Raw genomic sequence first — 57,308 nt, forward strand, 5'->3', positions numbered from 1 at the left:
CCAGCCGGCCACCGGGCTTGAGCACCCGCCTGATTTCGGTGAGGGTGCCGTCAAGGTCAGGGACCATGCACAGTACGAGCGTGCACACGACCGCGTCGAAGGATCCGTCCGGGAAGGGCAGCCGGTCGCCGACCGCGTCGACGACCTCTACCGGCGAGGAGGAGTCGTCGAGCTTGGCGTGCAGCCGGCCTCGCATCGCAGGTGATGGCTCGACCGCCACGACCTCAGCCGCCGACCGGTAGTGCGCGAGGTTCTCACCGGTCCCGGCGCCCACCTCCAGAACACGGCCCGTGACAGGGCCCAGCAGCTCAGCCCTGACAGGGGTGATGACACGTTCGGCCGTCGCGGCGATGCGGTCGTAGTTGCGCGCCATCCAGCGGGAGGCGCGTGTCTCCTGATAGTCGACCTGGGTCATGAGGTCTCCCTAGCGGCCGCCGGAATCTCGGTTGGGTAGCGGCCTGTGAAACAGGCGTTGCAGTACTCGGCCGGGTCTCCGCCGACGGCGTTCTTAAGCCGGTCGAGGGTGAGGAAGGCGATGCTGTCGCAGCCCAGCCGGGCATCCAGCTCGTCGAGTGGCACATTCGCCGCGAGAAGCTCGGCCCGTCGTCCCGTGTCCATTCCGTAGAAGCACGGCCATCGGTACGGCGGTGAGGCGATGCGCACGTGGACTTCACAGGCTCCGGCCTCGCGCAGCATCTCCACGAGCGAGGACATGGTGGTCCCGCGCACGATCGAATCGTCCACGAGCACGACGTCGCGTCCGGCGACAGCCGCCGGGACTGCGGCGAGTTTCCGGCGGATCGCCTGCTCGCGCGCCATCTGGCCCTTGGTGATGAACGATCGGCCGGCGCCGGGGTGGCGGACCAGGCCTTGCACGACGGGCAGGCCCGTCTCGAAGGCGTATCCATCGGCTGCGACCCGGGCCGTTTCCGGAGCCGCGACGACAACGGCGTCTCCGGGCGGTGGTGCGTCCCGGCCCAGCGCACGGCCAGCCCGATGGCGGGCCTCGTACACGTCCAGGCCACCGAACTCGGAGTCGGTCCGGGCGAAGTAGACATACTCGAAGAGGCATCGCGCGGTTCTCGTTCCTGCCCCGGGGAGCCTGTCGCTCTGCACGCCCTGCGTGCTGACTTCCAGAAGTTCACCGGGTCCCAGGTCGCGTACGGGCGCGCCGCCCACGGCCCGGACCGCGGCCGGTTCGGATGCCAGCAACCACGTCTCGCCGAGCTTGCCCAGCCACAGAGGATGGAAGCCTTGTGGGTCCCGCACGCCGATCAGGCGTTCTCCGTCGGAGAGCACCATCGAGTACGCGCCGACCAGTTCTGGCAGGGCCTCGCGGGCCGCGGATGGAAGGGACCGCAGTCCGTCGGCCATCGCGGCGTGCAGGAGCCGTGCCATCACCTCCGTGTCGGTGAGCTCGTCGGGTACGGCGACTCCGAGTTCTCGAGCGGACGTGTGCGGCTCCACAAGCGTGCCGTTGTGCGCCACGGCCACCGGGCGCCCCGGATCGTCCGAGTCGCCGACGATGATGGGCTGGCCGCCCTCGCGGCCGTCCCCAGAGGTCGAATAGCGAACATGGCCGAGAGATCCTGCTCCCCTTGGCAGCCGTTCGTCGGGGAAGGCTTCGGGAACGGTACCGGGGCCCACCCGCTTGATGAGACGGCCCTGGTCCATCACCGCGATCCCTGCTGCCTCCTGGCCCCGATGCTGCAAGGCGATGAGCATGGACCGGACGAGGACTGCCGTGTCGTCGCCGCCCCAGGCCGCGGCCACACCGCATGCTTCGCGGAGCGTCATCGGCGATCACCGCCATGGGCGAGCCAGTCCCCGAAAGCCTCCAGATCGGGCAGGATCACGGACGTGCAGGCGAGCACGGCCAGGTTCTGGCGCATCTGAGTGATCGCGACGACCGTCCGGTCCGCCAGGCAGGCACTGTGCATCTCGACCGCCGTTCCCATGCTCGGCTCGTGCTCAGGCAGCCAGGCGACGCATACGTCGCTGGCCGCAGCGGTCCGGGCGAGGCGGTGGAAGGTGTCGATGAGAGCGGTAAGGCCCGGCCCGGCTTTGTCCCGCTGAACGATCGGCCGGTCAGCGAGTTCGGCGTGTTCCCGGCGGATCAGTTGCTCCTGGGCGCCGATCCAGTCGCGCATCAGGTCGAACGGATCATGGACCACGGCGTCGGGCCGGTATCGGGCGATCTCCGTGCGCAGGGCCCCTCGATACCCCTGGTCGGCATAGGCGGCTCCGCTCCGGGCCCCTTGCATGACTCCGGCGAGGAAGAACGACTGCGCGGTGCTCATTCGCTCACCGCCGAATACTCCGGCCAGACGCGATCGCGCGGCGCGGCCTTGTCGTACAGGACCGCCGAGTCCATGACGAATTCGACGAGGTCCGCCGGAGCGCAGCCGATCGTGTCGGCCATCGGTTCCAGGTCCCGGTCGAAGCCCGCGCTGCCGTACGGGCTGACCGCTCCCTGGTTGTCCTTGGTGATCAGGCGCGAACGATCGACGAGCTGGTCACGCGGGCGCCCGGTGAAGGGCAGCACGATTTCGCGCATCCTGCGGTCGTCGCGATGGACGGTCCTGATGGAGAGGTTGTTCTGCATCGGCGAGACCAGGATCCGGCGCATCAGCCCGTCAGGGGGCGGTACCGGCAGCATGGACGCCGGACGGAAGGTGTAGGCCCGATAGGGCGCGTAGTCCTCGCGGCAAGGCCCGTACCGCAGGTACTCCAGGCGCAGAGATCCATCCAGCGTCCACCAGGTGCCGCGCAGCCGCGACGGAGCGGGCTCACCGTTCCGGCCTGCTCTGATCGGATAGGCGTCCACCTCCGCCCGCACCACCGAATCGACGGCATCGGCTCGTTCCAGGCGCAGCGGAGCGACATGGGGCATGTACGGATCGAGCACGGTGATGGCGGCGGACTCGACATAGAGAGCGGGCACGTGGCCGCCTGAGACCATGAACGTCGCGGTAGGACCGCCCTGCTCTTCGATACGCCTGGCGACCTCGAAGGCCTGCCAGCCGCATCCACGCCCCCACCGCCACTCGGGCGGCTCGCTCCCGTAGAACTGCTGGAGCGAGCCGGCGCTGCTGTAGGGCACGTCGCGGATCACCTCGTCCAGCACCCCGGCAAAGATCGCAGAGTCGTCTCGCAATGGCTTGCGCGCATACTGGTTAATGCGCATATTGCTGCCCCTCCATGGCCGAGCAAGCGTGCTATCAATGTGGCCAATAGTCGCCAAGCTAACATCGGCAAACCAGCGATTCAACTTCTACAAATATGTCGCACTAACAGACGGTGCCAAAGCACCTACGGACCGTAGGAGATCATCGGAATTGTTCGATCTTGGTATCCGAGATCGTTCCAGATTGGGTCGGTTTAGGTCGCTTCTGAGCGGGTACCGGCGCCACGCACTCATGGCATACATATGCCCCGTGGGGGTGAGAGAAGACCTGTATTACAAGGCTTCTCAGCCTGTCCACTCCCCCCGTAAGGTAGACGCGCCGCACGGAGAGAACCATTACCACTGGAGGTGAAGAGAGTGCGGGGATCTCTTGAGAGAGCAATTCTCCACGTTCTCTGGTCGACCGACCAAGAACTGCGGGGGCAAGAAGTCCTCGATCAATTCAACCGCACCAGGCGCGAGCCGATCGCCTATCCGACAGTCATGACCGTGCTCAAGCGCCTCATCGAAAAGGGCGCCGTCGTCCGCCGGAAGAACGGTCGCGCCTATATGTACCGGCCCACCTGCGACGACCCGGCAGGCCTGGACGTGCGACGCGTCCTCAAGGCTCACGGCGAGGCCGCCGTCGCCCGCTTCGTGGAACAGGCGGCAGCCGATCCCGGTCTGCGTACACAACTCCTCACCCGGGTGAATGAACACCGGGCCGACCGCATGCACCGCTCGTAGTGAACGACGGGAACCTGGCGATGCCGATCCACCGCGAAATCCCGCAATCCGGACAGCGGCGTGAAAACCACGAGGATCTGTCGGAACGCGTGCGCCAGTTGCTGCGCGTAGCAGCGATGCTGGGACTCGCGTTTCGCATCAGTGACGTCGCCCATCTGCTCCAGGAGACGGCCGCCACACTCTCGCCCGTGGTGGACGAGGCACTGCGCAGCGGCGTGCTCCGCGACCAGGGGGAACGCCTTGTGTTCAGCGATCCGGCAACGCGTCGGCGCGTGCTGGACCAGACTCCTTCGGCCGTCATGCATGCGCTGCGCTCCGATATCGACCGCATGCTCGGTGACCGGGTCGGCCCGCCTGTGGTCGTCACTCCGACTCTCGGCGAGATCCTGCGTGACTACGCACCGGAAAAGGCCCCCGCTGTCGTTCGCGGGTTGGCGCTGCACAAGGGTCCGGCGGCAGCCGAGGCAGTCGTCGCTGAATTGCTGGGCACGGGTGACTCCCAACCCCTGGACGCAGAGATCGGATGCGTTGCCGCGCACGTCCTGCTGTGGTCGGGTCGGCCGAGGGAAGCCAGCGATCTGGCCGAGCGGGTACTCAGAGCCGGCGCGGCCCGGCCACCCGTGATCGACCAGGCGCGCGCTGCTCAGCTGCTCGCGCAGCGCGTTCAGGGTGGAGCCCGGCCGGCCAAGCATCCGCCCTGCGCTCCAGATGATCGCTGTGGGTCCGCCAAGGCCGCAGAGACCGCGGCGAAAATCGTGCGAGCCGAGCTCTGCTGGAACGATGGAAAGCTCAGTGATGGGCTGCGGCTGGCTTGCGAGGCGGCTGAAGAAGCGAGCGGGACACCGTCGGCCTGGCTCCTGCTCCCCTGGCTCAGCGACGTCGACAAACTCGTCGCGGTCGGACACACCGATGCTGCCGGGCCGGCGTTGCGTCGTGCCATGCGGACCATCGAAGCCGACAGGCTCCACGCACACGCCGGGCTGATTGAGGCCAAACACGCGAATATGCTCCTGCGGGACGGCCAGTTGGCCGCCGCCGCTGAACGGGCGAGCACAGCGATCACCCTCTGCCGCGAGGCAGGAGCATCGCTCGTGGCGGCACGGGCTCTCGCCACGCTGGCGGGCACCGCCTTGCGCCAAGGAGATCTGCATTCCGCGTCCGGCTACATAGCCGAGTACCGCGCCGCGCAGGAGGCGTCGGCCGCCTTGCCCTCTCCCCAGTACGACTGGGTCGAACTGCGGCTGATCGCGGAAAGGGACGGACCGCGGGAGGCGCTCGGGCAGCTTCGTGGACGGCTCACAGGATTGACCGACTCGGCCGCCGTCTTCGCCGAGGAGCCCGGAGCCGCCGCCTTCCTGGTCAGGCTGGGCCTGGCCGGAGGTGACGGGGACCTCGCCGAGCTGGCGAGCTCTCGGGCGGAACAACTCGCAGCCGCTCACCCGCAATTCCCGGTCCTGACCATCGCGTCCGCCCACGCCAGGGGCCTGCTCGACGGCAGCCGGACGCAGCTGGCTCGTGCCGCGGTCGACCACCGGGACACCTGGGCGGCGGCGTGCGCGGCCATGGATCTGGAATCGCTGCCCACCGCCCAGCTCGTCAATCGGGCTGGGCCCGGCCCGATCGACGGGCCCAGCCCGCCCATCGCGGCAGAGCCGTCGAGGGCGGGCTGGGTTCCCTGGTCGCAGCTGACCGAGCGGGAGACGGCTGTCGCACAGCTGGCGGCCGAGGGTCTCACGAACCAGCAGATCGCCACCCGGATCCGGGTCTCGCCGCACACGGTCAACTACCACTTGCGCGGTGTGTTCCGTAAGTTGAACGTCCGCTCCCGGGTTGAGCTGGCTCGGCAGGTTCATTGAGGCTGAAGCTCCTTCTCCGCCTCGGTCTGCTGCTCGGCGGTCAGTTGCCCGGCGGTCAGGCGCTCGGCGAGATAACCGGCGACCTCCGTGACGGTCGGATGGGTCCACAGCAAGGTCGTCGGGATGTCGATCCGCAGCCGCTTCTCCAGCCTCCGCCGGATGCCGACCGTCATCACCGAATCAAGGCCGAGTTCTGGCAGTGGGCGCCGGATGTCCAGGTCAGCGGCCGGCAGCTTGATCTCGGCGCTGACCTGGGCGGCGACCTCGCCGACCAGGCGCTCCCTGGCCTGCTCGGCATCCAGGCCGACCAGCAGGTCGGCCGCGTTGGCCTCTCCGTCGTCGGCACGCTCGAACTCGAGCCGGCGCAGGATCGGCCGCACCCGCGCTCCCGCCTCGATCGGCACGGTCGGCATCACCGCGAGATAGGGCTCGTCCAGCCTGGCGGCGGACTCCCAGGCCTGGAAGGCCTCGGCGGGCGTGATGTCACCGACGCCGTGGTCACGCAGTTCCTGGTCGACCGCGTCGTTGGCGGCCATGCCCATTCCCCGCCACGAAGTCCAGGCGAGACTGACCGTGTCGGCATGCCGGTGGCGGGCCAGCGCGTCCAGGAAGGCGTTGCCCGAGGCATAACTGGCTTGACCGGTAAGGCCGAGCAGCAGGCCGTTGGAGGAGAAGAGCACGAGGAAGTCGAGCGTGCCCGGTGGGAACGCCTCATGCAGGGCCATCGCTCCCTCCACCTTCGGCCGCATCACCGTACGGAGGGACTGTTCGTCCAGGTCGTGAAGCAACCTGTTGTCGAGCAGGCCTGCCGCGTGCACCACACCTCGGACCGGCGGCATGCTCAGGGCCTCGTTGCCGCGCAATTGCCGGGCCTGCTCCGGATCAGCGATGTCCAGAGCGAGCACGCGAACGCTGACGCCGAGGGCCTCGAGCGCACGTACTCCGTCAGTACGGCGGCGCACCGCGGGATCGGTGGCGTCGTCCCAGGAGTCCCGTGGCGGCAGACCGGTGCGCCCGACCAGCACCAGGTGCCGCGCTCCACGCCCGGCCAGCCACCCGGCGATCTCCAGGCCGAGAACGCCGAGCCCTCCCGTGATCACGTACGTGCCGTCCGGATGGCAGGTCAGGGGCGGGCGGCTGGGTTCGGCTGCGACGGGCACCAGCCTGCACGCCTGAACCTGGCCCGACCGGACACCGAGCACGTCCTCTGGCGGCCGGGTGGACACCAGACACGCGAGGACGTCAAGATCGCTGTCACTGGGCTCGCGATCAAGATCGACCATGCCGCCCCAGACTTCAGGGTGCTCCCCTGCGATGATGCGCCCCAGCCCCCACAACGGTCCCTGAGCGAGGGCGGACTCGTCGGCGACTTCGCGAACGTCCGTGGTCACGGTCCAGAGGCGTGATCCGGCGTTGGCCTCAACGAGGAGCTGGGCTGTGCGGGCCAACCTCCACGTCTGCTGGATTGCGTTCTCGGCCACGTTCGCATCGCCGGCGCTCCCGGGCAGGACGATCACGTCGGCGGCGTCGGTCGTGGTCACCTCATCGGGGTCGAGCGTCCTCGTGACATCGATACCCGAAGCCTTAAAGTGGCGCAGCAGCCGATCGGCCAGGTCGGCTGTACCGCCGACCAGGATCATCGGCCGTTGCGCCTGCGGCGCCTTTTCCACCTCGATCCGTTCCCATTCGAGGCGATGCAGCAGGCGCGCAGGGTCGTTCTGGCTACCTGGGTCGCCGCCGAGCAAGGCAAAGCGCAGTCCAGCCATGCGGGCGACGGTCCGTCCGGCACGGTCGGCCACGGTCACGTCGACCACATCGTCACCACGCAACCGGACCTCTACCAAAGCTTGTCCCGGCGGCTCACCATTGATGCTGAGTTGCCGTAGGTAGGACGGCATCCGCAGCTCCGGATCGCCAGGGAACACCAGCGGCACGACCGTCAGGATCGCGTCGAACAGCGAAGCCCACGTGGAGTTGTCCGCGGTCACGGTGGCGAGCACGCCGTCCTGTCCTCCGGCCAGACGTTCGACCTTCCAGTGGAATCCGGTGTCGGCGACACCGATCTCATGGAGCCGCGCCAGGACAGAGGCCGGATCACGCCGCTCTCGATTGCGCGACAGAGCGCCCTCCAGATCGAACCGCCCCCCGGCCGATGTGTCCTCGGTCCCGACGGCAGCCGTGGTGTGCGTGACCCACGAGGCGCCGGCATCCTCCCCGCCCTCGCCTGCGAGGGTGCGGGAAGCCAGCCGGACCACACCATCCTGATGAACCACCTGGATCTGCTGCGGCTGTGTCACGAAGACCGGCGTTCGCAGGCTGATGTCGGTCAGCGCATCCGTGCCTGTGGCGTCCAGGAAGGTCGTGAACAGCACCGCCGCCGGCATGATCTCGACGCCGTGAATCGGGTGCGAGCCGGGGTAGGGACGCGTGTCCTGATCGAGGTAGGTTTCCCAGACCCGCAGGGACGGTGCTCCTGCCACGGCGATGGGCCGGCCGAGGAGGGTATGGGTGTCCACGTCGTGGCCCTGCACGGATGCCGAGGTCATGGCCGACGGCACGTACCAGAACGGCCGGTGCTGCCAGGCGATCAGAGGCAGCGGGGCCAGTTCACCGGCTGCGCGGGCCTCCCACCGGACCTTGCCGCCCTGGCAGTGCAGGTCGGCGAGGCTTCCGAGGAAGGTCTCTCTTTCGGGCCTGTCACGGCGCAACGTCGTGGCGACTGTCCCGTCCCGTACGGCCGCGTCGTCGAAGGTCTCGCCGATCGAGTGGGCGACGACCGGGTGAGCCGAGATCTCGAGGAAGACCCGGTGGCCGTCTTCGACTGCGGCTGAGACGGCGTCGTCGAGCCGTACCGGGTTGCGCAGGTTGGCGGCCCAGTAGCCACCATCGTGCCGTGGCCGTGCCCTCGGATCGTCCAGCGCGGTGGTGTAGAAGGGCAGGGCGGGCTCGACCGGTGTCAGGTCTTCAGCTGCCGCGGCGAGCTCGTCGAGGAGTTCATCCATCTGGGGACTGTGGAAAGCGACGTCGGACGCGACAGGTTTGACGGCGACGCCTTCGGCCTTCCATCGGTCGCTCAGCTCCTGCACACCTGGGACTTCACCGGAGATGACCGTCGAACTCGGAGACGGCCAGATCGCGGGCACCACGTCGGCGCGGCCGTCGAGCTGCTCACTGACCTCGGTGAACGGCAACGAGACCATCGCCATGGCACCCTTGCCCGCCACCCGGCGCAGCAATATGGACCTTCGGCAGATGAGCCGGGCACCATCGTGCCGGTCGAGGACCCCGGCGGTGACCGCCGCCGCGATCTCGCCGACCGAGTGCCCGATCACCGCGGCGGGACGGACTCCGTACGACCGCCAGAGGGCCGCCAGGCCGAGCTGCATCGCGAAGATCATCGGCTGGACTCGGTCGACCCCGCCGAGGTCCCCGGACTGCAGGACGTCCCGCGGGGTGAAGCCGATCTCTTCGGCGAACACGTCCCCGATGTCGTCGATGACCTCCGCGAACACCGGCTCTGCGGCCAGCAGTTCGCGCCCCATGCCGCTCCACTGGGAGCCGTGTCCGGAGAAGACCCATACCGGATCCTGCGGTGGGGTGGTCTTCGCACGGACCACGTCCTCTTCGGTCAGCTCGCCCAGTTTCGTCTCCAGCTCCGACCGGTCCTCTGTCACTACCGCAGCCCGGTACGGCAGATGTGTCCGCCGGGTCAGCAGCGTGTGGGCGACATCAGCGAGATCGCAGCGGCGTCCCTCACCGGCAAGCCAGTCCGCCAGCCGCTTCGCGTTGGCGCGGACGGCCTTCGGCGAAGCCCCGGACAGCGCGTAGATCAGTACTGGAGGCGCGGTTTCCCGGTCCTCTGTCCGGGATTGCTCTGTGGCTGTCCGGGCTTGCTCTGTGGCCTGCTCCAGGACGAGATGGGCGACGGTTCCGCCGTAGCCGAAGGACGAGACCGCGGCGCGTCGTGACGTCCGGCCGGTCGGCCAGGGATGCCGCTCCCTCACGACTTCCAGGCCGCACTGGTCCCACTCGATGGCCGGGTTCGGCGTCGTGAAGTTGACGGTGGGCGGCAGTTCGCCGTGACGGAGCGACATTACCGCCTTGATGACCCCGGCCACCCCCGCTCCTGCTTCAAGGTGACCGATGTTCGACTTCACCGAACCGATCAGGCAAGGACGCGCCGTCCCCGGCCTGCCGTAGACGGCGCCCAGTGCCCCGGCTTCCAGCGGGTCACCCATGCGGGTGCCGGTCCCGTGTGCCTCGACGTAGTCGACCGTGTCAGGCCGGACACCGGCGCGGTCCAGCGCCCGGCGCACAACATGCTCTTGGGCTTCGCCGCTGGGCGCCATGATGCCGTTGGTCCGGCCGTCCTGGTTCACCGCGCCGCCCCGGATGACGGCGAGGACCCGGTCGCCATCGCGTTCCGCGTCGGCGAGCCGTTTGAGGATCAAGAGGCCGCAGCCCTCTCCGCGCCCGTATCCGTCGGCGGTGGCGTCGAAGGACTTGGAGCGTCCGTCCGGCGAGATCGCGCCGGCCGCGTCGAGCACCATGGTGAGGCCGGGTCCGGCTATCAAATGCACGCCTCCTGCGATGGCCAGCGTGCTCTCCCCTGCGGCGAGGCTGTTGCAGGCCAGGTGGATCGCGACCAGGGACGACGAGCAGGCGGTGTCGACGGCCAGGCTCGGTCCGCGCAGGTCCAGCATGTACGAGACCCTGTTGGCGACCGCGCACATGCCCGCGCCGATGCCGGTCCACGCTTCGATGTTCGGCAGGTCCTCGAGCATCTGGCGTCCGTAGTCATCGGAGCCGACGCCGGCGAAGACCCCCACATCGGTCCCGGCCAAGCCCGAGGGCGGGATACCGGCGTCTTCCAGGGCCTGCCATGTGACTTCGAGCATGATGCGCTGCTGCGGGTCCATCATTTCCGCCTCGCGCGGCGTCACTCCGAAGAAGTCGGCGTCGAAACCGGCGGCGTCGCTGATGAACGACCCTTGCCGGGTCGCCTGTCGCAGCACGGGCCCGTACCGCGCCTCGTACGGCTCCCACCGTCCGGCCGGAACGGGGCCGGTGGCCTCGCCGCCCGCCATGAGGAACTCCCAGAGGTCGTCGGGAGAGTCGATCCCGGCGGGCAACCGGCAGCCCATCCCGACGATCGCGATCGGTTCCGTCATGAGATGGCTCCTTCCACACCGGCAGGGTGCCGGTTAGTGATCGAGGCATCGGTGATCGAGGCGAGGGCGGTAGAGGTCAGCGGGGTCCCGGCACAGCGTTCGGCGGCGTACCACAACGCGAGGCGGTGGTACTCCTCGGTGAAGTCGGCGATCGCGTCGGCCACGAGGAAGGTCTCGATATCGTGGCTGAAGGCGTCGCACGCTGTGATCAGGCAGCCCACATGTGCGTAGACCCCGCAGACGATGAGCTGGTCGCGTCCAGCCCGGACCATGTGGTCGAGCAGATCGCTGTTGTGGAAGGCGCTGTAGCGCCACTTGGTGAAGATCCGTTCGCCAGGGGCGGGGGCCAGTTCGCCGATGATGGCTCGGTGTTCCGGATCGGCTGACATTCCGGCGCCCCAGATGTCTTTCAGCAGACCCCGCTGTTCGTCGGACATCGACCCGGGCTGGGCGGTGTAGACGACGGGCACGTTCATCTCCCGGCAAGCGTCAAGCAGCAGCCGTACGTTGCGGACCAGGTCGGTCACCGGGGGAACACCCTGGGGGAAGAACCGGACGAAGTAGCGCTGCATGTCGTGGATCAGCAGTACGGCCCGCTCCGGTTGAATCGTCCACTGCGCCGTGTTCTCTGGTAGGTCGTGGGCACGGGGCATGGGGTAGGTCGTGATTTCGGGAATGGGCATTACTGGCACCTCCGGTCGAGGTGGCGTCAGCCGCCGAGCGCGGCACCGCCATCGACGAACAGGTTCTGCAGAGTGATCTGGCCGGCCCGGTCGGACAGCAGGAACATGACCGCAGCCGCCACATCCGCCGGCCTGGCGACCTTGCGAAGCGGAATGCCGACCCGGTGGTTTCCGGGATCACCCGCTATCGCCGCGCTGATCGCGTCGCCGTTCGCATGGAGGCTGTGCAGCATCGGAGTATCGGTGGAGCCAGGGGCGACGATGTTGCAGCGGATCTTGTAGGGGGCGAGCTCGAGACCAAGGCACCGTGTGAACGCGATGGCGGCCGCCTTTGAGGCTGCGTATGCGGCCATGTGGGTGCGCGGAACCGTTCCCGCGTTGGACGCTACGGTGACGATCGCCCCGCCGTCCCTGCCGACCCCGCCGTCCCTGCCGACCATCTTCTTGGCGACGGCACGGCAGACATGGAAGACACCGTCGTTGTTCACTGCGAACGTCGCCCGCCAAGCGTCATCGGTCTGCGACAGGACCGGTGCCGGATGCAGCACACCGGCCGCATTGACGAGGTAGTCGATCTGACCCAGTTCCTCTTCGACCCGATCCACGACATCGTCCACTTGGCGGCTGTCGGAAACGTCCACCTGATAGGGGATGATGTTGACCCCGTCTTTTCGCAGGGGTTTGACGATGGGCCGCAGACGTTCGCCATCACGGTCCAGCGCGGCGATGGCCGCACCGGCATCGGCCAGGGCTTCGATCAGTGCGGTCCCGATGCCACCGGCCGCACCGGTCACCATCACCAGTCTGTTCTCAAACTCCGACTCGGTCGTCACTCCGGCCTCCTGGTGGTCTGTGCTGAAGCTCGTGTTGTCGCCGCGTTCCAAGCGGCCGCCACCTGGACCGCCTGTTCGGGGTTGAGCCTCGGATCACAGGCGGTCGTGTAGCACACGTCCACCCGGCCCACGAACTGGTCGTTCGGAACGCACTCGGTCACAGGCTCAGGGGTGGCTTCGAGGTGGAGTCCGCCGACGATGCCGCCGACGTCGGCGACGATCGTGGTGAATTGCCGGACCTCACTCACGATCCGCTCGAGGTATCTCGTTTTCCGCCCGGCCGGCGTCGTCACCGTGTTGGCGTGCATCGGGTCGCACAGCCAGATGGCCGGATGACCTGCCGCTCGCACAGCGCTCACCAGATCCGGAAGGTGATCGGAGACCGCCTTGGCCCCCAGCCGTGCGATGAGGGTGAGCCTGCCCGGCTCACGGAGCGGATCCAGGATCGCGCACAGTGCGACGAGCTCGTCCACCTCCGTGGTCGGGCCGATCTTGCATGCGACCGGATTGGCCACGCTCGCCAGCAGCCTGACGTGAGCTCCCTCGGGCTGGCGGGTGCGGTCCCCGACCCAGGGCCAATGGGTCGATGACAACAACAACGCGCCATCGAGCCGACGCCTGAGCAGGGGCAGCTCATAATCCAGAAGCAGAGCCTCGTGACTGGTCCAGACGATGGGTTCGGCGCCGTCGCGAGGTTGGTTCCTCAAGAACGTCATGGCCGAGGCGGCCGCGTGATAGCAGGTGAGCAGGCGTACGGGGTCGGGCCGTCGCATGCCGGGCTCGGGCTGCGGGCTGTTGATGGCGTGCCCGCGAAAGACCGGGATCTCCGCATCACCCAGGCGCTCCACCGATGCCGACCGAGGCTTGCCGAACTGTCCGGCGAACCGTCCGACGTGGACCACCGGAAGGCCGGTCCCCCGCCGCATCACCGCGGCGAGCTGGTGCAGGAGCGAGATCTTCGGGATCAGTTCGTCCGGTGCGCACTCTCGTGGATCCTCCGCGCAGTCACCGGCTTGAATGATCTGGCGCCGCCCGTACGCCACGTCGGCGAGCAGCGTTCGAAGCCGGTTCACCTCGTCGAAGTCGACCAGCCCCGGCATATCGGCGAGCTCTGCGCGGGCCCTGGCAACCTGCACCGGGTCATCCCACTTGGGCTGCTGCGCGGCCGGCAACGGCAGCCATCGGGCGATCTCAAGACCGGACAGGGATTCATAAGCCGCGTTCTGGCCATTCCCTGTCCCTGTCCCTGTCACTGGATGCGGGGGCAATGGGCCTCCCAGGCAAGTACGGATAAATGAGCTAGGTCAGCAAATCTAGTTCGCCTGGCATAACGGAGGTACTACTCGTTCGAGTAGTTCGCGGTGATCAGCAAATGCCTGGCCCACACAGACGTGTAGTAGCGACTTGATCCCCCTTTTGCCATTGTCGAGACAAGCATTCTCTCGACCGCGAGAAGGGATCGGTGTGCACGTGGCGAAAGAGCTTCGAAGCTTCGTCGACCGCCTGGGCTCCGGCGCCGCGGGCCCGTTCGCGCTGATTTGCCGGGCGGACGATCCCGGGCGGGCAGACGTTCTGACCGGCGATATATGCACCGTCGGGAAGCTGGCCGATCTTCCGTCTGCCAGCCCGTCGCGGGGCGTGTCCCGGCACGAGATGCTCGCGCTGATTCCGTACCGGCAGATCGACGAACGCGGCTTCGCCTGCCGCGACGACGGGGAGCCGATCCGGGTCCTCACCGTGGCGGAGCAGGGCTGCGTGGACACGGCCAGCCTGCTCGAGTCGTTGCCACAGACCCCGGTCCGCCTCCGTGATGGCCGTTTCGACATCGACGACGACGGCTATGCCGAGATCGTCGGTGACGTCCAGGCCAGGGAGATCGGCGGAGGCCAGGGGTCGAACTTCGTCATCCACAGATCATTCGTGGCGGCCCTCGACGACTACACCCCGGCGCAGGCACTGGCGGTCTTCGGGAGGCTGCTGGCCGAAGAGACGGGCGCGTACTGGACATTCGTCGCCCATACCGGCGACCGGACCTTCGTCGGAGCCAGCCCCGAACAGCACGTCGGGTTGCAGGGCGGCACCGTCACCATGAATCCCATCAGCGGCACCCACCGGTATGGGCCGCTCGGCCCTTCGGTCAGCCAGACCCTTGATTTCCTCACGGATCGCAAAGAGGCCGACGAGCTCTACATGGTGGTCGACGAAGAACTGAAGATGATGGCGCGAATATGTGATCCAGGAGTGCGGCTGCATGGACCGCGGCTCCGCGAAATGGCGCGGTTGGCGCACACGGAATACCTGCTCAGCGGTCACAGCACGGCTTCTGTTCAGGACATTCTCCGAACCACGATGTTCGCGCCCACCGTCACCGGTAGCCCGTTGGAGAACGCCTGCCGGACCATCAGCCGTTACGAGCCGTTCGGCCGTGGCTACTACAGCGGAATCGCGGCGCTCATCGGCATCGACGAAGCCGGTGACCCCACCGTGGACTCGACGATCCTCATCCGCTGCGCCGACATTCACGACGACGGCCGGGTGCGCATCGGCGTCGGCGCGACTCTGGTACGTCACTCTGACCCGCAATCCGAAGTGGCCGAGACGAAAGCCAAGGCGGCCACGATCCTCAACGCGTTCCGGGGGGAGGACGACCCCTCCGGTAGCGCGCCGAGCCCTCAGACTCGTTGCGTCGGCGCCGACCCCGCCGTCCAGGAAGCACTACGCCGGCGCAACGCCACACTCGCACGCTTCTGGCTGGGCGACGACGTTCCAGCCAGTGCATCGCCGGTATCCCGGCTGGCCGGCAAGCGGGTGCTCATCGTGGACGCGGAGGACACCTTCACATCCATGATCGGGCACCAGCTCCGGGCGCTGCACCTCGATGTCACGATCCGCAGGTACGACGAGCCGTGCACGCCCGAATCGTTCGACCTCGTCGTCGTTGGACCGGGTCCAGGCGACCCCTGCGACGACCGATCCAGGAAGACAAGGCTGATACGACACCTCATCAGTGAGCTTCTGCGGCAACGACGACCCTTCTTGGCCGTCTGCTTCGGACACCAGGTGCTATGCCGGGAGCTTGGGCTGACGGTGTCGTGCCTGGAGGTGCCGAACCAGGGCCTCCAGCGTGAGATCGACCTGTTCGGACGGCGGACCCGGGTCGGCTTCTATAACACCTTCATGGCCGGGGCGGACGGCGACCACTTCATCAGCCCGGCAGCCGGCGGCACCGTGGAGGTCAGCCGCGACGGCGACACCGGGCACGTTCATGCCCTGCGCGGGCCTGGATTCCGGTCCCTGCAGTTCCACGCCGAGTCGGTCCTCAGCACCGACGGCATCACGATCTTGGGCGAGCTGCTCGCCGGCCTTGTCGCCGCACAGCCCGGCAACCTCGCCGCCGCACAGCCCGGCGACCCTCTCCCCGCACAGCCCGAACTACCTTCCGACACCAACACCCGGGAGTACGGACATGCGCATTGACGACATGTATCTGGCCGGCATCGGGCTCCACGTTCCCGAAAAGGTCAGTACTGACCAGGCCGTGGAGCGCGGCTGGTACGACCCCGCCGACCAGGCGGCCAGCGGAATGCTGGCGGTGACCGTCGCGGATGAGACACCTGCCCCCGACATGGCGATCCAGGCCGCACGGCAAGCGATCGAAATGTCCGGGCTAGAGGTCGACGCCTTCGCCGGGCTCTTTCACAGCAACGTGCACTATCAGGGGCCGGACGGGTGGTCGGCGCATCACTACGTCCTCCGCAAGACTCTGGACACGCCGGTTCCGGCGATGGAGCTGCGCCAGGGGTGCAACGGCATGCTCGCGGGCATTCAGCTCGGCACCTGTTATCTGCGCGCCGTCCCAGACCGCACCGCTCTGCTGCTCACGTCAGGAGACAACTTCTCCACACCGGCGGTGGACCGCTGGCGTTCCTCCAAACGTTTCATCCTCGGCGACGGTGGTGCGGCTGTGGTCGTGGCCAAACACGGCGGCTTCGCCCGGATCGTCGCCGCCGCTTCACAGTCGAACCCCGAGATGGAGGAACTCCATCGCGGTGGAGAGACGCTCTTCCCGCCTGGCATCACGCTCGGGCAGAAGATGGACCTCGAAACGCGGATGGAGTACTGGCGCAAGCAGTGGGCCAGCGGGGTCACTCCGCCGATGGGGCATATGGGTGACCTGGTCCGGGGCGCCGTCGATTCCGCTCTTGACGATGCCGGGATGTCCCTGTCGGACATCACCCGGGTCGCCCACGTGCATTTCGCCGCCGACGCCCTGCGCGAGATGTACATGGACCCGCTCGGCATCGACGAGCGCAAACACGGCACCTGGGAGTTCGCCCGCCGGATGGGGCACGCCGGGGCGGTCGACGCGGTCGCCGGTCTGCACCACCTCTGGACCAGCGGCCAGGTCGGCGAGGGCGATCACGTCCTGCTCCTCGGCGCCACTCCCGGGATGGAGGCCGGCTGCGCCATCGTCGAGATCCTCCAGTCCGCGGACCAGCGGAGGGAGACCCTGAAGTGATCACCCGCGACTCGGTCTGCGAGGCCGTGGCGGAACGGCTCGAATCACCTCCGGACCAGATCCCCGGAGACACCAACCTCGTCCAGCTCGGGCTGACCTCGCTCGATCTGATGGCGCTCGTGAACGACTGGCGCCGGGTGGGCCTGCCGGTCGTCTTCCGTGAGCTCGTCCGCGAACCCACCATGGACGGCTGGTGGCGGTATCTGGAGCGCCTCCAGGATGAGCATGCGGAGGTTTCGCCGTGACCTCGTCAAGCCTGCTCGTCGAAGGCGGGTTCATCTACACCGCCGACGAGCACCACACCATCCTCCCGTCAGGCTCCGTCCTCATCGTGGACGATCGAATCGTCGCCGTGGGCGATCGTGCGGAGGTGGCCGATGCGCTCGCACGGTTTCCGAAGGAGGCCGGCGACCGGATCCAGCGCGTGAACGCCGAAGGCATGCTCGTTCTGCCTGGGCTGGTCAACGCCCACTGGCACGAGATGTTCGCGCTCCGCTTGCCGTTCAAGGGGGCGCTGCGCGATCCGTCCGATCGCGACGACGCTCCCGGGTTCATGGCTCATGGCGGGGACATCCCGAAGTTGTCGCTCGCCTTCGACTCGTTCTCCCATGTCAGCGACGGCATGACCGAGGACGAAGCCGATGCGATCGCCCGCTACTCACTCTGGACACAGCTTCGATCAGGCACCACCACCGTCGGTGATGCCGGGTCGCTGAACCGGCCTGACCAGGTCGCCCACGCCGCACAGGCGCTCGGCATACGCGCCTCGATCACCACATGGGCCAGCGATGCCGTGTGTCCACCCGGTGAGAACAAATACCGCCGCACCCGCGATGCGGACGCGGTGCTGAGCTCCATCGAAGAGCTGCTGCAGCGATATCCCAGCGAACCCGGCGGCCTCGTGCGCTCTGCCCCGTCGGCCCTGTACGTCACCAACCTCTCTGACGAGCTCGGCCACGGATTGCGAGACCTGGCGGAGCGCTACGACACACCGTTCCTCACTCATGTCGGCGCGCTGCGCAACGAACCCGAGGCCGTCCGGACGTACTACGGCACCACGTCGGTACGCCGGCTGGACGACCTCGGTCTGTTGTCGGAACGGCTGATGGCCATCCACTGTGCGTTCGCCGATCAGGAGGAACGCGAACGCCTGGTGGCATCGAACGTTCACATCAGCCACTCGCCGGCGAAGTACGGCAGCACCGGCGAGTCGACCATGAGCGAGACCAAGGCCATCCCCGAACTGATGAGGTCCGGCCTGGACGTGTCACTGTCGACCGACGGCGGGAGTCTTCCGGTCGGCGGGATGCCCGAGGCCATGGCCGCCGCATGGCAGGTGCACAACGAGATGGCCGCCGACCCGTGCCACGTGCCGCCGACCCAGGCGCTGGCGATGGCGACCCGGCTTGCGGCGCGCGGGCTGCGCTGGGCGGACGAGATCGGCAGCCTGGAGGAAGGCAAGCAGGCCGACCTCGTCCTCATCCGGGCCGACGACTGGCGCTACCTGCTCAGTCCGCGCCCCTTGGAGGCGTTCTTGACACTGGGCGGCTCGAACGACGTGGACACGGTCATCGTGGCCGGGAAGATCCGTCTGTCCGGCGGGCACCATCCCGAGTTCGATGAGGCCGAGCTCACCGACCACTATCTACGCGCCCTGCGCTCGTTCTCCACACGGCAGCTCGACCTGGATGAGGCTGTCCTGGCGCGAGTCTTCGACGAGAGGCCATGATGCGACCCGATGTCCACATCGCAGGAGTCGGCGGCTACTTTCCCAAAGCCGTACCAGTCGACGAAGCGATCGCCAATGGCGACTACAGCACGCAGGCACAAGAGCAGACGGGTCAGCGACGTGTGGCGATAGTCGGCGAGGACGACACCCTTCCGACGATGGCGGTCCACGCTGGCAGGCGCGCTCTTGACCGATCGAGGCACGCACCCGGCGACGTCGGCCTCCTCCTCCACGCGGCGACCAGCTACAACGGCCTGGACGGCTGGAACATCGGCTCGTACCTCCAGAAAGAGATCCTGGACGGCGCCGGCCTGTCCTTTGAAGTCCGGCAGCTGTCCAACGGCTCCGTGGGTTCGGTGGAACTGGCAGCCCGTTACCTGGCAGCCACCCCCGAGACCCAGGCCGCGATGATCACTGCCGCGGACCAGTTCACGGAACCGTACTGGAACCGCTGGACCAGCAACATGGGCATGGTCTTCGGCGACGGCGCCAGCGCGGCCGTGCTCTCGCGGCAGGGCGGCTTCGCGCGCGTGCTCTCCGTGGTCACCGAGACAGCGCCAGAGCTCGAACCGTTGCACCGCGGAAGCCAGCCCTTCCAACCAGGCCCGGCCGCCGACCAGTTCCCCGTCAGCCTGTGGATGCGCAGCCTGGAGTGCTACGACGAGATGGACCCGGACGACGTGGCCGACCGTATGGTCCGGGGTCTCTGCGCCTCTGCGAACGGCGCAGCCGAAGAAGCCGGGATCGCGATCGACGACGCCGCCCGATACGTCGTCCCCAGCTTCGGGCGTGAGCTCGTCGAGAAGGAATGCCTCGGACCCCTGGGCATCGACGTCGACCGTACGACCTGGGACTGGGGGATGGACGTCGGCCACTGCGGGACCGCCGACCACTTCGGAGGCCTGAGCCATCTCGCCGAGTCCGGCCATCTCGACCAGGGCGACCGGGTGGTGCTGATCAGTGTGGGAGGCGGTTTCAACTGGACGACCATCGTCCTGGAAATCTTGGAAAGTCCGGATCACTGGGCTGCGAAGTGACTGTCTTTACATCGGCGGTGTTTACATGCGGAAATTAGCGGGCTTAGCGTGAGGGGAGTCACATTCAGGGAGGGCTTGGGTTTGCCTGGGCCTTGATAACGATCAGGACGCCGTTGACGTTTTCGCGGCGGGTGTCGTGTCCCCCAGGGCGGTCGTGTGCGGGCGTGTGGCGATGCCTGGGGAACGGGGGGATCATGGCGTATACGATTTCCGGCAATTACCTGGCGAGTTGTTCCTGCGTCCTGGTGTGCGGGTGCGCCATGGACGCGCAACCGAGGGACGCGCAGGGGGACGAGCAGTGCCGGGGCACCGCGGTGTTCCACATCGCGGACGGGCACCTCGGCGACGTTGATCTGTCGGGGGTCGACTTCGCGTTCTACAACTACTTCCCGTCCCACCTGACGGCAGGTGACTGGAAGCTGGGGCTCGTGGTGGACAGCGACGCCGGGGAGGAGCAGGCGGACGCGGTCGAGCGGATCCTGACGGGCCGCGAGGGCGGGCCCTTCGGCGAGCTGTCGCAGTTCTTCGGCGAGTACCTGGGCATGCGGCGGGCGCAGATCTCCCTGACGGACGGGGACAAGCCGGCACTTGAGATCGAGGGACTCAGCGAGATCCGGTACGAGCCGCTCACCGGCCCCGACGGAAACCCGACAACGGTGAAGAACGCGCAGTTCGGGTTCGCGCCCGAATTCGAGATCGGCCGCACCGAGGGGCATTCCGACGCGTTCGACCTGGGCTTCGGGCCCGAGTACGGCGAGCGCGGTGAATACACCTTCTCCACCGAACAGACGGAAGGGCAACCCAGCGGGCGCATCTGAGGTGGCTCGCCCGATCACATCTCCGACATCGTCAGGCCGGGCAGGAGCCAGTCCTGGAAGGGGGCCAGGGCGGCGAGAACCAGGAACACGATTCCGGCTGCCCGCGACAGCGCGGCTCCATGGCGCCACAGCTTCTCCAGGAAGATCAGGGCGGCCAGCGCGGCGATCGCGGCGACGTTCATGACGCCCAGCGGGATGAGCACGACCATCAGGGCCCAGCAGCAGCCCAGGCAGTAGCCGCCATGGTGGACGCCGACCCGCAGATCGCGCGCCCACGGCCGGAAGGCGGCGTAACGCAGGAGCTGGGCCATGGGGCTGCGGCAGTGCCGCAGGCAGATGCTCTTCAACGGCCCAAGCTGGTAGAGCCCGGCCAGCGCGAACGCTCCGGCCCCGATCCAGCGTCCTATGCCGGGGTCGCGTTCCACCAGGTCTCCCGTCAGCGTCATTCCGCCGTACGCAAGGAGACCGAAAGCCGTCCAGACCAGCAGGTAGCCGCCGACGAACTGAACGGTCCGCGCCACGCGCGCGGGGCCCGCCGACCCTCGCCCGATGGCCCGTCCCCAAGTCAGGGCCACCGGCGCCACCGACGGCAGCATCATCGCCGTCATCATGACCAGCCAGAGCAGCAGGAACAGCGGCAGCGCCATGCCCATGGTGCCGGGCTCAACGCCCATGTCGCGCGCCTGTCCCACTGTGAACACCCACGCCAGAACGGACAGAAGGATCATGACCGTCCAGGCAAGGATCACGTCCCCCAGAGGCAAGAGACCGTTGGTGCTGCGCATGGTGAAATCCCCCTGTGCCCAGCAGAGCACAGGGTCGTTAAAGCGATCTCAGTGGTTGGTCAAGTACTTGGCGAAGCGTTCCTCAGGCCCCTTCGCCGGTCAGACTGAGGTCAAGTGAGGCTCGACCGGGTGGAGAGCGGTCGTCGCGATGATGTGTGCATCCGAGCATTGAAGGGCGCCTCATGCATCGCGACACGCCGGGCCCGGGCCGCCTCAGAAGGATTCTCAGCCGCGTTGTCCCGCACCTGCTCCGTGGTTTGGCCTACGCCGGCGCGAGCGCATGGATGTGCGCGCCGGTCGTCGACTACTTGAGGGGGACAAACCAGGAGCCGGACGTTGAAGGGGACGCCGATCCGGATCGCGTCACGCCCTACGCGGATCTCCGCGAGCAAGATCGGCGAATGTTCCTGGAATTCGACGCGATGGTCGAGGCAGAGGACGCGCCCTGACCGGTGTGGTCGCAGCGGAACGGCGGGCGCATACGAAGGAGCTGCCATCATGTCAACCGCTGTCACGCAGAAGATCGCCATCTTTCTGGGGTTCGATGGAAACGCCGAAGAGGCGATGAACTTTTATACGTCGCTGTTCGAGGATGGCGAGGTCCTGCAGGTCATCCGTGCTCGCGCGGAAGACCCGGGGTGGGCCGAGGGAACGCTGCAGTACGGCATCTTCCGGGTCGCGGGCCAGCAACTCGTCTGTATGAACACGCCGCCTCCGGAAAGCCCGTTGCACGGCACCGCGCGCTGGCAGGATTTCACGGTGAATCCAGCCGTGACGCTGTACGCGCAGCGTCATTCGCGGGAAGACTTTGACAAGCTCTACGACGCGCTCAGCGAAGGCGGCGAGGTGTACATGCCGGCGCAGAACTACGGCTTCAGCCCGAGGTTCGCGTGGGTGAACGACCGTTTTGGGATCTCATGGCGGATCGACTTGTCCTCATGAGCCGCAGAGCCCAGCCGTGACGGCTGGGCTCTTTCAGTTCCAGTTAGTGGATCGCACGACGATGGCGGAGTTGAAGCCGCCGTGGCCGCGTGCCAGGACGACAGCCGCGTTCACGGACGCGCGCCGGGGCCGTGTGGTCACCAGGTCGATGGCGTACTCGGGTGAGGGAGTGACGTTCGTCGTCGGGGGGATCAGTCCCGACCGCATGGACAGGAAGGCGGCGGCGACGTCCAGCGGGGCGGCGCCCGAGCCGAGTCTGCCCGTCATGGTCTTGGGCGCGGTGACCGGGACCTTGTGCGGCTCGAAGACCTCGGTGATCGCCGTGGCCTCGACGCGGTCGAGTTCCGGGATGGCGGCGGCGTCGGCGAAGACGACATCGATCTCGTCCGGCGCCAGGCCCGCGTCGTCCAGCGCGACCTCGATCGCCGTGCGCAGCGCCGGCTCGCGGCCGCTGTCCGGCTTCGGGTCGAACGTGGACCCGTAGCCGCAGATCTCGCCGTAGACGCGGGTCGCACCGCGTCGGCGTGCGGCCTCGGCGTTCTCGATGATCAAGAGTGCGCCTCCCTCCCCCGGCACATGCCCGTCCGCGGCGGGGTCGAAGGGGAGGTAGGCCCGTTCGGGATGTTCGCCGGTGCTCAGCCGTCCGCCGGCAAGCTGGGCCGCCCATCCCCAGGAGCAGATCGACGCGTCGACACCGCCGGACAGGATCAGGTCGCTGCCGTCGCGGACGAGCCGGCGAGCCTGAGCGATGGCGTCGAGTCCGCCCGCCTGGTCGCTGACCAGCACGCCGCTGGGGCCCCGCATGCCGTGCCGGATCGAGATCTGGCCGGTGTTGACCGCGTAGAACCAGGCGAAGGACTGGTACGCGCTGACGTACTGGCCGCCCTTGCTCCAGAGGTTCTGGAGCTCTCGCTGGCCGAACTCGAATCCGCCGCAGGTGCTGGCGGTCACCACGCCCATCCCGAATTCGGGCATGTCCGCGGTGCTCACCCCGGCGTCGGCGAGCGCGTGTTCGGCGCCCACAAGGGCGAGCTGGGTCATCCGGTCGGTCTGCGGTATGAGCCTGCTCGGGAGGTGGTCCTCGGCGTTGAATCCGGGCACCTCTCCCGCGAGCTCCGCCGGATACCCCTGTGAGTCGAACCGCGTGATACGGCCGATGCCGTTCCTGCCGCCGCAGGAGGCGGTCCAGTAGTCGTCCACGCCGAATCCGTTGGGCGCGACGACGCCCATCCCGGTCACCACGTGTGAGGTCATGCCAGGTTCCTGCCGGGACGGGCCAGGACCATCGCGCTCTGGAAACCACCGAACCCGCTGCCCACCGTCAGCACCGTGTCGGTTCGCCAGTCGCGTGCGGTCAGTGGGACATAGTCGAGGTCGCAGTCGGGGTCTGGCTCGTGCAGGTTCGCTGTCGGGGGCACCACGTTGTTCTCCATGGCCAGGACGGAAGCGGCGATCTCTATCGAGCCGATCGCGCCGAGCGAATGGCCGACCATCGATTTGATCGAGCTGACGGGGGTGCGGCGGGCGTGTTCGCCGAGGCCGCGCTTGAAGGCGGCGGTCTCATGCCGGTCGTTCTGCTTGGTTCCCGAGCCGTGGGCGTTGATGTAGTCGACGTCCTGCGGGTTCGTCCTCGCGTCGTTCAGCGCGGCGCCGATGGCCTCCGCCATCTCCCTTCCGTCAGGACGCAGCCCGGTCATGTGGAAGGCGTTGCACCGGGACGCGTGCCCGGCGACCTCGGCGTACAGGTGAGCGCCGCGGCGACGCGCGGCTTCCAGCTCCTCCAGGACGAACATCGCCGAGCCCTCGCCGAGCACGAAGCCGTTGCGGGTGCGGTCGAAGGGCCGGGAGGCGTGCTCGGGATCGTCGTTGCGCGGCGTGGTCGCCTTGATCGCGTCGAAGCACGCCACGGTGATCGGCGAGATCGGCGCGTCGGTGGCGCCGGCGATCATCATGTCGGCCGAGCCGTCGCGGATCAGGCCGGCCGCGTAACCGACCGAGTCCAGCCCCGAGGTGCAGCCGGTGGAGACCACGGTGACCGGGCCCTCGGCGCCGACCGACCAGGCGACCTCGGCCGCGAAGGAGCTCGGCACGAAGTAGTCGTACAGGTGGGGGACGGCGTACTCATGGTCGACGAGGTCGAGCCGACCGCCGTCACTGACCACCCGGTATTCCTGGTCCAGGCTCATGGTGGCGCCCACGGCGGTGCCGACGGCCACCCCGGTGCGATGAGGCGTGACCGAGCCCGGGTCCAGGCCGCCGTCCTCCATCGCCTCCCTCGCCGTGACGACGGCGAACTGCGATGCCCGATCCATGCGTCGTATCTCCTGCGGACCGAGACCGTTCGCCCAGGGATCGAAATCCGCTTCGGCGGCGATCCTCGAACGGAACGGGGACGGATCGAAGAAAGTGATCCCCTTGGTCGCCGTCCGGCCTGCGCTGAGAAGGGCCCAAAAGCCTTTGACGCCGATTCCGCCGGGCGCCAGCACTCCCATTCCGGTGATGATGACTCGTCGGCCGGTCATGCGGACTCCCAGCAATAGAATTTCGTCTTCGCCACACTGCTCGCCGCTACGCCGTCTCCTGTTTGTTCTTGAGCTGTTGGGCGAACAGGCTCCATTCTTGGCTGATGTCGTCGGCCACGGAGGCGATGACGTCCTGCCAGTGCGCTGGGACGGTGTTGAGGAATTCTCGCCACCGGTGCGGATCCGCGGCGTGCAGCGCCATCCACCGGAGGAACTCCTTGCCGCTGTCGGTGTAGCGGACGGCCGGATCGCAGGCCATCTTGGACGCCACCTGGGGCCAGGTGGGCGGTAGGTCGGTGTGGTTTCTGCGGGACGGTGGCGTGCCCTTGGCCGCGGGCGCCGTGGCGACGGTGCCGACATCCCCTCTGGTCGAGGGGGCGACGGGCCCGGCGTCGGCCGTTCGGGCGTTGACTGTCCGGGCGTTGGCTGTCCGGGCACTGGCCGTCCGGGCGTCGACTGTTCGGGCATTGGCTGTCCGGGCGTCGGAGATCCGGGCGGTGGGTGGCTGCTGTGCGGAGGGGGGCTGTGCGGAGGGGGGCTGTGCGGAGGATGCGCGGCGCCCGTTGCGCTCCGGGTTTATGCCTCGGCGCAGGCGGGCGCTGACGTCATGGACCGTGCCAAGGGAGACGTCGGTCGCCCTGGCGACCTGCCGGAGCGAGGCGTCGGGATGGGCGTTGATGTAATCGGCGGTGCGGAGCCTGCCCTCACCGGGGTTGACCGGCCGCCGCTTCCCGTCACGGCCGAGGCGCTTGTCGCCGACCTGGGTCCCGCCGGCCGACCGGTCGCGCAGGGACGCGATCGTCTTCGCGCTCAGCCCGGTGATGGAGGCGATGGCCCGGTCCGACCAGTCAGGGTGAGCGGCCAGGACGCTCTTGGCTCCGAACATGCGGTCGGTCTTCGACAGCGGCAGTCCGTGCGAGCTGTTGGCCTTCATGGCCAGGACGACCGCCTCGGAGTCGGTGCAGTCGACGAAACGTGCCTTCACGACGGTGTCGCCGCGCAGTTTGGCGGCCTCCAGCCGGTGCAGCCCGTCGATGACCCGCCAGCCCTCTTCCTGGACCAGAAGTGGCGGGAGTTCCACCGTGCCCGACGCGTCCATCAGCAGTTGAACGTGGGCGCTGTTCGTCCCGCTCTGACGCAGGCCCAGCCCGGGCGACAGCGCGCTCACCGCCACCTCGGACGCGGGCAGCTTCTCGAAATTGTTCAAATCCAAAGTGTCCCCGGCGACCGAATCCTCGACATCAGGACCGGCAAAGCCGATGCTGTCTGCGACCAGGGCAGTCTGCCCAATGCCACCCGCCATGCTCGGCGCTCCTTCCTGCTGCTGCCGTACCCGGACGACCCTGCCAAGGGCACCTTTAACCACGGTCGACGGTGAATAGACCCTCTCTAGAAAGGCCGTTTAGCGACCATTGAGCCGGGTGGCCGCGAACCACCAGGACATCAGCGCAGCCAATGGATTGTCACTGCTGCTGGCGCGCGTTCATCTGCGCGTTCTCTTCAGTTGAACGATCGAGTTGATAGCGGTCGTCGGTGAGTATTGTTCCCCTAGGTTCACGAACTGATTCCGTGCGACAACGAGGCTGGTCATGAATCAAGCGTTGGATGACACGGCAAGCCGGGGATATCCGGCCCCGCGGCCGGTGATCGGGATATGCGCACGGACCGCTCCGGTCACATTGCAGGGCACCGACATGATCGTCAGTCTTGCGTTCCAGCCGCACATCGACCTCCTCGACTCCGTGGGCTGCACTCCCCTGCTCATCCCGCTGCTGCCGGGGATCGAGCAGATCCTCGGGCAACTCGACGGCTTGCTGATCCCGGGCGGCCCGGACGTGGACCCGACGCTGTACGGAGGCACGGCACACGCCAAGACCCGTGGAGCCAGTCCGGCCATGGACGCCGCCGAACTGGCGCTGGTCAAGGCGGCCCTCGACGCCGGCCTGCCCGTCCTCGGCATCTGCCGAGGCATGCAACTGCTCAACGTGCTCCGCGGAGGCACTCTCCACCAGCATCTGCCCGAGGTCACAGGCGACGACCGCCACTGTCCTGAAAGCGAGACGTTCACCTTGGGCCGCCACCGCCTGGAGTTGAAGCCCGGCAGCCGGATCGCCGAGATCCTCGGCAATGGCACGGCCGAGGCCGCCTGCCACCACCACCAGGCGATCGATCGGATCGGCACGGACCTCACCGCCACCGCCTGGGCGCCGGACGGTGTGATCGAGGCGGTGGAGGCGATCGATCATCCCTTTGCGATCGGCGTGCAATGGGAAGCCGGCCATACCGGAAATGAGTGGCTCTATCTCGCCCTCGCGCAGGCCGCCCGAGACGCCTTTGCTGTGCAACTGCCCAGCCGTTGACCACCGGCCACCAGCCGCACCACCGGTCTGCACACCGTCCGTCACAACCGCAAGGAAAGGTGAATCGCCATGTTGAAGCTCATCAACACCGGCTTGGGCCGGACGGGCACGACCTCCCTAAAGGGAGCTCTGGACCGGCTGGGTTACGGCCCGTGCTTCCACATGTTCGACATCATCGGCGACGAAGCACGCATTGCCGAGTGGGAAAAGGTCGTCTGCGATGGACAGGATCCCGACTGGGAAGCGCTTTTCGCAGGCTATACATCGGCTGTGGACGGCCCGCCCGCGGTCTACTACCGGGAGATGATGAATGCGTTCCCCGAGGCGAAGATGATTTTGACGGTACGCGATGCCGAGCGCTGGTATCAGAGTACCTACGACACCCTGTACCAGTTCGTTCTCATGAACGAGAAGAACGCGCCGCCGCCCAATTCCCTGCCGGCTCGGATCTATCGCGTGACGAGCACCATGGTCTGGAACGGCCTCTTTGACGGACGGTTCTCCGACAAGGAGCACGCCATCAAGGTCTACGACCAGCACAATCAGGAAATCGCGCAGAACATCGGTCCGGACCGGCTGCTCGTCTACGACGTGAAGCAGGGATGGAAGCCGCTGTGCGCCTTCCTGGGAGTGGATGTGCCGTCAGAGGACTTCCCGCACCTCAACGACACCGAGTCCATGCGCAGGCGGCTCGCACAGATGGGTGGCGGACCCAGGTGACACGCCGAACAATCGAGGTTCCGGTGCTCATCGTGGGCGGCGGGGGATGCGGCCTGTCCGCTTCCATCTTCTGCTCCGACCACGGCGTCGCCCACCTGCTGGTGGAACGCCACGCAGGCACGTCGACGATTCCGAAGGCGCACTACCACAACCAGCGCACGATGGAGATCTTCCGCCAGCACGGGCTGGACGAGGAGGTGACCGAGCACGCCGCGCCGGTGGAGACGTTCGGCAAGGTGCGCTGGCTGACCTCACTGGGCGGCGACCGGCCGCTGGACGCGCGGTTGATCCAGGAGCTGGACGGCTTCGGCGGGGGTGTGTCGCACGAGAGGTACGCGGCGGCCGGCCCCATCCTGCCCGCCAGGCTGCCGCAGATCCGGCTGGAGCCGATCCTGCGCCGCCACGCCGAACAGCACAATCCCGGGCGCATCCTGTTCGGCCACGAACTGGTCGCCCTCTCCGACGAGGGTGAGCACATGACCGCCGAGGTCCGCGACGTCGAGACCGGTGAGAGCACCAGGGTCACGGCGCAGTACGTCATCGCGGCCGACGGCGGCCGCACGGTCGGCCCCGCGCTCGGCGTTCAGATGCACGGACTGCCGGGGATGCGGGACATCACGACCGTCTACTTCTCTGCGGATCTGTCTGAGTGGTGGCGCGAGGGCGCGCACATGACCCACTTCCTCAACCCGTACAAGGCGGATCTCTTCAGCAACCTCTTCGAGATGGGGCCGACCTGGGGAAGGCACTGCGAGGAATGGGTCATGCACTTCCATCTCACCGCAGGCGATTCGGCCCGGCTCGACGAGCAGTCGATCGTCCCCAAGATTCGTGAGGTCCTCGGACTGCCGAGCTTGGACGTGACCTTGCACGGGGTGACGAGCTGGACCGTGCAGGGGCTGCTCGCCGACCGCTATCGACAGGGACGGGTGTTGTTCGCCGGCGACGCCGCGCACCGCCAGCCGCCCACCGTCGGCCTCGGCCTGAACACCGGCATCCAGGACGTGCACAACCTCGTCTGGAAGCTGGCCGCGGTGGTCACCGGCCGTGCGCCCGACGGTCTGCTCGACACCTACGAGACGGAGCGGCGGCCGATAGGCGAGCACAACATCGACTGGGCGGTGGCGGCGGCCTCCCACAACCAGGCGATCCTCGGCGCAATCGGCCTCGGCCCGCACACCCCGCCGGACCGCCGGGAGCAGATGTTCGCCAAGTACTTCGACCCGTCCCCCATCGGCGTGGCCGGGCGGGCGCGGGCGGCGGAGATGTTCGCCACCGCCCGCGGCGGATACCAGGCGCACGACGTGGAGATCGGCTACGCCTACGAGGAGGGCGCGGTCGTCCCCGATGGCGGCCGGCCGCCGCCCCGTGTGCCCTTGCGCGACGTCTACCACCCCACCACGTGCCCTGGGCATCTGCTGCCGCACGCCTGGCTTGAACGAGACGGACGGCGCCTGTCCACCCATGACCTGACCGGCACCTCCGGTTTCGCGCTGCTCACCGGCCCGGCAGGAACGCCGTGGTGCGAGGCGGCCGCGCAGGTCGCGGAGAAGCTCTCCATCCCGATCACCACCGCCCGCATCGGCGAGGACGCCGAGTTCGCCGACGTTGACGGCAGGTGGGAGGCCTTCCGGCAGATCACCGATGAGGGCGCCGTCCTCGCACGTCCCGACAACCACGTGGCCTGGCGCAGCACGGGCGGCAGCGAGGATCCAGCAGGCGTTCTGGCCGATGCGGTCGCTCGCGTCCTCCACCACGTTCAGTGACCCTGCCCGGCCGGGCAACCGAGGCGAGCGCGACGGATTCTCGACCAGCCGTCAACCGGCATGGCGGAGATTGTGCAGGACAGAGCCATAGGACAGAGGCACAGGACAGAGCCATTCGGCATGAGTCGGCATGAGGAGAGCGTGATGCACAAGGTCGTTTCGCGGGACGGCACGACGATCGCTTTTGAGAGGGCGGGCGACGGCCCCCCGATCGTGCTCCTCAACGGAGCCTTCCGCGATCACACGATCTTCGACGCGCTGGTGCCGGAACTGACGCCGCACTGCACCACCTATGTCTACGACCGGCGGGGGCGCGGGGAGAGCGGTGACGCCCCCGCCTACAGCGTCGAGCGGGAGATCGAGGATCTGGAAGCGGTCATCAGCGAGGCCGGGGGCCAGGCGGTGGTGTTCGCCGGGTCCTGCGGCGCGAATCTGGCGATAGAGGCGGCACTGGCCGGTGCTCCGATCACCAAGCTCGCGCTGCACGAACCGTACTTCCGGGTCGAGGGTTATCCGCGGCCCCCGGCCGACTTCATGGCCAACCTCAGCGCCCTGCTGGCGGACGACAAGCGCGGCGAGGCCGCGGAGTACTTCCTCGCCGAGCTGATGGGGCTCGCCCCGGAGGTGATCGCGGACTGGCGGCGGACTCCGCTGTGGGCGACGAACGAGGCGAACGCCCACACGCTCCTCTACGACACGGCCCTCTGCGGCGACTTCGCCGTCCCGGCGCAGCGACTGGCCGCCTTGCCGACGCCTGCGCTGGTCGTCAACAGCGACAAGACCGGCGATTGGCTGCGCGCGGCGGCGCAGGCGACCGCCGCCGCGTTGCCCAACGGCCGGGGTGTGCAGTTGCCCGGCTCGTGGCACCGGGTGGAGATGGACGTCCTCGGCCGGGTCCTGGTCGAGTTCGCCACCACCTGATCCGCCCGTCAGCCGACTGATCCGTCCGTCAGCCGAGCGGCTCCCAGTGGTAGAAGCGGGTGGCCATGGCGTCTGCGGGCGAGCGCCAGGTCGCCGGGTCGTACGCCTCGATATAGGCCTTCAGATCGTTGCTGATCTGGATGAAGCGGGGGTCGGTCCGCGCTTGAAGGATGCGCTCGCCCCCATCTTCGTCGTCGAAGTCCTGCAGATGGAAGTACAGACCCCGGTAGCAGAAGAGCTCGCGGCGCCTGGTGCCCATCCGGTGCGGCATGTCCGTCTGGTCGAACGCGCTGAAGAGCTCGGCGACCTCCGCCTGCCCCTGCGGTTGGATCCGCCCGACTATCAGAGTGCTGTGCATGTGTGCCTACCGCCTTCACTGGTGATCGAGGATGGAGAACGAAGGATGGGAACGTCAGTAGTTTCCAAGCCCTCCGCATATGTTGATCGCCTGTGCCGTCACGGGGGCGGCCGCGTCGCTGGTCAGGTAATCGACGAGGCCGGCCACTTCTTCGGGAGTGGAATAGCGGCCAAGTGGAATCTTCGCCTGGAAGCGTTCCAGGATCGTTTCCTCGGTCGTGTCGAAATGCGCGGCATAGCCCTGCCTCACCCGCTGCGCCATCGGCGTTTCGACATAGCCCGGGCAGACCGCGTTGACCGTGACACCGGTCTTCGCGAGTTCCAGGCCGAGCGCCTTGGTGAATCCGACGACGCCGTGTTTGGAGGCGGAATAGGGGGCGCCGAGCACCACACCCTGTTTGCCGCCGGTCGACGCGATGTTGATGATCCGTCCCCAGCCGCGTTCCAGCAGCCCGCCCGACCTGAGGGCCTCACGGGTCACCAGGAAAACGCTGTTGAGGTTGGTGTCGATGACGTCGTACCAGAGCTCGTCGGCGATGTCGGCCGTCACGCCGCCGCCGCTGCGCCCGGCGTTGTTCACCAGGACGTCGACCTGCCCGTACCGCTCCACGGCGGCGCCGACGAGACGCCTGACGTCCTCCGGACGCCGGACGTCCGCGGCCACGCCATCGACCTCGTAGCCGTTCGACCTCAGCTTGTCCACCGTCTCCTGGACCGACTCGGGGGTGCGTGAGCAGATGAAGACCTTGAGACCGCGCTGCGCGAGAGTCTGGGCGACCGCCAGGCCGATTCCGCTGGTCCCTCCAGTGATCAGCGCGATTCGCCGTCCATTGTCAGCCATTCTGCCTACTCCTTTGCGTCACTTTGTCAGAGCAGACTGGCAGGGGTTGCATTAATTTCGGTCGAGCGCGGATAGACCCCGGCTCGGTTCAACTGTGCCGACTCTTCAGTTGAACGGAGCGAGAGAAAAGTTGTGGGCAGAAAACCCACGAATCTAATATCGGGCACCAGATGCTACGAACTCAGGAGGCAACATGTCCGCACTGCCCGTCGTGCGGGACCAGTCTGCCGCGTATTCGCTGCTCGACCTGATTCAGGGTTCAGTGATAACTCAGGCGATTTCTGTCGCGGCCAAGCTCGGCATCGCCGACGTCCTCGGCGACGGACCGTTGTCCGCGGAGGAGGTGGCCGAGCGGGTCGGCTCCGACCCCGAGGCGACGTACCGGCTGCTGCGCACGCTGTCCGGCTACTCGGTGTTCGCCGTCGAGCCGGACGGCCGGTTCGCGCTCACGCCGATGGGCGACGCGCTCCGGGAGGACACGCCGGACTCGATGCGCGGCATGGCCGTCCTGATGAGTCACCCCATGCTCTGGGAAGACTGGGGACACCTGCTCAGCTCCGTGCGCACGGGCGAGGCCAATCTGCCGAAGCTCCGCGGCATGGGCGCGTACGACTTCCTCGGCGCTCATCCCGAATACGCCGCCGTGTTCTTCCAGGGGATGGGCAGCATCTCGGCCTCAGAGACCGACCCGGTCCTGGCGGCGTACGACTTCTCCCGGTTCCGCACGATCGTGGACGTCGCCGGCGGGCGCGGCGGCCTGCTGGCGGGAATCCTCTCGCAGGCGCCGAACTCCCGGGGTGTGCTCGTCGACCGCGAGTTCGCGACCGCGGACGCGCCGCCGGTGCTCGAAGCCGCCGGTGTCGCGGAGCGGGTGACGATCGAGAACGGCACCTGCTTCGACAAGCTGCCGCAAGGCGCGGACGCCTACGTGCTCAAGCACGTCCTGCACGACTTCCCGGAGCCCGAATGCCTGGCGATCCTGCAGAACGTCCGGGACGCCATCGCCCCCGACGGCACGCTGCTCCTGATCGAGTACGTGCTCGACGGCGACAACGAACGGCACATCGGCAACATCATCGATCTGTGGCTCCTGCTGCTCCTGGGCGCGAAGGAACGCACGCTGCCGGAGTACGAGGAGCTGTTCGCCAAGGCGAACCTGAAGGTCTCCAGGGCGGTTCCCACCACGTGCCCGGTCTCGATCATCGAGGCGGTGCCCGTCTAGGGCCCGGCGCACCGCGGCCGTCCAGCGCCCGGCGCATCCGCGGCCGGTCCCTCAAGGCCCACTCCAAGCTGAGGACTGAGAATGCATACAGACGTAATCGTTGTCGGCGGCGGGCCGACAGGGTTGACGCTCGCCGGCGAGCTCCGCCTCGGCGGCGCCGAGGTCATCGTCCTTGAGCGGCTGACGGAGCGGGGCTGGCAGTCGCGCGGCATCGGCTTCACCGCGCGCGCGACCGAGATGTTCCACCAGCGCGGCCTGCTCGACCGGCTGGAGAACCCCGAGATCACCAGGCGCGGGCACTTCGGCGGCGTCCCGATCGACTACGGGGTGCTGGAGGGCGCGCACTTCGGCGTGCGCAACGCGCCCCAGTACAAGATCGAGGAGATGCTGGAGAAGTGGGCGCTGGAGCTGGGGGCGCACGTGCGCCGCGGCTACGCGCTCACCGGCCTGAAGGAGACCGGAGACGGCGTCACCGCGATCGTCGAGGGGCCGGACGGGCCCGAGGAATGCTCCGCCCGCTACCTGGTGGGCTGTGACGGCGGGCGCAGCACCGTCCGGCGGCTCGCCGGCTTCGACTTCGTCGGGTCCGCCGCGACCCGCGAGATGTACCTGGCGGACGTCAAGGGCTGCGACATCGAGCCGCGGCGGATCGGCCAGCTGCTGCCGAACGGCATGGTCATGGCGGCGCCGCTGGAGCAGGGCTACACCCGCATCATCGTGTGCGAGAACGGGTCGCGGCCGGACCCCGGCGACCAGGTGACCTTCACCGGCCGCCAGGTGAGGTTCGCCGACCTCGCGGACGCCTGGCAGCGGCTGACCGGCGAGTCGATCCACCACGGCGAGGCGCGCTGGGTGAGCAGCTTCACCGACGCCACCCGGCAGGTCACCGAGTACCGCCGCGGCCGGGTGCTGCTGGCCGGGGACGCCGCGCACATCCATCTCCCGGCGGGAGGGCAGGGCCTGAGCGTCGGTGCGCAGGACGCCTTCAACCTCGGCTGGAAGCTCGCCGCGACGATCACCGGCCGGGCCCCCGAGGGTCTGCTCGACACCTACCACGCCGAGCGTCACCCGGTGGGGGCGCGGGTCCTGCTCAACACCCTCGCCCAAGGGACGCTCAACCTGAACGACGAGTCGGTCGAGCCGCTGCGGACCATCATGGCGGAGATCATCGAGATCCCGGCGGCGGCCCGTCATCTGATCGGCATGGTGAGCGGCTTCGACGTCCGTTACGACATGGGCGCGCAGGGAGGGCATCCACTGCTGGGCGGGCGGATGGCCGACCGCGAGCTGGAGCTCGCCGGCGGCGGGCGCGACCGTATCGCGCGGCTGCTGCACCCGGCGCGAGGCGTCCTGATCACCGCCGACGCCTCCGGCGAGACGGGCCGGACCGCCGCCGGTTGGTCCGACCGCGTCGATCTCGTCCAGGTGCGCAACTTCCCCCCTGGACCGGAAGAGGGCGGTGCGGCAACGGAGTCGGTGCTGCTCCGCGCCGACGGATACGTCGCCTGGTCCGCGCCGGACGGAGGCGACCTTGCCGACGCGCTGCGGCGCTGGTTCGGCGCACCACGACAGAGCACGGTCCGTGAAACGGAACACGAGATCAACGTCGCGGCTCCCGCCGACCGGGTGTACGCGCTGATCGCGGATGTCGCGACGTGGCCTGAGATCTTTCCCCCGACCGTGCACGCCGAGTGCGTCGAACGGGACGGGAACTCGGAACTGATCCGGCTCTGGGCGACCGCGAACGGCACCGCCAAGACCTGGACCTCCAGGCGCCGGCACGACCCCGAGCGCAGAAGCGTCTCGTTCCGCCAGGAGCGGTCCCAGCATCCGGTCGGCGGCATGGGCGGGGAATGGGTGGTGGAGCCGGTTTCCGCGTCGGAATGCCGGGTGCGCCTGCTGCACGACTTCTTCGCCGCGAGTGACGACCCCGCCGATCTCGACTGGATCAGCCAGGCGGTCGACCGCAACAGCATGTCGGAACTGCACGCGCTCAAGACGAGCGCGGAGCTGACCGGGCCGGACAAGCTCATCACGTTCGACGACACGGTGACCGTCGACGGCGGCGCCAAGGACGTCTACGACTTCCTCAACGAGGCTCAGCTCTGGTCGCAGCGGCTCCCGCATGTGGCCAAGGTGTCGCTGGACGAGGAGACACCCGGGCTGCAGATCCTTGAGATGGACACCAAGACCAAGGACGGGCACGTGCACACCACACGATCCGTGCGCGTGTGCCAGCCGTACACCAGCATCGTCTACAAGCAGACCGTCCTCCCCGCTCTGCTCCTGCTGCACACTGGCCGCTGGCTCATCCAAGAGCGCGACGGCGGGGTGTCGGTGACGTCGCGGCACACGGTGCGGATCAATACCGAGCGCATCACCGAGGTGCTCGGTGACGACGCGGACGCGCAGACCGCGCAGGAGTTCATCCGTAATGCCCTGAGTGGAAACAGCATGGCCACCTTGCGTCTCGCCAAGGCCCACGCCGAAGGCCCGGTCGGCACAGTTAGGAAGGAACATGCAAGTCTTTGATGCGGATGTCATCGTCGTAGGGGCCGGCCCCACCGGTCTCATGCTCGCTGGGGAACTGCGCCTGGCCGGAGTTGAGACCCTCGTGCTCGACCGGCTGGCCGAGCCGATGCAGCAGTCGCGGGCCCTCGGTTTCTCGGCACGCGCCATCGAGGAGTTCGACCAGCGAGGGCTGCTCCCCTGTTTCGGTGATGTGCAGACCATTCCTTTCGGCCATTTCGGCGGGCTGCCCCTCGACTATCAGGTGATCGAGGGCGGCTCCTACGGAGCCCGGGGGATACCTCAGTCGCGTACCGAGGGTGTGTTGGCCGAGTGGGCCGCCGAACTGGGTGCCGTGACCCATCGGGATCACGAGGTCGTCGGGCTGACCGCCGGTGACGACGGTGTCGAGCTGGACGTCGTGGCTCCGGAGGGCCGCAGACGCCTGCGTGCTCGTTACGTGGCGGGCTGCGACGGCGCTCGCAGCACCGTCCGCAAGCTCGTCGGCGTCGATTTCCCCGGCACCGATCCGGCTGTCGAGCTCTGGTTCGCCGACGTGACCGGGTGCCCCCTGCGGCCGCGTTTCGCCGGCGAGCGCGTCCCCGGCGGGATGGTCATGGTGCTGCCGCTGGGCCCGGAGGCCAGGCGCGTCATCCTGTACGAGCGCGGCATGCAGCGGCAGGGCGACGGGCCCCCGAGCTTCGCCGAGATAACCGCCGCGTGGAACCGGCTGACCGGCGAGGACATCAGCGGTGCGCAGCCGCTGTGGACCAGCTACACCACCGACTCCAGCAGGCAGGCGGCTCAGTACCGGCAGGGACGGGTGTTCCTGCTCGGCGACGCCGCGCACATCCACCTGCCGATCGGCGCCCAGGGAATGAGCGCGGGCATCGGCGACGCCATGAACCTGGGGTGGAAGCTCGGCGCCGAGATCAACGGCCACGCGCCTGCGGATCTGCTGGACACCTACCACGCCGAGCGGCACCCGGTAGCGGCCCGCATCCTCGCCAACACCCTGGCCCAGCGCCTCCTGTATCTCGGTGGCGACGAGATGAATCCCACGCGGGAGATCATGTCCGAGCTGCTGGCATATGAGGAGGTCCAGCGGCTGCTGGTCGGCATGGTCACCGGCCTGGACATCCGGTACGACGTCGGACCGGGCGATCACCCGCTGCTCGGGCGGCGGCTGCCCGGCGTCGAGCTCGCAGGCGACTTCGCGCCGTCCGGCACGGTGAACGCCTTCCAGCTCCTGAACGCCGGGCGCGGCGTCCTCCTCGACCTGGACGGGGGCGCCGACGTGCGCGCCGCCGCCTCGCCGTGGACCGACCGGATCGACGTCATCACCACGGCCTCGCCTGCTGCGGGCGTGCTCGCCGATGTCGAGGCCGTGCTGGTCCGGCCGGACGGTTACATCTCGTGGATCGGTCCCGGCGGCTCCGGGGCGGCCGGCCTGACGGACTCCCTCACCCGCTGGTTCGGCCAGCCGCACGAGAGCCCGCGGGCCACAACGCCCACAGCGACGCCCGCCGCGAAGCCCGCCGCAGCGGCCGCCCGGCCGTAGCCACCGCAACCAGAGGATGCGAGGGACACCATGCCGTACATCAATCCTGAGGACGGGTACCTGACGGTCATCAATCTGTTCAAGACCGACTCGTCGGCACGCGTCGACCGGCTGGTCAGCGAGATGCGGGCGATCGTCGACACCGCGGCGTTCCCCGGCTGGATCTCCAGCACCGTGCACCGGGGCCAGGACAGGCTGGGCACCGCGAACTTCATTCAGTGGCGCGGAAAGCAGAACCTGGAGTCACGGTACGCGGGTGACGAGTTCAAGCACCGCACGGTGCCGGTCTTCCAGGAGATCACGACGTTCATCCGGCTGATGCAGACCGAGGTAGAGCTGAGCCAGCGCCACCCGTCACAAGGCGACGTCACCGAGATCTCCCCCGGCCGGGACGACTACACGGTCCTGGAGATCATCGGGGCGGAGCCCAGCGGCCAGACCGACCTGATCACCACGCTCGGGGCGGCCCACGACTGGCTGGTGGACGTGCCGGGTTACCGGTCGCAGAGCGTGCTGCGGGGGATCCGCTCCCGAGGTCCCGGAGACGGCGGCCTCACGGCCATCGGCAGGGACAACGACTTCGTGGCTGTCTACTCGCAGTGGGACGGCAAGCAGTCGTACGACGCGTTCCGCGCGACGTCCGAGGACGAGCAGCCCGCCGCACGCCGCAAGTCCCAGGACAAGCGGAACTCGCTGACCACCGCGCTCGACTGGAACACCTACCAGGTCGTCCACAGCCGGTCCGCGCCGCAGCCATCTCCTACCGGGTGATGGTTTCCCAGTGCCACTGGGAATCGAAAGCCTTGATCTCGATGTCCACGCCGTCGGCGACCAGCGCGGCGGCGAGGCTCGTGGCCTTCGCGATGAGCCCCGAGACACGATGTGCGGCCAGCAGGTCCTGCTCTCCGAACGGCAGCCCTTCGCACCGCAGCAGCCGCAGGTCCACGAACCCGTCGAACGTGCGGCCCAGCACCTCCACCGCCTGCGGGCTGCGGATGCTGAAGCGCACCCTGGCGGCGACGTGGCCGTGATGGTGTTGATCGGAGTAGTACGCGACGTCCGGGATCGAGGGCGGGACGAAGTAGTCACGGGCCACGATCTCCGGGGCCTTCGGGAGATTGCCGACCAGGAAGTGCCACGAGTTGTACTGCATCCGCGCGGAGATGGACCACGCGGTGTCGGCCAGATGCGTACGTGAATCGTCGAAGTACCTCCGGGCGCGAGGCGCGGGCACGACGCAGCAGAAGAAGTGCGGCAGGTCCCAGGTAGCGATCTTGGGCCAGTCCTGCGCGCGCAACGCCTCGACCAGCGCGGTGAGCGACCGCATCCCCCGGCTCATCGCGAAGTCGGCGTCGAATGCCGCCGTCGCCGCGCGCACGGTCTCGTACACCAGGGACTCCAGGCCCGTCCGGAACTCGCCGTGCGGCTCGGCCAGCCATCCGGGTGACGCCTCAATGGCGGCGCCCAGCTCCGCGAGCGTGTCGCCGGAGATCGGGAGGTCACCCGAGATCAGGAGCCGGTCGCGCACCCGCGCGCAGAGCTCCGCCTCCTGCCGCATCGCATCGTCGGCGGGGGCAGCCGCGATCCGCTCGACCTTGTGCATCAGCGGGCCGTGGATCTCGCGATAGAGCTGGACCTTCGGGGCGATCTCCCGCCGCCGCCGGGCGACCACCTCCGCGAGGTCGCTGAGCTCCGCCACCCGGGGCGAGGCCGTAGGCGGCACCTGCTGCCCGCCGGGTACCTCGTTGTAGGCCAGGCGCGTCCGTTCGAGAAGGTAGGCCAGGTGGTCGGTCGTGAGTTGGGTGCCGTTGGCCTCCTCGATCCGGGCGAACCCCGCCGACCGCACCAACAGTGTGAGGCAGACGACCATCAGGACGTCGCTGTCCGACCACAGCTCAAGCGGCACCGTTGTCAGGCTGCTCAGCGCGCAATCCGGGTGGCCCGGCCACAGCGTCTTGCCTGTCAGCGTGTTCCGATCTCGGAAGTTGGTGTACTGCCGGTCGCCGGAGTACAGCACGAACGGCGCCGTCCGGAGGGCCGCCTCCTTCAGGCCCTCCAGCATGTCCTGGCGACCGCCTGGACCGGCCGCCGCCAGCCACTCGCGGCAGTCGGCGGCCGAGGCGCGGAGCCGTTCGGCGGCGGCGGCGAGCTCGGTCCGGTAGTCGGCGAGGTCGAGGGCGGACCACGGAACGCGCAGCACGCCGCCCACGAGGTCCTCATCGCTGGCGAGTGGCGGCCTCGACGGAACGCGGATGACGACACGGCCGCTCGTGTTCAATCCGATCTCGCCGAGGAACGCCGCCGGAGCGCTGTCCCCGGTGGTGCGGTCAGGAGCGGCGCCACGGCCGGTCGTTCGCCATGACCTGCCGACGAGGACCTTCAGAGCACACTCCTCCGGCGCGGGCAGCGCCCGCAGTTGGATGTCCGCCGGAACATGCCCGGCGAGCGTGAGCAGCGTGTCCACGGCCGAAGGCAGGTCTGGAGCGGCGGTCGCCTCCTGCCAGACCCGTTTCAACAGTCCCGGGAACCCGGCCTCCTCTGATACCGGATAGTCCGGCTCGGCCGTCGTTCCCGCCCGCCGGCCGAGCCTGCTCGGCCGGCGGCTCTGCCGCGCTTTCGCCAGCGCCGCCTTCCGGGAAAGCGTCGTGTCAGGCGTAGTTGGCAAGGTCATCACGCAGCCCCCTCCGCTGTCAGGCCGACGTGATCCCAGAGGCCCGCCTCGGTGGGAGTCCATTCCTCGTCCACGTAAATGCAGTCGACGGGACAGACCATCACGCACACCGGGCAACCGGAGCACAGTTCTGGGATTATCACGACGTCGAGCCCGCGATCGAAGATGGCCCCGAACTCGGGAGGGCAGTTACGCAGGCACAGGTCGCACGTTATGCATTCTGACGTCTCGATACGACGTGGCGGCTTCTTCCATTGTTCATTGCGAGACCGCTCCGCGATCCGATCCGCGCGCGCCTCGCTGGCCACGGCGGCTGTGTCCTTCCCCCACGGCATGTCTGTTCTCCTCTCTTCTGGGTGGCGCGGACTGCGGTGCGCTCAGAAGACACCGAAATATTCGCGGTGCTCCCATTCGGTCACTTCGTCGGCGGCGGGCTCCTGCTCCGCGCGCCATGTGTCGAAGCGCGACACCTCGCTCTCCTTCAATTTCGTCAGGCATGTCTTGAGGGGCGTTCCGAGCAGGTCTGCGGCGGGGCCGCTCCTGCGGAACGCGTCCAGCGCCTCGCGCAGCGACCCTGGCAGCTCCGGATAGGCGGGCCGCTCGGCGGGCGTTCCGGCAGGCGTTCCGGCGGTCAGTCCCTCCAGGCCCGCGTGGAGCTGGGAAGCGATGAGCAGGTAGGGGTTCGCGCACGGTTCCCCGATCCGGTTCTCGACGTGCGTCGAGCTGCCGCCGCTGAGCACCCGCACCAACGCGGTGCGGTCCTCGAAGCACCAGTTGACCGAGGTCGGGGACAGCGTGAACTCCGGGCTCAGGCGCCGGTAGCCGTTCACGGTCGGAACGTGGAGCAGGCACAGTTCACGCGCATGTGACAGCAGGCCCGCGACGTAGGCCTCTCCCTCGGGCGACATCGCGTCCTGCGCGTTGCCTTCCGCCGCGAACACGTTGCGGTTCGTCTTCGTGCTCGTCACGGACTGGTGCAGGTGCCACCCGCTGGAATCGAAGCTGTCCAGGCGCGGCAGCGACATGAAGGACGCGTGCATACCGCGGCGCCTGCAGAACTGCTTGACCTGCGTGCGGAACAGCAGCATTGCGTCCGCCGCGTCCAAGGCCAGCATCGGGCCGAAGGTGGTCTCCAGTTGCCCGGGGCCCGACTCGTGCTCCATCGAGCGCAGCGGCAGGCCGAGCGCGCTGAGCGTCGCAGTCAACGGGTCCGCGACCTCGGCCACCGAGTCGTAGTAGCCGTCGAGGTTGAACTGGTAACCGGGGTTCACGGCCTCGACTGCGGGAGCGGGCCCCTGCAGGCCGAACCCGTTTCCCGCGTTGCCCGGCGGCCCGCCGGCGAGCCGGGTGAGGTACCACTCGATCTCCAACCCGATGACCGGAGCCAGGTCGTGCTTGGCGTACCGCGCGCAGACGCGGCGCAGCACGTCGCGAGAGGCAAGCGGGTGCGGCGTGCCGTCGCGCAGGTACTCGTTTCCGAGCACCCAGGCGGTCCTCGGCTCGGTCCCGGGCAGCACCTGGAACGTGCGCGGGTCCGGAACGAGCATGAAATCGCCCGCGCCGAGCAGTTCGCCGACCCCTAGGCCGGGATCGGCCTGGAAGTCGACCGCGACGGCATGGCCGGTGTCGAAGAGGAACGGCCCGGCGCTGAAGTCCATGCCGTTGCGCAGCACCGTGCGGAAGATGTTCGCGGGCACCGTCTTCGACCGGGCCAGGCCGTGGGGGTCGCAGAACGCCACCCGGACGAGATCGACCTCGTCCAGCTCCGCCTCGATCCGCTCGGCCGCGGCTGCCTGCCGGTCGTCCCAGAGTCCGAACTCGGTCACGAACGACGGGCGCCCGACGGCCCCTTCGTTGCCGTGCAGGGACCATGGCCTGGAAATCATGATTCTTTCCCTTCCGTGTCAGGGCCGGGTGGCGCCATCGTCAAGTCGAGCCGAGCCTCGATGCGGCCGGCGGCCGCGAGCACCAGGTCGTCGTCGCCGACCCGGCCCACGAGCTGAAGCCCGACCGGGAGTCCACGGGACGTCACGCCGACGGGCAGGGACAGGGCCGGCTGGCCGGTGATGTTGAACGGGTAGGTGGCGGGCGACCACGCCAGCCACAGCAGGTCGTCCGGGTCGGCGGCCCAGGAGGGGGCGATCGTCTCGGCGGCGAACGGCTCGATGGGGACGGTCGCCATGGCCAGCAGGTCGTAGTCGCCCATCACCGAGCCCAGCCGCGCTCGCAGGGCCAGCCGCGACTCCTCGGCGCGCATCACCGCCGCACCGCTCAGGGAGCGCCCGTACCGGACGATCGCGGCCCGGCCCTCGTCGCACCACGGCTCGTCTTCCGGCGCGGTGCCGCTCGCCTCGGCAGCGGCGAGGACGTCCACCAAAGACGCGTACGGATCGGGAAACGGGACCTCGATGCGGTCGACGCGGTGCCCCGACCCGGTCAGCACGGGCAGGATCCCCTCGGTGACCCGGCGGACCTCGCCGGACGTCCCAGGGAACTCGATCCAGCCGATCCGCAGTGAGCCGGGGGCCCTGGCGCCCCCAGACGGGCCGGGGACCCTGGCGCTCCCAGACGGACCGGGGGCCGTGGCGCTCTCGGACGGAGGGGTCACCGAATCCGGGTCGCGGTGGTCCTGACCGTCCAGCACCGGCATGAGCTCGGCGACATCGGCCACGTTCCGTGCCAGCGGCCCCACGTGCGCCAGCCGGTCGGCGCAGGGCGGCACGTAGGGAATCCGGGCGTAGGACGGCTTGAACCCGACCACGCCGCAGAAGGCCGCCGGGATACGGACCGATCCCGCCCCGTCGGTGCCGACCGCCGCGGTGCACAGTCCCGCCGACACCGCTGCCGCGGACCCGCCGCTGGAGCCCCCGGCGGACCTGTCGCGCGCCCAAGGGTTGCGGGTGGGGCCGGCCACCCTGCTCACGGTGCTCGCGCTCCAGCCGTGCTCCGACGTGGCCGTCTTCCCCACCACGATCGCCCCCGCCGCCCGGAGCCGGGCCACGACGGGGGCATCCGCGGCGGTGCGCGGATTCGGCAGCAACGACCCTCTCCGGGTGGGCAGGTCCCGCGTCTGGATGAGATCTTTGACCGACACCGTGACCCCGAGCAGCGGCCGGTCCTGGAAGGCCGCCTCGCCGAGGTCGGCGAGGAGCCGGTCGGCCGCCTCCGCCTCCAGCAGCGCACCGGCGCCCGCGACCGCGACGAACGCGCCGAGTTCGGCGTCCGTTTCGTGGATGGCGTCGAGCACGGTCTGCACGTGCTCGGCGACCGTGACATGGCCCTGCAGAAACGACATCTTTGTTTCACGAATGTCGCGGCAGATCTCTGACACAAGACCACTACATGGCACCGCCCGAATCTCGTGCAAGCAGCGGATCGCGAGAATCGAGGCCCGGCGGAGCAACCTCGGATAAATACTTCTCCTCCAGCCGGACAGACGCTCGTTCAACTGTGGAGAACCGGCACTTGAACGATGGCAAGGACGGAGAAGGCAAGGCGTACGACGAAAGTCGGCTATACATCGCACTACGGCGATTCATATCCTGCCGCTGCCGGGTCACGCCAGCGGAGGGATCACAGAATGATTGCGCGCTATTCACTGCCAGAGATGGCGGAGATCTGGTCTGATCAAGCCCGTTATGACACCTGGGCCATGGTGGAATGCCTTGCGTCTCAGGCACAGGCGCTGCTCGGCCGGGTTCCCCCGAGCGCGGTGGCCGACATCCAGCGCGCCAAGGCGCCGTCCGCGGCGCGCGTGGCCGAGCTCGAACTCCAGCGCGACCACGAGGTCCTTTCCTTCCTCGCGGCCTTCTGCGAGGACATCCCCGATGACTCCGCCCGGTGGGTGCACCTGGGCATGACGAGCTATGACCTCGTGGACACGGCACTGGGACACCACCTCGCCCGTGCCTGCGACGTCCTGCTCCGCGCGGTGGCACGGCTTCGCGGCGTGCTGGCGGACAAGGCGGTCGAGCACTGGGACACGGCGTGCATCGGGCGTACCCACGGGATGCATGCGGAGCCCACGACGTTCGGCCACAAGCTCGCCGGGTTCGCCTTCGCGGTCGACCGCTCCCTACGGCGCCTGGAGGCCGCGCGCACGGAGGTCGCGGTGGGCACGATCTCCGGGTCCGTCGGGACCTACGCCCTGATCGATCCCTTCGTCGAGAAGTACGTGTGCGCCGAACTCGGACTCGACGTGGAGCCCGCACCGAGCCAGGTCGTGGCCCGCGACCGGCATGCCCAGCTTCTGCAGGCGATCGCGACGCTCGGCGCCTGCGTCGAGCAGATCGCCACCGAGGTGCGGCTGCTGTCGCGTACCGAGGCCCGCGAGGTGGAGGAGCACCGGACGGCCGCCTACCAGGGGTCGAGCGCCATGCCGCACAAGCGCAACCCGACGGCCAGCGAGCGCCTGGTCGGGCTGGCCCGGCTGCTGCGCGGGTACGCGGGCACGATGCTGGAGAACGTCGCGCTCTGGCACGAGCGGGACCTGTCCCACTCGTCGGTGGAACGGGTCGTCCTGCCGGACACGATGATCGTCGCGCACTATCAGTCCACCAGGGCGGCAGACCTGGTGGCGGCTCTCGAGGTGTTCCCGGAACGCATGCGGGGCGCAATCGACCAGACCAACGGCCTGGCGTACAGCTCGGCGGTGCTGGCCGATCTCCTGGAGGACGGCACCGAGCGGGAACGGGCCTACCGGGCGGTCCAGGCCGCAGCCAACGGCGCGACCTCCTCCGGAGAGGATTTCGGCGCCAGGCTCAGAGCCCAGGGAATCGAGACCGGACCGCTGGCGCCGGAGCGTTTCCTGGTCCACCACGACGTGATCCTCAAGCGATTGGAAGCCCTCCGTGACATGGGACGTTAAGCGCGAGAACGGCACCGACCTGGACCTGGACGAGGTCCTGGAGGTCTACCGGTCATCGGGACTGGGGCAACGCCGGCCGATCGCGGACACCGGACGCATGGCGGCGATGGTCCGAAACGCCAACCTGTTCATCACCTGCCGTATCGACGGTGAACTCGTGGGCATCGCACGGAGCATCTCCGACTTCTCGTACGTGACATACCTCTCCGATATCGCAGTCAGCCGCGCGCACCAGCGGTCCGGTATCGGAAGGGCCCTCATGGACGCGACGCAGAAAGAGGCGCCACAGGCCAAGATCGTGCTCCTGTCGGCGCCTGCCGCGGCGGATTACTATCCGCACCTCGGTTTCACTCAACACAATTCCGCCTGGGTGCTGAACCCATAACAACCCATAACAAAGCTGGACCGTCGGCCAAGGCCCATTCCACTGGTGCTCGACCGGGGTTATGGGTGCTGCTGCCAGGGTGCCGTTACACGGTTTCGACAACGGACGAGTTCGGCAAAGGACGAGGACCAGGGACGAGGGAGGGTGCGAAATGGCGGACACGGGTCAGGGGCCTGGGAGCGGGGCGCCGCATGTGGTGATCGTGGGTGGCGGTATCGCGGGCCTTGTGGCGGCGTTCCTGCTGCGAGACGAGCCGGTACGGGTGACGGTCTTTGAGGGAACGTCCAGGATCGGCGGGCAACTGGCCGTGTCGGAGGTCGCAGGTGTCGCGGTGGACGAGGGCGCGGAAGCGGTGTGGCGCCCCAAGACCGAATGGATGATCGGCGAGGCGGGGCTGGGCGACCGACTCGTCTCGGCGGACACCGCGGCCGTGGCGACGTGGACCCGGGGTGGGCTTTGGCCGCTGCCCAACGGTCATTTCATGAGCGTGCCCTCGGACATGGACGAGCTGGCCAAGTCGGGCGTGCTGTCCGATGAGGGAGTTGCCCGGGCACGGCAGGACCTCGTGCTGCCGCCGACTGACCGCAACGGGGACGTCTCGGTAGGGGCATATGTGGGCGCGCGGTTCGGCCAGGAGGTCGTGGACCGCTTGGTCGACCCGTTCCTGAACGAGATGTGTGCCGGCCGTTCGAGCGAGTTGTCGTTCGAGGCGACGCTGCTGCCGCTCGCGAAGGCGTCGCGCAAGTTCGCGTCGCTGGCCAAGGCGGCGGGGGTACTGGTACCGAAGCCGGGATCGGACATTCCCGCGCTGCACAGCGGGCTCGGCACGCTGATCGGCGGGATGGGCTCGCTGCCCGGTGCGCTGGCCGAGGCCGTGCTGCACGCCTCCCCGGACGCCGCCGTGCGGACCGGGACCCCGGTGACCGGCCTTGCGCGCGGCGAACACGGCTGGCGCGTGACGGTGGATTCGGCCGCCGGCGGAGAGCACATCGCCGCGGACGCCGTCATTCTCGCCGTCCCCGCCGGCGCCGCAAGCAAGCTGCTGGCGGGGGTTCCCGGGACCGCGCCGGTCTGTGCCGGGCTGGCCGACATCGCGTACGCGAGCGTGACGATGATCACGCTCGCCTACCCCCGGAAGGCGTTCGCGGGCGGGCCGGCGGAGCAAGGGCTAGCCGGTTACCGGGTGCCGGTGGTGGACGGGCGAACGGTCAGGTCGGTCACGTTCTCGACGGTGAAGTGGTCGCACATGGCCGACCAGGCCGACGGCGACGTGGAGATCGTGCGGTGCCAGGCAGGCGGGATCGGTGAGGACGACCTGCTGCAACGCGACGACGCCGACCTCGTGGCGCTGGCGGCGGGTGAGCTGGCCGAGGCCACCGGCGCGGCCGATGACCCGGTGGCCACACGGGTGACCCGATGGCACGACGCGCTGCCCCAGTACACCGTCGGGCACACCGACCGGATCAAACAGATCCGCGCCCAGATCGCCGACCACCCCGGCCTGGCCCTCTGCGGCTCCGCCTACGACGGAGTCGGCATCGGCATGTGCATGAACGCGGCACGCAAAGCCGCCGACCAGGTCCTCGCCCACCTCGGCACCATCCAGACGGGAAGGACATGACGATGGGCGCTCCACGAGCCGGCGCTATGCCGGGTGGAGGGGCGAACGCGGAGCCCGTGAACCGGCTGCGCGCGCTCTCCGACCTGGTGACGCCGCACGCCATCCGGGCCGCCGCGACGTTGCGGCTGGCAGATCTGATCGAAGCCGGTGCGCGGCGCCCCGCCGAGCTCGCTGAACGATGCGGGGCCGATCCGGCCGCCTTGGAACGGATGTTGCGGCACCTCGCCGCCAAAGGCGTGTTCGCGCAACCGGAGCCGGGCGTCTACGCGCTGACCGATCTGTCCCGCCTACTGCTGACCGGGCAGCGCGACGGGGGCATGACCCCTTGGCTGGACATCGACGGCGGGCTGGGCCGTTCGGACATGGCGCTCTCCGGAATGCTCCAGGTCGTCCGCACCGGACGGCCCGTGTACGAGGACCTGTTCGGGCGGACGTTCTGGGACGATCTGGAGGCCGACCCCAAGCGCAGCCGGGCGTTCGACGCGCTGATGGCGGTGCAGGTCTCGTTCGTGGCGGACGAGGTCACCACGGCGTACGACTGGTCGGACGTGGGGCACGTCGTGGACGTCGGAGGCGGAACGGGCACGCTCCTGGCCGCCCTGCTCACCAAGCACCCCGCCCTTCGGGGAACACTCGTCGACCTTCCGTCCGTCGTCGAGGCGGGACGGGCTGATCTCACCGCGGCGGGACTCTCCGACCGGTGTACCTTCTTCCCTGGAAGCTTCTTCACTCCCCTGCCGTCCTACGGAGACGTCTACGTCCTGTCGAGGGTTCTCCACGACTGGGACGACGAGGCCGCGGAGACGATCCTGCGCCGCTGCGCCGAGGCCGCGGGATCCGCGGGGCGGGTGCTGGTCATCGAGCAGCTCGTCGCCGAACAGGAGACCTCGCCGGCGACCACCGCCATGGACCTGCGGATGCTCGCCGTCATCGGCGGGCAGGAACGTTCGCTCGACCAGTACCGCACGCTCGCGGCCGCCGCGGGGCTCTCGCTGCGGGAGAACATCGTCACCGACTCGGGGCGCTCCATTCTGGAATTCACCCGCTGACCGCGGCGTCGCGGTCGACCATCGCCGCGGTTCAGCGGTGCTCATGGTCGGTGCTCATGGTCGGTGCTCATGGTCGATGTCGGCCGCGCGCGTGTTGAGGACGGCCAGCAGGGTCCGTGCCTGCACGTTGACGTAATGGCTGTGCCCGGCCAGCCAGTTCAGCTGCCCCGGGGTGATCCAGTGGTAGCCCGGCGGGGGCTGGGCTGGGGTCGTCGACTCGTCGGTCTCGACGATCAGGTAGCGGCTCTCGGCGTTGAGGAACCGGCCGCCCTCCTCGGAGTGGACCGCCGCGTAACGGGTGCGGTCGGGCGGCGCGTCCAGCATCAGGTCGAGGAAGTGCGACCGGTGCACGGTCGGCGGATCATTGTCGTTCACCGGAATGTGCTGGACGGTCGGCCCGAGCTCGGCGGTGTCGAGAAGGCCGCCTTCGGCGCGTGCGTGCGCGAGGACGTGTGGGATGCCGCCGAAGGTGCGGTACGCAAAGCCGACGACTCCGGGGCCGACCGGTTCGAAGAGCGGCTGGGTCCAGCCGGAGACCTCACGGGCGGCGCCCTCGACCCCGACCGCGACCACCCGGAAGTCCCGGTGGTCCGCGCGATGGATGGAGTGGGCGTCGCGCCGCCATCCGGACACCTGGCGCAGGGGCATGCGGCGTGCGCGGACGTCGAGGCGGGCCCGTTCCCCGGTGAACCAGGACAGCAGGTCGGTGTCGGACAGCCGCGCCCTGCGTTCGGGACGGGTCATCGACGCGCTGGCCAGCACGGTGCGCGCGTCCATGTTCACCACGTTGTCCTTGTTGAGCAGCGCGCCGAGCTGTCCGAGGGTGAGCCAGCGGAAGTCGTCGTCGACGGGCACGTCCCCGTCCACTTCGACGATCATGTTGCGGTTGCGCTTCCGGAAGAACCACGCACCGTGCTCGGACTGCAGGACGTCGGTGAGCACCCGGTCGCGATGGAGGAAGTACTCCAGGTACTTCACCTGCGCGCCTCCGTGCGCCTTGGTGTAGTTGCTGCGGGTGGCCTGCACGGTCGGGGAGAGCTGCACCAGATTGGGATTGCCGGGCTCCATCTTGGCCTGCATCAGGAAATGCAGCGTCCCGTCGAACTCCTTGGCCAGGATGCCGAGGATGCCGATCTCCGGTTGCATGATGATCGGCTGTTGCCATTCCTCGTCCGGCCGGACGACGTGCAGCCCCTCGACGGAGAAGAACCGTCCGCTGTGATGCCTCAGGTCGCCGGTGTCGTCGGCGAACGACCAGCCGTCGAGCTCGGCGAACGGGATGCGCCGCACCCGGGCCGGACGGGCCCGCGTGCGGGCGGCCAGCCAGTCCGGCACGTCACGGGTCGCCATGCCGATGCCTTCGGTGACCGCTGCGGAACGGGCCAGCCGCTCGGCGACCCCCGCACCGGAGCGCGGCCTCAGCGCCGGCCGTGCGTTCATGGAAGATCACCGGTCCTTCTGCTCGGCTTCACTTCTTCCGGCTCTTGTCGCAGCATTTGTCAGGCGAATCAGGCTAACGTCCACTGACACCTTCGCGCATCTTTCAAATTGCAAGCGCCGAGCGGGCCGTTCGACTGACGACTCGCCGCAGTTGAACGCACCCCGAACCTAAATTAGGAAGCGGCAGAATCCGCATATGACAATCCGCATATGACCGTGGGTTCCGGATCGGGACAGCGAGCAGCCACGAGAGGCATGCGAAGTGCCATGAAATTCTTGTTCACGCCGGTCGGCAGCCAGGTGACGATCTATGCCGTCGCTCCTCTCGCAACGGCCGTACGGAATGCCGGGCACGAAGTGCTCCTGGCTGCCAACGAGCCGCTCATGGAGTTCGCGGAGGCCGTTCACATTCCAGCGGTCTCCATCATGGCTGAGCCGACCCGGCACTTTGTGATGAACGGCCCCACAAAGAATGCCCGGCAAGGTCCCGAGGATCTGCGGGAGGAGATGCTGGGCATGGGCCGGGGGTTTGCCACGATGGCGTCCGCCTCGCTGGGCACACTGCTGAAGCTGGCGGAGGACTGGCCCCCCGATCTGATCGTCGGCGGCCAGATGGGCTACGCGGCAGGGCTGCTCGCCACCCATCTCAAGATCCCGTACGTCCGCCATTCCGAGTACCTCGGGCTCCCGTCCGCCGACATCGACCCGGGAGCCGAGGAGGGACTCCGGCCCGAACTGCGGCGCCTGGGGCTGGCGGCGCTGCCGGCTCCGGCGCTGTTCATCGAGGCCTGCCCGCCGTCCCTGCGGCCGCCGGACGCTCCCGGCGCGCAGCCGATGCGCTGGATCCCGAGCAACCCCCAGCGGCGCCTCGAACGGTGGATGTACACCCGTCCCAAGGGCCGCCGGCGTGTGCTGATCACCTCGGGCGGCCACTTCCGCATGCTGTCCGCCCGCTCGCTGCGGCGCCTGGTGGAGGAGTTGGCCCTGGAGGGGGTCGAGGTGCTCGTCGCGGCGCCAGGGAAGGTCGCCGAAGAATTCCGCGTGGAGCTGGGCGCGAAGGCGGTCGACGACGTCCGCATCGACTGGATGCCGTTGGACGTGGTCGCCCCTACGTGCGATCTGGTGGTGAATCACGGAGGCGCCACGACGGCCATGACCGTCATCGCCGCCGGCGCTCCGCAATTGATCTTCCCGCCGAACACCCATACCAAGGCCATCGCACAGGCTCTGACCGGTTTCGGCGCCGCCCGGACGGTGATGCCCGAACGGCAAAGGTCCGACGATGACCTCGCCGAGGTTTTCGCCGCGGGCTGCAGGGAAATCTTGTTCGAGCCGTTGTACGCCCAGCGGGCGCGTGCCCTCGCCGGGGAAAATGCCGATCTTCCGGCACCCTCCGAGATGGTGCGAAGGATGGAGGTGCTGGCCGCCACATAGATGGCATCGTGCATAGCGAAATCGTGCACAGCGAAAATGACCGCATCGATCAGGAACGGAGAAGCGCGGGCACCACGCCGCGCCTAACGTGACCACCATGGCTTCCGTCGAATTCGTCACACTTCAGGTGGCCGACACCACGGCCGCCAAGCGCTTCTACACAACCGCCCTCGATATGGACACCCTGGTGCGCCTTGAGGCTTCGGACGCACCGACGAGCGGCTTCCGCGGATTCACGATGTCGCTCATCGTGTCCCAGCCCGCCAACGCCAACGCCATCATCGACGCCGCGCTCGCGGCCGACGCCACGTCCCTGCAGCCGCCCAAGAAGTCGCTGTGGGGTTACGGCGGCGCCTTCCAGGCCCCGGACGGGGCCGTCTGGACGGTCGCGTCCTCCTCGAAGAAGGACTCCGGCCCGGCCAGCCGGGAGATCGACGAGGTCGTTCTCCAGCTGGGAGTCGACGACGTCGGCGCGAGCAAGAAGTTCTACACCGAGCAGGGGTTCGAGGTGACAAAGAGCTACGGCAGCAAGTACGTCGAGTTCGCACCTCCGTCGAGCCCCATCAAGCTGTCGCTCTACAAGCGCAAGGCCCTCGCCAAGGTCGCCAGCGTCGATCCCCAGGGCACCGGATCGCACCGGCTCCTCATCGGGAGCGATGCCGGGCCCTTCACCGACCCTGACGGCTATGAGTGGATGGCTTCCAAGTAACCCGTTCGACAGGTATTTCACGCGGTGTGGACGCGGCCGGGCGGAGCCTGTCCTCCGTCCGGGCCACCCAGCCATCCGTCCAGTCAGGCCGACGACCCGGGAGGCAGCACGTGTCGGACAAGGTGGATCTCTGGGCGCTGAGCGACTTGGCGACCCCCTGGTGCATACGCGTAGCGGTGACCCTCGGCGTCGCCGAGCACCTGGCACGGGGGGTCACAAAGATCGACGAACTGGCCCGGGCGGCGGACTGTGACGCCGACTCGCTGGCCAGGGTGTTGCGTCACCTGGTGGACAAGGGCGTCTTCGAGGAAACCGCCGACGGGGAGTTCGCACTCAATGAGGCGGCCCGTGTCCTCGTGGAGCCCGGCCCGTTGCGCGGCAATCTCCATCTCGACGGCTGGGGCGGCAGGATCGCCGGTGCGTGGAGCGGCCTGCTCGACGCCGTCCGTACGGGCCGCCCCACCTATGAGCAGGTCTTCGGACTCCCCTACTGGGAGGACCTGGACGCCAATCCCGGCCTCTCAGCCAGCTACGACGCGCAGATGAAAGACGGCGGCCGCAGCGTTCCGGACCCCGCCGCGCTGGTCGACGACGACTGGGAGAACGTCCACCACGTCGTCGATGTCGGCGGTGGCACCGGTGCACTGCTGGCCGAGACCCTGCGGGCCCATCCCCACGTTCGCGGCACGCTCGTGGACCTCCCCCGCACGGTGGCCCGGTCGGGCGAGGTCTTCACGTCCGCGGGGGTGGCCGACCGTGTCGCCGTCAGCGGACAGAGCTTCTTCGATCCGCTCCCCGCCGGGGCCGACGTCTACCTGCTCACGCGCCTGCTCCTGGACTGGCCCGACGAGCCGGCGACCACGCTGCTGGCCCGGTGCGCCGAAGCCGCCGCTCCGCACGGCCGCGTCGTCGTGGACGGCGGCGTCTCCCCCGGGCACACGCCCGCCAAGGGCGGTCTGATGGTGATGATGCTGACCGGTGGCAGGACGCGAAACCTCGACCAGTTCGGCGCCCTGGCGGCGAAGGCGGGTCTGGCGGTGGCGGCGTCCGGCGACGCGCCGTCCGGCCGTTTCATCGTCGAATGCCGTCCAGCCTGACCCGTAGAAGAATCTCCACGACCTGACGACCTGGAAGCGGCAACCGCATGCGATCTGTGATCCGTATGGGAGTCCTCGGGTGCGCGAGCATCGCGCTCCGCAGGGTCATGCCGGCCATGAAAGAGGCCGGGAACATCGAGCTGAACGCCGTCGCGAGCCGCGATCCCGCCAAGGCACGCGAGGTCGCCCGGCAATTCGGCTGCGCCGCGGCCGACGGGTACGACGACCTGCTCGAACGGGCGGACGTCGACGCGGTCTACATCCCGCTGCCGGCCGGCCTTCACGCGTACTGGACGAGCCGGGCGCTGGCCGCCGGAAGGCACGTGCTCGTGGAGAAGCCTCTCACCTGCGACCACGACACCGCTCTCGCCCTGGTGGATCAGGCCAGGAACGCCGGGCTGTGGCTGATGGAGAACTTCATGTTCCTCCACCACAGCCAGCACAGAAAGGTCAGCGACCTCATCGCCGACGGCCGGATCGGCGACCTCCACGTGTTCACCGCACGCTTCGGCATCCCCCCGCGAGACGCGGCCGACATCCGATACCAGCCCGAGCTGGGCGGTGGCGCCCTGCTGGACGTGGGGGTCTACCCGATCCGCGCCGCCTCCCATTTCCTCGGCGCCGGCCTTGAGGTCGTCGGCTCGGTGCTGCGCCTGCACCCGGCGCATGGCATCGACGTGGCCGGCCATGCCCTGCTGTGCACGCCTTCAGGTGTCACGGCCGAGTTGTCCTTCGGCTTCGAGCACGCCTACCGATCCTGCTACTCGCTCTGGGGCGATCACGCCCGGCTCACCCTGGACCGGGCGTTCACCCCGCCCCCGACGTCGGCTCCGGTGGTCCGCATCGAGTCCTCGGGCCAGACCGAGGAGCTCTCCCTTCCCCCCGATCACCAGTTCAAGAACATCACCGAATCCTTCGCCCGTTCGATCCTCCAGGACGCGGACTACGCCCCCCACGCCGAAGCGATCACACGCCAGGCCGCGCTGGTCGACCAGGTGCGCGCCAAGGCGGGACTCGACCAGGTGCAGGCCAAGGCGGGACTGATCAGCGCCTGAACGAGGGCACACGATCTCCCATGCGCCGGAACCGGTCGGTCACCTGCCGGCCCGAGGTGAGAGCGCACCGCACGATCTCGCAGATTCGGCGGACGTCTTCTCCGGAAACAGCGGGCCCGGTCGGCAGGATGAGCACCTGTTCCGCCAGGCGCTCGGTGTGCGGCAGTTCGACGGGACGCTCCGAGCGGTACGGCTCAAGCTGGTGACAGGCGGGTGAGAAATAACGTTGCGCGACAACGTTCTCCGCTTGGAGCACCTGCATCAGCAGGTCCCGATGGACACCGGAGCCCGCTTCGTCGATCGTGACCACCACGTACTGGTAGTTGGGGCTCTCGTCCTCGTCGAAGGGGACGATCGAGGCACCGTCCAGCCCGAGCAACTCGGACCGGTAGAGGAGGTGGTTCGCGCGGTTGTGCCGTACGGTCTCGTCGAACGCCTCAAGGGAGGTCAGCCCCATCGCCGCAGCGGCCTCGTTCATCTTGGCGTTGGTGCCGACGCGCTCGATGCGGCCGCCGGGCCCAGAACCGAAGGTGCGCAGTGATCGAAGGTACTGCGCGAGGCCGTCGTCGTCGGTCACGATGGCGCCGCCCTCGAAGCTGTTCACCACCTTCGTCGCGTGGAAGCTGAACACCTCCGCGGCACCGAAGCCTCCGATGCACCGGCCCCGGTAGGCGCAGCCCAGCGCGTGCGCCGCGTCGAAGACCACCCTCAGGCCGTGCCCGGCCCCCGTTTTCTCCAGCTCGTCGATGGGACTGGGCCGTCCCCACAAGTGAACGCCGACCACGCCGGAAGTCCGGGAGGTCACCGCGGCCTCCGCCTCCCGTGGGTCGAGGCATCCGGTCGCGGGATCGATGTCGCAGAACACCGGCGTGAGCCCCAGCATCCGGGCGGAGTGCACCGTGGCCACATAGGTCATCGAGGGCATGATGACTTCGCCGGACAGTTCCGTGGCCATATAGAGCAGTTGCAGGGCCACGGTCGCGTTGCAGGTGGCCACGCAGTTGCGCACCTGGGCCAGTTCGGCCACCCGTTCCTCGAACTCCCGGACCAGCGCGCCGTTGGTGAGCCACTGGTTGTCCAGCGCCTGGTTCAGCCGATCGAAGAAACGGGACCGGTCACCTGTGCTCGGCCGCCCCACACAGAGCGGCTGTGCGAATGTCGCGGGCCCGCCGAAAACGGCGAGGTCGTCGATTTTCTGCTTCACGACGGAGCTCCATTCGCTACCACGGAACGTCCCCGTCCTCGGACAGATACGCCCCCGACGGCCCGGCATCGTCCAGCAGGGCCAGCCGGACCGCGATCACGGCGCCCTCCGCGGGGGTGCGTTGACCACGATGGTGGTTGATGTCGGTGGCCACCGATCCGGGGTTGGCCGCGTTCACTTTGATCGGCGTCCCCCGCAGCTCCTTCGCGTACGCGATGGTGACGGCGTTCAACGCCGTCTTCGAGGACTGGTAGGCGATCATGTTGAGATTCGCGAACGGGGAACGCGGATCGGCGTTCAGGGTCAGCGATCCCACGTGGCTGGACATGTTGACGATCCGTCCGGCGTCCGAGCGGCGCAGCAGCGGCAACATCGCGTTGGTGACCGACACCACGCCGAAGACGTTGGTCTCGTACACCTCCCGCAGGTCGTCGGTGGTCGCCTCGCTGGGCGCCCCGGTGAAGCCGCCGGCGATGCCCGCGTTGTTCACCAGGATGTCCAGACGGCCGTAGTGCCGCTCGATCTGGACCGCGGCGTCGGCGATCGAGGCCGGGTCCGTCACGTCGATCCGCACCGGCGCCGCGGCGATGCCCAGGCCCGCCAGCGTGTCGGCGGCGGCCTTGCCGCGCACCTCGTCCCGGGCGCCGACGAGCACCACGCTCCCCTGTTCGCCCAACTGCCGTGCTATCTCGAATCCAATGCCTTTGTTGGCGCCCGTGATCAGCGCGATCTTCTCCACCGGCACGTCGGGAGGCCCCTTTCCTGCACGAGCGGGATAACAGACCGATGAGACATTGTTTCACTTCGCACTACATAACCCCAGGGGCGTTCAACTGCGCCAAACCTGCAACCGATCAGCAGTCACTCGAACAAGCTCACGCAATTCATCGTATTGAACCTGAACACGATGGAGCGTAGTTTGACGATGCAATTCTCATGGCGCAGCTCGTGGAAGGCCAGAGAATGAATAATGACGTGATGGTCGTCGGAGCAGGACCCGTCGGTTTGATGGTGGCCGGTGAATTGCGCCTGGGCGGGGTGGATGTCACCGTCCTGGACAAGCTGGCCGCCCCCACGGGGGAATCGCGCGCTCTCGGCTTCAACAGGCGGGCCGCCGAGTCGCTGGACCAGCGCGGGCTGCTCACCCGGCTGGGCGACTTCATGTGGGGCCGGATGGGACACTTCGGCGGCGTCCGCTTCGACCTCGACATGCTGGACGAGGATCACAGCGGTGTGCTGGGTCTCTCCCAGGCAAGGACCGAGGAGATGCTCGGAGATTGGCTGGCCGAGCTCGGCGTGCCGGTGCGGCGCGGTTACGAGGTGACGGGCCTCCGCGAGACGCCGGACGGCGTCACGGTGGCCTTCGACGGGCCGGAGGGCCGCGGCGAGGAGCACGCCGGGTACCTGGTCGGCTGCGACGGCCCGCAGAGCACCGTCCGTGAGCTGGCCGGCATTCGCGCTCCCGGCTGGGAATCCACGCGGGGCATGTACACCGCGGAGATCGCCGGGGTGAGGCTGCGCCCCCGCCCCATCGGCGAACGCCTTCCCGGCGGCAACATGGTGCTCTGCACTCCCCAGGGAGAAGGCCGCTACCGCATCGTCATCCACGACAAGAGCCTGCCCGCTGACCCCGATCCCGGTGCGCTGACGTTCGAGCAGGTCGCCGACGCGTGGCAGCGGCTCACCGGGGAGTCCGTCCACCACGCGCAACCGCTGTGGTTGTGGGCCTGTGGAAACGCGGCCGGGCTGGCTGAGGAGTACCGGCGCGGCCGGGCGTTCCTGGCCGGCGACGCCGCGCACCCGATACCGCCGCTGGCCGCATGGGGGCTCAGCGCGGGCCTGCTGGACGCGGTGAACCTCGGCTGGAAGCTCGCCGCGACGATCAACGGCTGGGCACCCGACGGCCTGCTCGACACCTACCACGCCGAACGCCACCCCATCGGGCGGCAACTGATGAGCAACGTGCAGGCGGCGTCAATGTTGTACCTCGGCGACGCTGAAATGGATCCTGTCCGCGAACTGATCGGCGAGCTGGTCTCCCACAAAGACGCCGCAAGCCACCTAGCCGGAATGCTCAGCGGACTAGGCATCCGCTACGACATGACCCCAGACCGCCACGACATGGCCCCCGCCGACCATCCTCACCCCGGCCACCTCGGCCAACGCATGCCACCCGACCACCAACTCACCCTCCCCAATGGAACCAACACCCGAATCGGCGACCTACTCCACAACGGCCACGGCCTCCTCATAACCACCAACAACAACACAGACCACATCCAGAAATGCGCCCAAAACTGGGCCGACCGAATCGACATCATCACCGCCACATGGCACCCCCACCAACACCCCACACCCGACGCCACCCTCATCCGCCCCGACGGCTACATCGCCTGGACCACCCCCGACACCCACCAGCACCTCACCCACGCACTCACCCAATGGTTCGGCACCGCACGAACCCTGGCCACCGCTCAGCCAGCCGACCGCTGAGCGGCCGCACGGTCCCGCACACACCGCAACCGACCGAACAGGAGTGCAGGCATGACAACGGACGTGATAGTGGTCGGCGCGGGTCCGGTCGGGCTGATGCTGGCCGGTGAGCTGCGCCTGGGCGGCGTCGACGTCGTGGTCTACGAGAAGCTGCCCGTTCCGCCCCGGGAGTCGCGCGGCGCCAGCTTCACCCGGCGCACGGCCGAGTGCTTCGATCAG

Annotated in this window: 49 protein-coding genes (2 of these 49 cut by a window edge); 28 read left to right on the forward strand and 21 right to left on the reverse strand. The window is 68.3% G+C overall.

Annotation, left to right across the window (positions count from 1 at the left end; all coding sequences use genetic code 11):
* The 4 genes in view from ACH34W_RS33115 to ACH34W_RS33130 are tightly spaced (each overlapping or abutting the next) and all read right to left on the reverse strand, a layout consistent with a single transcriptional unit that may run on beyond the window.
* Positions 1-415, reverse strand: the 5' portion of a protein-coding gene (locus ACH34W_RS33115; protein ID WP_395965080.1) for a class I SAM-dependent methyltransferase. It extends 245 nt beyond the left edge of the window; only the first 415 of its 660 coding nucleotides appear in the window; the start codon lies at positions 413-415; its stop codon lies off the left edge, out of view.
* Positions 412-1,797: an amidophosphoribosyltransferase gene (gene purF, locus ACH34W_RS33120; RefSeq protein WP_395965081.1), complete on the reverse strand. Its 1,386-nt coding sequence runs from the start codon at positions 1,795-1,797 to the stop codon at positions 412-414. The genes ACH34W_RS33115 and purF overlap by 4 nt, the downstream gene beginning before the upstream one ends.
* Entirely contained in the window at positions 1,794-2,300 is a 507-nt protein-coding gene (locus tag ACH34W_RS33125; RefSeq protein WP_395965082.1) for a hypothetical protein, read from the reverse strand. The genes purF and ACH34W_RS33125 overlap by 4 nt, the downstream gene beginning before the upstream one ends.
* Complete coding sequence (locus ACH34W_RS33130) at positions 2,297-3,187, reverse strand: hypothetical protein (RefSeq protein WP_395965083.1); 891 nt, start codon at positions 3,185-3,187, stop codon at positions 2,297-2,299. Before ACH34W_RS33130 ends, ACH34W_RS33125 begins: the two co-directional genes overlap by 4 nt.
* Positions 3,188-3,544: 357 nt before the next feature.
* On the opposite strand from ACH34W_RS33130, the gene ACH34W_RS33135 reads away from it, so the two are divergent.
* Complete coding sequence (locus tag ACH34W_RS33135; RefSeq protein ID WP_395965084.1) at positions 3,545-3,913, forward strand: BlaI/MecI/CopY family transcriptional regulator; 369 nt, start codon at positions 3,545-3,547, stop codon at positions 3,911-3,913.
* Positions 3,913-5,769 carry a LuxR C-terminal-related transcriptional regulator gene (locus ACH34W_RS33140; RefSeq protein ID WP_395965085.1) on the forward strand — a complete coding sequence of 619 codons (1,857 nt, stop codon included), beginning with the start codon at positions 3,913-3,915 and terminating at the stop codon, positions 5,767-5,769. Before ACH34W_RS33135 ends, ACH34W_RS33140 begins: the two co-directional genes overlap by 1 nt.
* On the opposite strand, the gene ACH34W_RS33145 is transcribed toward ACH34W_RS33140, so the two are convergent.
* Genes ACH34W_RS33145 through ACH34W_RS33160 form a run of 4 tightly spaced genes read right to left on the reverse strand, consistent with a single transcriptional unit; the run spans position 5,763 to position 13,709 of the window.
* Complete coding sequence (locus tag ACH34W_RS33145; protein WP_395965086.1) at positions 5,763-10,940, reverse strand: type I polyketide synthase; 5,178 nt, start codon at positions 10,938-10,940, stop codon at positions 5,763-5,765. The genes ACH34W_RS33140 and ACH34W_RS33145 overlap by 7 nt on opposite strands.
* Positions 10,937-11,623 (reverse strand): isochorismatase family protein, encoded by a 687-nt coding sequence (locus tag ACH34W_RS33150; RefSeq protein ID WP_395965087.1) that lies wholly within the window; start codon positions 11,621-11,623, stop codon positions 10,937-10,939. Before ACH34W_RS33150 ends, ACH34W_RS33145 begins: the two co-directional genes overlap by 4 nt.
* Before the next feature lie 26 nt (positions 11,624-11,649).
* Positions 11,650-12,507, reverse strand: a complete 858-nt coding sequence (locus ACH34W_RS33155; RefSeq protein ID WP_395965088.1) for a 2,3-dihydro-2,3-dihydroxybenzoate dehydrogenase — start codon at positions 12,505-12,507, stop codon at positions 11,650-11,652.
* Positions 12,453-13,709, reverse strand: a complete 1,257-nt coding sequence (locus ACH34W_RS33160) for a 3-deoxy-7-phosphoheptulonate synthase (protein WP_395965183.1) — start codon at positions 13,707-13,709, stop codon at positions 12,453-12,455. Before ACH34W_RS33160 ends, ACH34W_RS33155 begins: the two co-directional genes overlap by 55 nt.
* A 217-nt stretch (positions 13,710-13,926) precedes the next feature.
* Between ACH34W_RS33160 and ACH34W_RS33165 the strand changes: the two genes are divergently transcribed.
* The 6 genes from ACH34W_RS33165 to ACH34W_RS33190 all read left to right on the forward strand — a co-directional run bounded on the left by ACH34W_RS33165 (position 13,927) and on the right by ACH34W_RS33190 (position 20,559).
* Entirely contained in the window at positions 13,927-15,933 is a 2,007-nt protein-coding gene (locus ACH34W_RS33165) for an anthranilate synthase family protein (RefSeq protein WP_395965089.1), read from the forward strand.
* Positions 15,923-16,975 (forward strand): ketoacyl-ACP synthase III family protein, encoded by a 1,053-nt coding sequence (locus ACH34W_RS33170; protein WP_395965090.1) that lies wholly within the window; start codon positions 15,923-15,925, stop codon positions 16,973-16,975. Before ACH34W_RS33165 ends, ACH34W_RS33170 begins: the two co-directional genes overlap by 11 nt.
* Entirely contained in the window at positions 16,972-17,220 is a 249-nt protein-coding gene (locus ACH34W_RS33175) for a phosphopantetheine-binding protein (protein WP_395965091.1), read from the forward strand. The genes ACH34W_RS33170 and ACH34W_RS33175 overlap by 4 nt, the downstream gene beginning before the upstream one ends.
* Entirely contained in the window at positions 17,217-18,704 is a 1,488-nt protein-coding gene (locus tag ACH34W_RS33180) for an amidohydrolase family protein (RefSeq protein WP_395965092.1), read from the forward strand. Before ACH34W_RS33175 ends, ACH34W_RS33180 begins: the two co-directional genes overlap by 4 nt.
* Positions 18,701-19,741 carry a ketoacyl-ACP synthase III family protein gene (locus ACH34W_RS33185; protein WP_395965093.1) on the forward strand — a complete coding sequence of 347 codons (1,041 nt, stop codon included), beginning with the start codon at positions 18,701-18,703 and terminating at the stop codon, positions 19,739-19,741. The genes ACH34W_RS33180 and ACH34W_RS33185 overlap by 4 nt, the downstream gene beginning before the upstream one ends.
* Before the next feature lie 194 nt (positions 19,742-19,935).
* The gene (locus ACH34W_RS33190) at positions 19,936-20,559 is read left to right on the forward strand and encodes a DUF1326 domain-containing protein (protein WP_395965094.1); all 624 of its coding nucleotides are present in this window, start codon (positions 19,936-19,938) and stop codon (positions 20,557-20,559) included.
* Positions 20,560-20,573: 14 nt separating this feature from the next.
* On the opposite strand, the gene ACH34W_RS33195 is transcribed toward ACH34W_RS33190, so the two are convergent.
* Positions 20,574-21,344, reverse strand: a complete 771-nt coding sequence (locus ACH34W_RS33195; RefSeq protein WP_395965095.1) for a DUF2182 domain-containing protein — start codon at positions 21,342-21,344, stop codon at positions 20,574-20,576.
* A 182-nt stretch (positions 21,345-21,526) separates the two neighbouring features.
* Between ACH34W_RS33195 and ACH34W_RS33200 the strand changes: the two genes are divergently transcribed.
* On the forward strand, positions 21,527-21,793 hold the full coding sequence (locus ACH34W_RS33200) for a hypothetical protein (protein ID WP_395965096.1): 267 nt from the start codon (positions 21,527-21,529) through the stop codon (positions 21,791-21,793).
* A 49-nt stretch (positions 21,794-21,842) separates the two neighbouring features.
* The gene (locus tag ACH34W_RS33205) at positions 21,843-22,286 is read left to right on the forward strand and encodes a VOC family protein (protein ID WP_395965097.1); all 444 of its coding nucleotides are present in this window, start codon (positions 21,843-21,845) and stop codon (positions 22,284-22,286) included.
* A gap of 33 nt (positions 22,287-22,319) precedes the next feature.
* On the opposite strand, the gene ACH34W_RS33210 is transcribed toward ACH34W_RS33205, so the two are convergent.
* Genes ACH34W_RS33210 through ACH34W_RS33220 form a run of 3 tightly spaced genes read right to left on the reverse strand, consistent with a single transcriptional unit; the run spans position 22,320 to position 26,111 of the window.
* Positions 22,320-23,540 (reverse strand): ketosynthase chain-length factor, encoded by a 1,221-nt coding sequence (locus tag ACH34W_RS33210; protein ID WP_395965098.1) that lies wholly within the window; start codon positions 23,538-23,540, stop codon positions 22,320-22,322.
* Complete coding sequence (locus ACH34W_RS33215; protein WP_395965099.1) at positions 23,537-24,808, reverse strand: beta-ketoacyl-[acyl-carrier-protein] synthase family protein; 1,272 nt, start codon at positions 24,806-24,808, stop codon at positions 23,537-23,539. The genes ACH34W_RS33210 and ACH34W_RS33215 overlap by 4 nt, the downstream gene beginning before the upstream one ends.
* Before the next feature lie 46 nt (positions 24,809-24,854).
* Entirely contained in the window at positions 24,855-26,111 is a 1,257-nt protein-coding gene (locus ACH34W_RS33220; protein WP_395965100.1) for a ParB N-terminal domain-containing protein, read from the reverse strand.
* Between the two features lie 286 nt (positions 26,112-26,397).
* Here ACH34W_RS33220 and ACH34W_RS33225 point away from each other — a divergent pair, with 286 nt between their 5' ends.
* From ACH34W_RS33225 to ACH34W_RS33240, 4 genes are all read left to right on the forward strand, one after another.
* The gene (locus ACH34W_RS33225; protein WP_395965101.1) at positions 26,398-27,168 is read left to right on the forward strand and encodes a gamma-glutamyl-gamma-aminobutyrate hydrolase family protein; all 771 of its coding nucleotides are present in this window, start codon (positions 26,398-26,400) and stop codon (positions 27,166-27,168) included.
* 69 nt (positions 27,169-27,237) lie between these two features.
* Positions 27,238-27,888: a sulfotransferase family protein gene (locus ACH34W_RS33230; protein WP_395965102.1), complete on the forward strand. Its 651-nt coding sequence runs from the start codon at positions 27,238-27,240 to the stop codon at positions 27,886-27,888.
* Entirely contained in the window at positions 27,885-29,654 is a 1,770-nt protein-coding gene (locus ACH34W_RS33235; RefSeq protein WP_395965103.1) for an FAD-dependent monooxygenase, read from the forward strand. The genes ACH34W_RS33230 and ACH34W_RS33235 overlap by 4 nt, the downstream gene beginning before the upstream one ends.
* Before the next feature lie 144 nt (positions 29,655-29,798).
* Positions 29,799-30,575, forward strand: a complete 777-nt coding sequence (locus tag ACH34W_RS33240) for an alpha/beta fold hydrolase (RefSeq protein ID WP_395965104.1) — start codon at positions 29,799-29,801, stop codon at positions 30,573-30,575.
* Positions 30,576-30,603: 28 nt separating this feature from the next.
* Here ACH34W_RS33240 and ACH34W_RS33245 read toward each other — a convergent pair whose 3' ends face one another.
* Together ACH34W_RS33245 and fabG are read right to left on the reverse strand one after the other, a co-directional pair.
* Positions 30,604-30,933 carry a TcmI family type II polyketide cyclase gene (locus ACH34W_RS33245; RefSeq protein ID WP_395965105.1) on the reverse strand — a complete coding sequence of 110 codons (330 nt, stop codon included), beginning with the start codon at positions 30,931-30,933 and terminating at the stop codon, positions 30,604-30,606.
* A gap of 54 nt (positions 30,934-30,987) precedes the next feature.
* Complete coding sequence (fabG, locus tag ACH34W_RS33250; RefSeq protein WP_395965106.1) at positions 30,988-31,773, reverse strand: 3-oxoacyl-ACP reductase FabG; 786 nt, start codon at positions 31,771-31,773, stop codon at positions 30,988-30,990.
* A 193-nt stretch (positions 31,774-31,966) separates the two neighbouring features.
* Here fabG and ACH34W_RS33255 point away from each other — a divergent pair, with 193 nt between their 5' ends.
* From ACH34W_RS33255 to ACH34W_RS33270, 4 genes are all read left to right on the forward strand, one after another.
* Positions 31,967-32,995, forward strand: a complete 1,029-nt coding sequence (locus ACH34W_RS33255) for a methyltransferase (RefSeq protein ID WP_395965107.1) — start codon at positions 31,967-31,969, stop codon at positions 32,993-32,995.
* A gap of 81 nt (positions 32,996-33,076) precedes the next feature.
* On the forward strand, positions 33,077-35,527 hold the full coding sequence (locus ACH34W_RS33260) for an FAD-dependent monooxygenase (RefSeq protein WP_395965108.1): 2,451 nt from the start codon (positions 33,077-33,079) through the stop codon (positions 35,525-35,527).
* Complete coding sequence (locus tag ACH34W_RS33265) at positions 35,514-37,064, forward strand: FAD-dependent monooxygenase (protein ID WP_395965109.1); 1,551 nt, start codon at positions 35,514-35,516, stop codon at positions 37,062-37,064. Before ACH34W_RS33260 ends, ACH34W_RS33265 begins: the two co-directional genes overlap by 14 nt.
* Positions 37,065-37,094: 30 nt before the next feature.
* Positions 37,095-37,835, forward strand: coding sequence for a hypothetical protein (locus tag ACH34W_RS33270; protein WP_395965110.1), 741 nt, complete (start codon positions 37,095-37,097; stop codon positions 37,833-37,835).
* Here the strand turns inward: ACH34W_RS33270 and ACH34W_RS33275 are convergent.
* Genes ACH34W_RS33275 through ACH34W_RS33290 form a run of 4 tightly spaced genes read right to left on the reverse strand, consistent with a single transcriptional unit; the run spans position 37,825 to position 43,030 of the window.
* Positions 37,825-39,735 carry a hypothetical protein gene (locus tag ACH34W_RS33275; protein WP_395965111.1) on the reverse strand — a complete coding sequence of 637 codons (1,911 nt, stop codon included), beginning with the start codon at positions 39,733-39,735 and terminating at the stop codon, positions 37,825-37,827. The two genes, ACH34W_RS33270 and ACH34W_RS33275, sit on opposite strands and share 11 nt — an antisense overlap.
* Entirely contained in the window at positions 39,735-40,070 is a 336-nt protein-coding gene (locus ACH34W_RS33280; protein ID WP_395965112.1) for a 4Fe-4S dicluster-binding protein, read from the reverse strand. The genes ACH34W_RS33275 and ACH34W_RS33280 overlap by 1 nt, the downstream gene beginning before the upstream one ends.
* Positions 40,071-40,112: 42 nt before the next feature.
* Positions 40,113-41,621: a glutamine synthetase family protein gene (locus ACH34W_RS33285; protein ID WP_395965113.1), complete on the reverse strand. Its 1,509-nt coding sequence runs from the start codon at positions 41,619-41,621 to the stop codon at positions 40,113-40,115.
* The gene (locus ACH34W_RS33290) at positions 41,618-43,030 is read right to left on the reverse strand and encodes an amidase (protein WP_395965114.1); all 1,413 of its coding nucleotides are present in this window, start codon (positions 43,028-43,030) and stop codon (positions 41,618-41,620) included. Before ACH34W_RS33290 ends, ACH34W_RS33285 begins: the two co-directional genes overlap by 4 nt.
* Positions 43,031-43,315: 285 nt before the next feature.
* On the opposite strand from ACH34W_RS33290, the gene purB reads away from it, so the two are divergent.
* The 4 genes from purB (at position 43,316) to ACH34W_RS33310 (ending at position 47,657) form a co-directional block, all read left to right on the forward strand.
* Positions 43,316-44,602, forward strand: a complete 1,287-nt coding sequence (purB, locus tag ACH34W_RS33295; RefSeq protein WP_395965115.1) for an adenylosuccinate lyase — start codon at positions 43,316-43,318, stop codon at positions 44,600-44,602.
* The gene (locus tag ACH34W_RS33300) at positions 44,586-44,987 is read left to right on the forward strand and encodes a GNAT family N-acetyltransferase (RefSeq protein ID WP_395965116.1); all 402 of its coding nucleotides are present in this window, start codon (positions 44,586-44,588) and stop codon (positions 44,985-44,987) included. Before purB ends, ACH34W_RS33300 begins: the two co-directional genes overlap by 17 nt.
* 151 nt (positions 44,988-45,138) lie before the next feature.
* Complete coding sequence (gene hemG / locus ACH34W_RS33305) at positions 45,139-46,608, forward strand: protoporphyrinogen oxidase (protein ID WP_395965117.1); 1,470 nt, start codon at positions 45,139-45,141, stop codon at positions 46,606-46,608.
* Positions 46,609-46,610: 2 nt separating this feature from the next.
* Positions 46,611-47,657, forward strand: a complete 1,047-nt coding sequence (locus tag ACH34W_RS33310; RefSeq protein WP_395965118.1) for a methyltransferase — start codon at positions 46,611-46,613, stop codon at positions 47,655-47,657.
* Between the two features lie 54 nt (positions 47,658-47,711).
* On the opposite strand, the gene ACH34W_RS33315 is transcribed toward ACH34W_RS33310, so the two are convergent.
* Positions 47,712-49,097 (reverse strand): NDP-hexose 2,3-dehydratase family protein, encoded by a 1,386-nt coding sequence (locus ACH34W_RS33315; protein ID WP_395965119.1) that lies wholly within the window; start codon positions 49,095-49,097, stop codon positions 47,712-47,714.
* A gap of 267 nt (positions 49,098-49,364) precedes the next feature.
* On the opposite strand from ACH34W_RS33315, the gene ACH34W_RS33320 reads away from it, so the two are divergent.
* From ACH34W_RS33320 to ACH34W_RS33335, 4 genes are all read left to right on the forward strand, one after another.
* Complete coding sequence (locus ACH34W_RS33320; RefSeq protein ID WP_395965120.1) at positions 49,365-50,531, forward strand: nucleotide disphospho-sugar-binding domain-containing protein; 1,167 nt, start codon at positions 49,365-49,367, stop codon at positions 50,529-50,531.
* Positions 50,532-50,628: 97 nt separating this feature from the next.
* Complete coding sequence (locus tag ACH34W_RS33325; protein WP_395965121.1) at positions 50,629-51,240, forward strand: glyoxalase; 612 nt, start codon at positions 50,629-50,631, stop codon at positions 51,238-51,240.
* 110 nt (positions 51,241-51,350) lie between these two features.
* Complete coding sequence (locus ACH34W_RS33330) at positions 51,351-52,337, forward strand: methyltransferase (RefSeq protein ID WP_395965122.1); 987 nt, start codon at positions 51,351-51,353, stop codon at positions 52,335-52,337.
* Positions 52,338-52,384: 47 nt separating this feature from the next.
* Complete coding sequence (locus ACH34W_RS33335) at positions 52,385-53,392, forward strand: Gfo/Idh/MocA family protein (RefSeq protein WP_395965123.1); 1,008 nt, start codon at positions 52,385-52,387, stop codon at positions 53,390-53,392.
* Here the strand turns inward: ACH34W_RS33335 and ACH34W_RS33340 are convergent.
* Positions 53,382-54,596 (reverse strand): DegT/DnrJ/EryC1/StrS family aminotransferase, encoded by a 1,215-nt coding sequence (locus tag ACH34W_RS33340; protein ID WP_395965124.1) that lies wholly within the window; start codon positions 54,594-54,596, stop codon positions 53,382-53,384. The genes ACH34W_RS33335 and ACH34W_RS33340 overlap by 11 nt on opposite strands.
* 16 nt (positions 54,597-54,612) lie before the next feature.
* Entirely contained in the window at positions 54,613-55,341 is a 729-nt protein-coding gene (locus ACH34W_RS33345; protein ID WP_395965125.1) for an SDR family oxidoreductase, read from the reverse strand.
* Between the two features lie 218 nt (positions 55,342-55,559).
* Here ACH34W_RS33345 and ACH34W_RS33350 point away from each other — a divergent pair, with 218 nt between their 5' ends.
* Together ACH34W_RS33350 and ACH34W_RS33355 are read left to right on the forward strand one after the other, a co-directional pair.
* Positions 55,560-57,089, forward strand: a complete 1,530-nt coding sequence (locus ACH34W_RS33350; protein WP_395965126.1) for an FAD-dependent monooxygenase — start codon at positions 55,560-55,562, stop codon at positions 57,087-57,089.
* Positions 57,090-57,140: 51 nt separating this feature from the next.
* Positions 57,141-57,308 carry the beginning of an FAD-dependent monooxygenase gene (locus tag ACH34W_RS33355; RefSeq protein WP_395965127.1) on the forward strand. 1,356 nt of this gene lie beyond the right edge of the window, so 168 of the gene's 1,524 nt are visible here — the first part of the coding sequence; it begins with the start codon at positions 57,141-57,143; its stop codon lies off the right edge, out of view.

This window comes from Actinomadura sp. 6N118 (genome assembly GCF_044326415.1).
In the GTDB taxonomy this organism is placed as follows: domain Bacteria; phylum Actinomycetota; class Actinomycetes; order Streptosporangiales; family Streptosporangiaceae; genus Spirillospora.

Excerpts from the sequence above, each read along its gene's own strand:
- purF (WP_395965081.1), bottom strand. The coding sequence starts at position 1,797 with ATGACGCTCCGCGAAGCATGCGGTGTGGCCGCGGCCTGGGGCGGCGAC.
- ACH34W_RS33125 (WP_395965082.1), bottom strand. The coding sequence starts at position 2,300 with ATGAGCACCGCGCAGTCGTTCTTCCTCGCCGGAGTCATGCAAGGGGCC.
- ACH34W_RS33130 (WP_395965083.1), bottom strand. The coding sequence starts at position 3,187 with ATGCGCATTAACCAGTATGCGCGCAAGCCATTGCGAGACGACTCTGCG.
- ACH34W_RS33145 (WP_395965086.1), bottom strand. The coding sequence starts at position 10,940 with ATGACGGAACCGATCGCGATCGTCGGGATGGGCTGCCGGTTGCCCGCC.
- ACH34W_RS33150 (WP_395965087.1), bottom strand. The coding sequence starts at position 11,623 with ATGCCCATTCCCGAAATCACGACCTACCCCATGCCCCGTGCCCACGAC.
- ACH34W_RS33170 (WP_395965090.1), top strand. The coding sequence starts at position 15,923 with ATGCGCATTGACGACATGTATCTGGCCGGCATCGGGCTCCACGTTCCC.
- ACH34W_RS33185 (WP_395965093.1), top strand. The coding sequence starts at position 18,701 with ATGATGCGACCCGATGTCCACATCGCAGGAGTCGGCGGCTACTTTCCC.
- ACH34W_RS33190 (WP_395965094.1), top strand. The coding sequence starts at position 19,936 with ATGGCGTATACGATTTCCGGCAATTACCTGGCGAGTTGTTCCTGCGTC.
- ACH34W_RS33195 (WP_395965095.1), bottom strand. The coding sequence starts at position 21,344 with ATGCGCAGCACCAACGGTCTCTTGCCTCTGGGGGACGTGATCCTTGCC.
- ACH34W_RS33200 (WP_395965096.1), top strand. The coding sequence starts at position 21,527 with ATGCATCGCGACACGCCGGGCCCGGGCCGCCTCAGAAGGATTCTCAGC.
- ACH34W_RS33205 (WP_395965097.1), top strand. The coding sequence starts at position 21,843 with ATGTCAACCGCTGTCACGCAGAAGATCGCCATCTTTCTGGGGTTCGAT.
- ACH34W_RS33210 (WP_395965098.1), bottom strand. The coding sequence starts at position 23,540 with ATGACCTCACACGTGGTGACCGGGATGGGCGTCGTCGCGCCCAACGGA.
- ACH34W_RS33215 (WP_395965099.1), bottom strand. The coding sequence starts at position 24,808 with ATGACCGGCCGACGAGTCATCATCACCGGAATGGGAGTGCTGGCGCCC.
- ACH34W_RS33220 (WP_395965100.1), bottom strand. The coding sequence starts at position 26,111 with ATGGCGGGTGGCATTGGGCAGACTGCCCTGGTCGCAGACAGCATCGGC.
- ACH34W_RS33225 (WP_395965101.1), top strand. The coding sequence starts at position 26,398 with ATGAATCAAGCGTTGGATGACACGGCAAGCCGGGGATATCCGGCCCCG.
- ACH34W_RS33230 (WP_395965102.1), top strand. The coding sequence starts at position 27,238 with ATGTTGAAGCTCATCAACACCGGCTTGGGCCGGACGGGCACGACCTCC.
- ACH34W_RS33240 (WP_395965104.1), top strand. The coding sequence starts at position 29,799 with ATGCACAAGGTCGTTTCGCGGGACGGCACGACGATCGCTTTTGAGAGG.
- ACH34W_RS33245 (WP_395965105.1), bottom strand. The coding sequence starts at position 30,933 with ATGCACAGCACTCTGATAGTCGGGCGGATCCAACCGCAGGGGCAGGCG.
- fabG (WP_395965106.1), bottom strand. The coding sequence starts at position 31,773 with ATGGCTGACAATGGACGGCGAATCGCGCTGATCACTGGAGGGACCAGC.
- ACH34W_RS33255 (WP_395965107.1), top strand. The coding sequence starts at position 31,967 with ATGTCCGCACTGCCCGTCGTGCGGGACCAGTCTGCCGCGTATTCGCTG.
- ACH34W_RS33260 (WP_395965108.1), top strand. The coding sequence starts at position 33,077 with ATGCATACAGACGTAATCGTTGTCGGCGGCGGGCCGACAGGGTTGACG.
- ACH34W_RS33265 (WP_395965109.1), top strand. The coding sequence starts at position 35,514 with ATGCAAGTCTTTGATGCGGATGTCATCGTCGTAGGGGCCGGCCCCACC.
- ACH34W_RS33270 (WP_395965110.1), top strand. The coding sequence starts at position 37,095 with ATGCCGTACATCAATCCTGAGGACGGGTACCTGACGGTCATCAATCTG.
- ACH34W_RS33275 (WP_395965111.1), bottom strand. The coding sequence starts at position 39,735 with ATGACCTTGCCAACTACGCCTGACACGACGCTTTCCCGGAAGGCGGCG.
- ACH34W_RS33280 (WP_395965112.1), bottom strand. The coding sequence starts at position 40,070 with ATGCCGTGGGGGAAGGACACAGCCGCCGTGGCCAGCGAGGCGCGCGCG.
- ACH34W_RS33285 (WP_395965113.1), bottom strand. The coding sequence starts at position 41,621 with ATGATTTCCAGGCCATGGTCCCTGCACGGCAACGAAGGGGCCGTCGGG.
- ACH34W_RS33290 (WP_395965114.1), bottom strand. The coding sequence starts at position 43,030 with ATGTCGTTTCTGCAGGGCCATGTCACGGTCGCCGAGCACGTGCAGACC.
- purB (WP_395965115.1), top strand. The coding sequence starts at position 43,316 with ATGATTGCGCGCTATTCACTGCCAGAGATGGCGGAGATCTGGTCTGAT.
- hemG (WP_395965117.1), top strand. The coding sequence starts at position 45,139 with ATGGCGGACACGGGTCAGGGGCCTGGGAGCGGGGCGCCGCATGTGGTG.
- ACH34W_RS33310 (WP_395965118.1), top strand. The coding sequence starts at position 46,611 with ATGGGCGCTCCACGAGCCGGCGCTATGCCGGGTGGAGGGGCGAACGCG.
- ACH34W_RS33315 (WP_395965119.1), bottom strand. The coding sequence starts at position 49,097 with ATGAACGCACGGCCGGCGCTGAGGCCGCGCTCCGGTGCGGGGGTCGCC.
- ACH34W_RS33320 (WP_395965120.1), top strand. The coding sequence starts at position 49,365 with ATGAAATTCTTGTTCACGCCGGTCGGCAGCCAGGTGACGATCTATGCC.
- ACH34W_RS33325 (WP_395965121.1), top strand. The coding sequence starts at position 50,629 with ATGGCTTCCGTCGAATTCGTCACACTTCAGGTGGCCGACACCACGGCC.
- ACH34W_RS33335 (WP_395965123.1), top strand. The coding sequence starts at position 52,385 with ATGCGATCTGTGATCCGTATGGGAGTCCTCGGGTGCGCGAGCATCGCG.
- ACH34W_RS33350 (WP_395965126.1), top strand. The coding sequence starts at position 55,560 with ATGAATAATGACGTGATGGTCGTCGGAGCAGGACCCGTCGGTTTGATG.